At 55.4% G+C, this 44,584-nt stretch carries 55 protein-coding genes (1 of these 55 only partly in view); 33 read left to right on the top strand and 22 right to left on the bottom strand.

The window, feature by feature from the left end:
* The 4 genes from NR114_RS12855 to NR114_RS12840 all read left to right on the top strand — a co-directional run.
* Positions 1–1,442: VENN motif pre-toxin domain-containing protein (locus NR114_RS12855; protein ID WP_306217658.1), on the top strand; the 1,442-nt coding region annotated here is incomplete at its 5' end.
* On the top strand, positions 1,439–1,741 hold the full coding sequence (locus NR114_RS12850) for a hypothetical protein (RefSeq protein WP_129941629.1): 303 nt from the start codon (positions 1,439–1,441) through the stop codon (positions 1,739–1,741). The genes NR114_RS12855 and NR114_RS12850, both read left to right, overlap by 4 nt.
* A gap of 228 nt (positions 1,742–1,969) precedes the next feature.
* Positions 1,970–3,427 (top strand): VENN motif pre-toxin domain-containing protein, encoded by a 1,458-nt coding sequence (locus NR114_RS12845; RefSeq protein WP_256814152.1) that lies wholly within the window; start codon positions 1,970–1,972, stop codon positions 3,425–3,427.
* Positions 3,428–3,446: 19 nt separating this feature from the next.
* Positions 3,447–3,638, top strand: coding sequence for a DUF4926 domain-containing protein (locus tag NR114_RS12840; protein WP_071888886.1), 192 nt, complete (start codon positions 3,447–3,449; stop codon positions 3,636–3,638).
* Between the two features lie 164 nt (positions 3,639–3,802).
* Here NR114_RS12840 and NR114_RS12835 read toward each other — a convergent pair whose 3' ends face one another.
* On the bottom strand, positions 3,803–4,747 hold the full coding sequence (locus NR114_RS12835; protein WP_048759909.1) for a nucleoside hydrolase: 945 nt from the start codon (positions 4,745–4,747) through the stop codon (positions 3,803–3,805).
* Between the two features lie 208 nt (positions 4,748–4,955).
* On the opposite strand from NR114_RS12835, the gene NR114_RS12830 reads away from it, so the two are divergent.
* Together NR114_RS12830 and NR114_RS12825 are read left to right on the top strand one after the other, a co-directional pair.
* Positions 4,956–5,243 carry a zinc ribbon domain-containing protein gene (locus NR114_RS12830; RefSeq protein ID WP_071844532.1) on the top strand — a complete coding sequence of 96 codons (288 nt, stop codon included), beginning with the start codon at positions 4,956–4,958 and terminating at the stop codon, positions 5,241–5,243.
* Positions 5,240–5,617 carry a hypothetical protein gene (locus NR114_RS12825; RefSeq protein ID WP_020831909.1) on the top strand — a complete coding sequence of 126 codons (378 nt, stop codon included), beginning with the start codon at positions 5,240–5,242 and terminating at the stop codon, positions 5,615–5,617. Before NR114_RS12830 ends, NR114_RS12825 begins: the two co-directional genes overlap by 4 nt.
* Here NR114_RS12825 and aaeR read toward each other — a convergent pair.
* A complete protein-coding gene (gene aaeR, locus NR114_RS12820) occupies positions 5,580–6,491 on the bottom strand; it encodes an HTH-type transcriptional activator AaeR (RefSeq protein ID WP_041415021.1) in 912 nt (303 codons plus the stop codon). The two genes, NR114_RS12825 and aaeR, sit on opposite strands and share 38 nt — an antisense overlap.
* A gap of 440 nt (positions 6,492–6,931) precedes the next feature.
* Between aaeR and aaeX the strand changes: the two genes are divergently transcribed.
* The 5 genes from aaeX to NR114_RS12795 all read left to right on the top strand — a co-directional run bounded on the left by aaeX (position 6,932) and on the right by NR114_RS12795 (position 11,043).
* Positions 6,932–7,135 carry a p-hydroxybenzoic acid efflux pump operon protein AaeX gene (gene aaeX / locus NR114_RS12815; RefSeq protein ID WP_004936952.1) on the top strand — a complete coding sequence of 68 codons (204 nt, stop codon included), beginning with the start codon at positions 6,932–6,934 and terminating at the stop codon, positions 7,133–7,135.
* A 7-nt stretch (positions 7,136–7,142) separates the two neighbouring features.
* The gene (gene aaeA, locus NR114_RS12810) at positions 7,143–8,078 is read left to right on the top strand and encodes a p-hydroxybenzoic acid efflux pump subunit AaeA (RefSeq protein ID WP_020831905.1); all 936 of its coding nucleotides are present in this window, start codon (positions 7,143–7,145) and stop codon (positions 8,076–8,078) included.
* On the top strand, positions 8,078–10,045 hold the full coding sequence (aaeB, locus tag NR114_RS12805) for a p-hydroxybenzoic acid efflux pump subunit AaeB (protein WP_020831904.1): 1,968 nt from the start codon (positions 8,078–8,080) through the stop codon (positions 10,043–10,045). Before aaeA ends, aaeB begins: the two co-directional genes overlap by 1 nt.
* A gap of 243 nt (positions 10,046–10,288) precedes the next feature.
* Positions 10,289–10,738, top strand: a complete 450-nt coding sequence (locus tag NR114_RS12800; RefSeq protein ID WP_020831903.1) for a ribonuclease — start codon at positions 10,289–10,291, stop codon at positions 10,736–10,738.
* A gap of 5 nt (positions 10,739–10,743) precedes the next feature.
* Entirely contained in the window at positions 10,744–11,043 is a 300-nt protein-coding gene (locus tag NR114_RS12795; RefSeq protein WP_234530546.1) for a barstar family protein, read from the top strand.
* A 30-nt stretch (positions 11,044–11,073) separates the two neighbouring features.
* Here NR114_RS12795 and yjgA read toward each other — a convergent pair whose 3' ends face one another.
* The gene (gene yjgA, locus NR114_RS12790; RefSeq protein WP_020831901.1) at positions 11,074–11,622 is read right to left on the bottom strand and encodes a ribosome biogenesis factor YjgA; all 549 of its coding nucleotides are present in this window, start codon (positions 11,620–11,622) and stop codon (positions 11,074–11,076) included.
* 177 nt (positions 11,623–11,799) lie between these two features.
* Here yjgA and pmbA point away from each other — a divergent pair, with 177 nt between their 5' ends.
* Positions 11,800–13,140 (top strand): metalloprotease PmbA, encoded by a 1,341-nt coding sequence (gene pmbA, locus NR114_RS12785; RefSeq protein WP_020831900.1) that lies wholly within the window; start codon positions 11,800–11,802, stop codon positions 13,138–13,140.
* Positions 13,141–13,332: 192 nt separating this feature from the next.
* Positions 13,333–13,719: a cytochrome b562 gene (gene cybC / locus NR114_RS12780; RefSeq protein ID WP_020831899.1), complete on the top strand. Its 387-nt coding sequence runs from the start codon at positions 13,333–13,335 to the stop codon at positions 13,717–13,719.
* Here cybC and NR114_RS12775 read toward each other — a convergent pair.
* Entirely contained in the window at positions 13,716–14,501 is a 786-nt protein-coding gene (locus NR114_RS12775) for a helix-turn-helix domain-containing protein (RefSeq protein ID WP_256814148.1), read from the bottom strand. The two genes, cybC and NR114_RS12775, sit on opposite strands and share 4 nt — an antisense overlap.
* A 120-nt stretch (positions 14,502–14,621) precedes the next feature.
* On the opposite strand from NR114_RS12775, the gene NR114_RS12770 reads away from it, so the two are divergent.
* Positions 14,622–15,410: a sulfite exporter TauE/SafE family protein gene (locus tag NR114_RS12770; protein ID WP_046372548.1), complete on the top strand. Its 789-nt coding sequence runs from the start codon at positions 14,622–14,624 to the stop codon at positions 15,408–15,410.
* Positions 15,411–15,449: 39 nt separating this feature from the next.
* Here the strand turns inward: NR114_RS12770 and rnk are convergent, their stop codons facing one another.
* Positions 15,450–15,860: a nucleoside diphosphate kinase regulator gene (gene rnk / locus NR114_RS12765; protein WP_020831894.1), complete on the bottom strand. Its 411-nt coding sequence runs from the start codon at positions 15,858–15,860 to the stop codon at positions 15,450–15,452.
* 425 nt (positions 15,861–16,285) lie between these two features.
* Here rnk and NR114_RS12760 point away from each other — a divergent pair, with 425 nt between their 5' ends.
* From NR114_RS12760 to NR114_RS12715, 10 genes are all read left to right on the top strand, one after another.
* Positions 16,286–16,633 carry a glycine dehydrogenase gene (locus NR114_RS12760; protein ID WP_129984020.1) on the top strand — a complete coding sequence of 116 codons (348 nt, stop codon included), beginning with the start codon at positions 16,286–16,288 and terminating at the stop codon, positions 16,631–16,633.
* Between the two features lie 35 nt (positions 16,634–16,668).
* Positions 16,669–17,034: a glycine-rich SFCGS family protein gene (locus tag NR114_RS12755; protein ID WP_012147075.1), complete on the top strand. Its 366-nt coding sequence runs from the start codon at positions 16,669–16,671 to the stop codon at positions 17,032–17,034.
* Entirely contained in the window at positions 17,034–17,330 is a 297-nt protein-coding gene (locus tag NR114_RS12750; protein ID WP_129984019.1) for a DUF4312 family protein, read from the top strand. Before NR114_RS12755 ends, NR114_RS12750 begins: the two co-directional genes overlap by 1 nt.
* 30 nt (positions 17,331–17,360) lie before the next feature.
* Positions 17,361–18,137, top strand: a complete 777-nt coding sequence (locus NR114_RS12745) for a DUF4311 domain-containing protein (RefSeq protein WP_012147073.1) — start codon at positions 17,361–17,363, stop codon at positions 18,135–18,137.
* 11 nt (positions 18,138–18,148) lie between these two features.
* Entirely contained in the window at positions 18,149–18,799 is a 651-nt protein-coding gene (locus NR114_RS12740; RefSeq protein ID WP_017894152.1) for a DUF4310 family protein, read from the top strand.
* Between the two features lie 66 nt (positions 18,800–18,865).
* Positions 18,866–20,005, top strand: coding sequence for an amidohydrolase/deacetylase family metallohydrolase (locus NR114_RS12735; RefSeq protein ID WP_020831888.1), 1,140 nt, complete (start codon positions 18,866–18,868; stop codon positions 20,003–20,005).
* Positions 19,989–21,107 carry a DgaE family pyridoxal phosphate-dependent ammonia lyase gene (locus NR114_RS12730; RefSeq protein ID WP_020831886.1) on the top strand — a complete coding sequence of 373 codons (1,119 nt, stop codon included), beginning with the start codon at positions 19,989–19,991 and terminating at the stop codon, positions 21,105–21,107. Before NR114_RS12735 ends, NR114_RS12730 begins: the two co-directional genes overlap by 17 nt.
* On the top strand, positions 21,104–21,844 hold the full coding sequence (locus tag NR114_RS12725; RefSeq protein WP_044553680.1) for a KDGP aldolase family protein: 741 nt from the start codon (positions 21,104–21,106) through the stop codon (positions 21,842–21,844). The genes NR114_RS12730 and NR114_RS12725 overlap by 4 nt, the downstream gene beginning before the upstream one ends.
* Before the next feature lie 151 nt (positions 21,845–21,995).
* On the top strand, positions 21,996–23,213 hold the full coding sequence (locus NR114_RS12720) for a lactonase family protein (protein WP_256814144.1): 1,218 nt from the start codon (positions 21,996–21,998) through the stop codon (positions 23,211–23,213).
* A 51-nt stretch (positions 23,214–23,264) separates the two neighbouring features.
* Positions 23,265–25,181 carry a transcription antiterminator gene (locus NR114_RS12715; protein WP_020831882.1) on the top strand — a complete coding sequence of 639 codons (1,917 nt, stop codon included), beginning with the start codon at positions 23,265–23,267 and terminating at the stop codon, positions 25,179–25,181.
* A gap of 16 nt (positions 25,182–25,197) precedes the next feature.
* On the opposite strand, the gene NR114_RS12710 is transcribed toward NR114_RS12715, so the two are convergent.
* The 14 genes from NR114_RS12710 to NR114_RS12645 all read right to left on the bottom strand — a co-directional run bounded on the left by NR114_RS12710 (position 25,198) and on the right by NR114_RS12645 (position 34,713).
* Positions 25,198–25,620 carry a type II toxin-antitoxin system HigA family antitoxin gene (locus NR114_RS12710; RefSeq protein ID WP_020831880.1) on the bottom strand — a complete coding sequence of 141 codons (423 nt, stop codon included), beginning with the start codon at positions 25,618–25,620 and terminating at the stop codon, positions 25,198–25,200.
* On the bottom strand, positions 25,617–25,928 hold the full coding sequence (locus tag NR114_RS12705; protein WP_041415720.1) for a type II toxin-antitoxin system HigB family toxin: 312 nt from the start codon (positions 25,926–25,928) through the stop codon (positions 25,617–25,619). The genes NR114_RS12710 and NR114_RS12705 overlap by 4 nt, the downstream gene beginning before the upstream one ends.
* Positions 25,929–26,247: 319 nt before the next feature.
* Positions 26,248–26,520, bottom strand: a complete 273-nt coding sequence (npr, locus tag NR114_RS12700; RefSeq protein WP_020831874.1) for a PTS phosphocarrier protein NPr — start codon at positions 26,518–26,520, stop codon at positions 26,248–26,250.
* Positions 26,517–27,371, bottom strand: a complete 855-nt coding sequence (rapZ, locus tag NR114_RS12695) for an RNase adapter RapZ (RefSeq protein WP_012147065.1) — start codon at positions 27,369–27,371, stop codon at positions 26,517–26,519. The genes npr and rapZ overlap by 4 nt, the downstream gene beginning before the upstream one ends.
* 131 nt (positions 27,372–27,502) lie before the next feature.
* Positions 27,503–27,964, bottom strand: coding sequence for a PTS IIA-like nitrogen regulatory protein PtsN (ptsN, locus tag NR114_RS12690; RefSeq protein ID WP_115060613.1), 462 nt, complete (start codon positions 27,962–27,964; stop codon positions 27,503–27,505).
* Positions 27,965–28,122: 158 nt separating this feature from the next.
* A complete protein-coding gene (gene hpf / locus NR114_RS12685; protein ID WP_004948547.1) occupies positions 28,123–28,410 on the bottom strand; it encodes a ribosome hibernation promoting factor in 288 nt (95 codons plus the stop codon).
* A gap of 23 nt (positions 28,411–28,433) precedes the next feature.
* Complete coding sequence (rpoN, locus tag NR114_RS12680) at positions 28,434–29,867, bottom strand: RNA polymerase factor sigma-54 (RefSeq protein WP_048759890.1); 1,434 nt, start codon at positions 29,865–29,867, stop codon at positions 28,434–28,436.
* Positions 29,868–29,917: 50 nt separating this feature from the next.
* Positions 29,918–30,643: an LPS export ABC transporter ATP-binding protein gene (gene lptB / locus NR114_RS12675; protein WP_020831867.1), complete on the bottom strand. Its 726-nt coding sequence runs from the start codon at positions 30,641–30,643 to the stop codon at positions 29,918–29,920.
* A gap of 6 nt (positions 30,644–30,649) precedes the next feature.
* Positions 30,650–31,189 (bottom strand): lipopolysaccharide ABC transporter substrate-binding protein LptA, encoded by a 540-nt coding sequence (gene lptA, locus NR114_RS12670; protein WP_020831865.1) that lies wholly within the window; start codon positions 31,187–31,189, stop codon positions 30,650–30,652.
* A complete protein-coding gene (gene lptC, locus NR114_RS12665) occupies positions 31,158–31,736 on the bottom strand; it encodes an LPS export ABC transporter periplasmic protein LptC (RefSeq protein WP_020831863.1) in 579 nt (192 codons plus the stop codon). Before lptC ends, lptA begins: the two co-directional genes overlap by 32 nt.
* Positions 31,733–32,287: a 3-deoxy-manno-octulosonate-8-phosphatase KdsC gene (gene kdsC, locus NR114_RS12660; RefSeq protein ID WP_020831862.1), complete on the bottom strand. Its 555-nt coding sequence runs from the start codon at positions 32,285–32,287 to the stop codon at positions 31,733–31,735. Before kdsC ends, lptC begins: the two co-directional genes overlap by 4 nt.
* A 17-nt stretch (positions 32,288–32,304) precedes the next feature.
* Positions 32,305–33,291 carry an arabinose-5-phosphate isomerase KdsD gene (gene kdsD, locus NR114_RS12655; protein ID WP_020831861.1) on the bottom strand — a complete coding sequence of 329 codons (987 nt, stop codon included), beginning with the start codon at positions 33,289–33,291 and terminating at the stop codon, positions 32,305–32,307.
* A 130-nt stretch (positions 33,292–33,421) separates the two neighbouring features.
* Positions 33,422–34,408, bottom strand: coding sequence for a calcium/sodium antiporter (locus NR114_RS12650; protein ID WP_020831860.1), 987 nt, complete (start codon positions 34,406–34,408; stop codon positions 33,422–33,424).
* A gap of 20 nt (positions 34,409–34,428) precedes the next feature.
* Positions 34,429–34,713, bottom strand: a complete 285-nt coding sequence (locus NR114_RS12645) for a hypothetical protein (RefSeq protein WP_153263146.1) — start codon at positions 34,711–34,713, stop codon at positions 34,429–34,431.
* On the opposite strand from NR114_RS12645, the gene mlaF reads away from it, so the two are divergent.
* The 7 genes from mlaF to murA all read left to right on the top strand — a co-directional run bounded on the left by mlaF (position 34,712) and on the right by murA (position 39,526).
* Entirely contained in the window at positions 34,712–35,527 is an 816-nt protein-coding gene (mlaF, locus tag NR114_RS12640; protein ID WP_020831858.1) for a phospholipid ABC transporter ATP-binding protein MlaF, read from the top strand. The genes NR114_RS12645 and mlaF overlap by 2 nt on opposite strands.
* Before the next feature lie 4 nt (positions 35,528–35,531).
* A complete protein-coding gene (mlaE, locus tag NR114_RS12635; RefSeq protein WP_020831857.1) occupies positions 35,532–36,314 on the top strand; it encodes a lipid asymmetry maintenance ABC transporter permease subunit MlaE in 783 nt (260 codons plus the stop codon).
* A 4-nt stretch (positions 36,315–36,318) separates the two neighbouring features.
* On the top strand, positions 36,319–36,870 hold the full coding sequence (gene mlaD / locus NR114_RS12630) for an outer membrane lipid asymmetry maintenance protein MlaD (RefSeq protein ID WP_041415008.1): 552 nt from the start codon (positions 36,319–36,321) through the stop codon (positions 36,868–36,870).
* A gap of 14 nt (positions 36,871–36,884) precedes the next feature.
* On the top strand, positions 36,885–37,514 hold the full coding sequence (mlaC, locus tag NR114_RS12625; RefSeq protein ID WP_044553666.1) for a phospholipid-binding protein MlaC: 630 nt from the start codon (positions 36,885–36,887) through the stop codon (positions 37,512–37,514).
* Complete coding sequence (mlaB, locus tag NR114_RS12620) at positions 37,514–37,816, top strand: lipid asymmetry maintenance protein MlaB (protein WP_044553664.1); 303 nt, start codon at positions 37,514–37,516, stop codon at positions 37,814–37,816. The genes mlaC and mlaB overlap by 1 nt, the downstream gene beginning before the upstream one ends.
* 140 nt (positions 37,817–37,956) lie before the next feature.
* Positions 37,957–38,211: a BolA family iron metabolism protein IbaG gene (gene ibaG / locus NR114_RS12615; RefSeq protein WP_020831850.1), complete on the top strand. Its 255-nt coding sequence runs from the start codon at positions 37,957–37,959 to the stop codon at positions 38,209–38,211.
* Positions 38,212–38,266: 55 nt separating this feature from the next.
* Complete coding sequence (gene murA / locus NR114_RS12610; RefSeq protein ID WP_256814135.1) at positions 38,267–39,526, top strand: UDP-N-acetylglucosamine 1-carboxyvinyltransferase; 1,260 nt, start codon at positions 38,267–38,269, stop codon at positions 39,524–39,526.
* A 71-nt stretch (positions 39,527–39,597) separates the two neighbouring features.
* On the opposite strand, the gene degS is transcribed toward murA, so the two are convergent.
* The 3 genes from degS to zapG all read right to left on the bottom strand — a co-directional run bounded on the left by degS (position 39,598) and on the right by zapG (position 42,720).
* The gene (degS, locus tag NR114_RS12605) at positions 39,598–40,656 is read right to left on the bottom strand and encodes an outer membrane-stress sensor serine endopeptidase DegS (protein WP_020831847.1); all 1,059 of its coding nucleotides are present in this window, start codon (positions 40,654–40,656) and stop codon (positions 39,598–39,600) included.
* A 96-nt stretch (positions 40,657–40,752) separates the two neighbouring features.
* The gene (gene degQ, locus NR114_RS12600) at positions 40,753–42,123 is read right to left on the bottom strand and encodes a serine endoprotease DegQ (RefSeq protein WP_041415005.1); all 1,371 of its coding nucleotides are present in this window, start codon (positions 42,121–42,123) and stop codon (positions 40,753–40,755) included.
* A 195-nt stretch (positions 42,124–42,318) separates the two neighbouring features.
* Positions 42,319–42,720 (bottom strand): Z-ring associated protein ZapG, encoded by a 402-nt coding sequence (zapG, locus tag NR114_RS12595; protein ID WP_020831844.1) that lies wholly within the window; start codon positions 42,718–42,720, stop codon positions 42,319–42,321.
* Positions 42,721–42,951: 231 nt separating this feature from the next.
* Between zapG and zapE the strand changes: the two genes are divergently transcribed.
* Entirely contained in the window at positions 42,952–44,079 is a 1,128-nt protein-coding gene (gene zapE, locus NR114_RS12590; protein WP_020831842.1) for a cell division protein ZapE, read from the top strand.
* 275 nt (positions 44,080–44,354) lie between these two features.
* Positions 44,355–44,584: the 5' portion of a 50S ribosomal protein L13 gene (gene rplM, locus NR114_RS12585; RefSeq protein WP_020831840.1), read on the top strand. The gene runs 199 nt beyond the window's last position; only the first 230 of its 429 coding nucleotides appear in the window; its start codon is at positions 44,355–44,357; its stop codon lies beyond the right edge, outside the window.

The raw sequence follows: 44,584 nt of genomic DNA, 5'->3' as shown, positions 1-44,584 counted from the left end.
GGCATGCAGAAGGCACGACCAAGGCTGCGGTGTCGGGCGGTAGCGTGGTTATTCGCGATGGGGCCAACCAGCAGCAAGATGTGAATGCGTTGAGCCGGGATACGGATAACGCTAATGGCAGTATCGGGCCGATCTTCGACAAGGAGAAAGAGCAGAACCGGCTGAAGCAGGCGCAGCTGATCGGCGAAATCGCCGGGCAGACGATGGATATTGTCCGCACCCAGGGTGATATCAATGGCTTGCAGAAGGCAAAGGACAAGCATCCGGGGCTGGATGCGACAGCGTTGCGTAAAACGCCGGAATATAAGGCCGAGATGCAGAAATACGGCACCGGCAGCGATATGCAACGGGCCGCGCAGGCGGTAACGGGCGCGCTGCAGGCGTTGGCGGGGAACAATCTGGCCGGCGCTTTGGCGAGCGGAGCGGCACCGTATCTGGCGAGAGAAATCAAGGCGCGGGTCGGTGAAAATAACGTGGCAGCGAACGCAATGGCGCATGCGTTACTGGGGGCGATAACTGCGCAACTGAACAACCAGTCTGCGGTAGCCGGTGCGGTGGGTGCGGGCGGTGGCGAGCTGGCTGCGCGGGTGATAGTTGAGATAAGGTTCCCGGGCCGTGACATAAGCAGTCTGACAGAAGGTGAGAAGCAGGAGATGAGTGCTTTGAGCCAGTTGGCCGCAGGGCTGGCAGGGGGGATAGCTTCAGACAGTACGGCAGGAGCAGTAGCGGCTTCGCAGGCCGGTAAGAATGCGGTAGAGAATAACTCGCTGAGTGATTTGATAGATGCAACATCGCAGGGTAAGACACCTCAGCAGGTCGCTGAAGATCGCGTTGAAGCAGAAAATAAACGCTATAAACAGCAGAACTGTGCCGGAATGAGTGCAGAAGCGTGCTCAGTGAAGATGTACACTCAGCGCCGGGATGAGCTGAAAGATATGGCCTCGTTCGGTGTAGATTTTGTGCCTGTGGTCGGGGATATCAAGAGTTTTGCAGAAGCGCAGAGCGCGATAGATTATCTGGCAGCTACAATAGGGCTTGTCCCAGGACTGGGAGATGTTGCAGGCAAAGCAATTAAAGGAGCGCAGCAGGCGCTGAAGAAAGGTGATGTTGCTGAAGCATCTAAGCTGATTAATAAAGCTAGTTCTGAAATATCAGCAAAAACTCCAACTGGTTCGAAAGGTAATCCGCTAAATGTAATTGATGGTTCGAATAAACCGACAATAATCAACAGTCGAGATTACTCCAGTCACTCACTGGATCGTATGCAACGTCAAGGCATTACGCCGACCTCAGTAGAAAATGCGATACGCCCAGAAAATGCTGTGGTAGGTAAAAGACCGGGTACAACGGCATATTACGATGGTAAGAATAATATAACGGTGATTACGGATACCAAAAGTGGAACTGTTGTTACTGTTGATTATGGGAAAATAAAGCAATGATTTTACTTTCTGATATGACATTGAGCGAATATGATCAACGCCAGCTTTCCTTGATGGGAGAAATGTTGGATTTATATTCATTGAACAAAATATCGCTTAAAAAGCTGATTGATAATTTAGAAGGTTTATTATTTTGTTTGCAATCTGTTGATGTGGAATGGAAAAATGAATTCCATGAACATTGGTTTGTTTTAGAACAGGTTTATGCGGTTGCTTTATTTAGAAATGAAAGTATTGACCCTGAAGATCCGGATATACAAGGATCTTTAAAACAATTAAGACATTTATTGAAAAATTAGCAATATTGAAATCCCGGCCAACTTGAACTGGCCGGGATCTTTGCTTCCTAAGCCCTCAAAACTTCCTCTTCCCTGTGTCGTAACCGGATCACACCGGGTGCGGCGGTGATCTTCAGAGGTTTCGGGTTGGTGATGCCGTACTCGGTGAGCCAGTTATGTCGATGATCAAATTGCCGTTCTAAAAGGCATGCAGAAGGCACGACCAAGGCTGCGGTGTCGGGCGGTAGCGTGGTTATTCGCGATGGGGCCAACCAGCAGCAAGATGTGAATGCGTTGAGCCGGGATACGGATAACGCCAATGGCAGTATCGGGCCGATCTTCGACAAGGAGAAAGAGCAGAACCGGCTGAAGCAGGCGCAGCTGATCGGCGAAATCGCCGGGCAGACGATGGATATTGTCCGCACCCAGGGTGATATCAATGGCTTGCAGAAGGCAAAGGACAAGCATCCGGGGCTGGATGCGACAGCGTTGCGTAAAACGCCGGAATATCAGGCCGAGATGCAGAAATACGGCACCAGCAGCGATATGCAACAGGCCGCGCAGGCGGTAACGGGCGTGCTGCAGGCGTTGGCGAGGAACAATCTGGCCGGCGCTTTGGCGAGCGGAGCGGCACCGTATCTGGCGAGAGAAATCAAGGCGCGGGTCGGTGAAAATAACGTGGCAGCGAACGCAATGGCGCATGCGTTATTGGGGGCGATAACTGCGCAACTGAACAACCAGTCTGCGGTAGCCGGTGCGGTGGGTGCGGGCGGTGGCGAGCTGGCCGCGCGGGTGATAACAGAGATAAGGTTCCCGGGCCGTGACATAAGCAGTCTGACAGAAGGTGAGAAGCAGGAGGTCAGTGCTTTGAGCCAACTGGCCGCAGGACTGGCCGGCGGGATAGCTTCAGACAGTACGGCAGGGGCGGTAACGGCTTCGCAGGCCGGTAAGAATGCGGTGGAGAATAACTTGCTGGGTGGCAATGAAGAGACCCAGACCAAGTTCGTGCAGGATCACGGCAAGAATATCGCGTCTTGCAGCACTGACCCAGGTTCAGCGTCCTGCCAGAAAGGGCTGGCGATGAACGATGCGCTGATGGTGGCGCTTCCGGCGGGTCTTGGTGGTGGTTTACTGACAGCGGCCACGCCTGAAATAGCAGCGGCAGCGAAAGCAGCGATACAGGCTTGTGCGGGTAATGTGGTGCTGTGCCTGAATAATGCCGGTATCCAGATGTCGGAAGCTATCGTACCGGGCGGTGTTGGGGCCGGTGGTGCGGTAGGTATCGGTAAGACAGCGGCAGAGGCAACGGCTGCGAAAGCTGAAGCTGTGGCGGCTAATGCTGCGAAGAATGTTGGAAACGGCAGCGCCATAAATTCGATTACAAATAGAGTAGAAACACAAGTTAGTGTTGATCAAAAGTTAGCTAACTATCTGTTGGATAAACAACATCCTATCGGAGGAAGCAAGGCGGAATGGTTCGATAGTGCTCTTGGTTTTAACAAAACAAACTTAAACGAGCTTGCGAAACAAATCGTTTTTGTCTCCAGTAAAGCTGTTAAAACAGCAGAAACGCAGTTCGGTACTAAATATGATCAGCTAATACCAATAACTGGTAAGAATGGTAGAACAATTAACGTTAAATTTGGTTGGATCGAGAATAATGATGGCGTGGTTAGGCTCGTAACAGCTATTCCAGCTAAGAAATAAATATTTTGGTATTTACTTTATGATTAAAGAATACGATGTTGTTAAAGCAAAAAAAGACTTGTCTGACACTGTACTCGAAGGATGTAGTGGGGCAGTTGTTATGATATATCAAGAACCTACTTTAGCTTATGAAGTAGAGTTCGTTGATAGTGAAGGCGATACATTAGATGTTTTGACTGTTTACCCTGACGACATTGAATCATCAAGGTAATAATATATTTTTAATAATACTCAAAAATCCCGGCCAACTGGCCGGGATTTTTACATCTATGCCCTAAAAACTTCGTCCTCCCGCCACAGCAACCGAATAACACCGGGTGCGGCGGTGAGCTCCAGTTGTTCGGCATCGGTAATGCCCGGCTCGTTAACCGTTCATTAAATCTTCACGTCCCCAATCCTCTCTAGAGCATCCACCACCAAACCCCAGAATTTATCCTGATCCAGCGTTACTGCTACCTGCGTATGGCAGTCGGGCGGTGGTGCTGTGCGGAAATCGGCTACCGTCATGCCCAGTGTCAGGGTGCCGGTGAGTTCGATATCTACCGGGACTTTTCGCACCGTCATCACATCGGGGGCAATAACGTAGGCCACCGCACAGGGATCGTGCACCGGCGGTGCACTGAACCCCTGCGCCTGCTGGTACATTTTGCCAAAGAACTCGAGCAATTCGCCGACAAACCTGGCTGGTCCGGTTTGGATGGCGGCAATGCGTGCACACACCTCTGGGGTGGCGAGCGCCTGATGGGTCAGATCCAGCCCGACCATGGTCAGCGGCCATTTCTCATTAAAAACGATGTGCGCGGCTTCCGGATCAATCTTGATATTGAATTCCGCTACCGCGCTCCAGTTCCCCACGTGGTAGCCACCCCCCATCAGCACCACTTCCTTCACCCGTTCGGCAATCCGTGGTTCTTTACGAACTGCCATGGCGATATTGGTCAGGCCGCCGGTGGGGACCAGCGTCACGCTGCCTGGCGGATGGGCCATGATGGTGTCGATAATCAAATCTACCGCGTGTCGCGTTTCCAGCGTCAGCGTTGGCTCAGGTAAAACCGGGCCGTCCAGGCCGGACTCGCCGTGAATATCGGGCGCAACCTCGATTTGCCGCACCAGCGGCCGTGTGCAGCCGGCGGCGAAGGGCACGCCGGTAATATTGGCGATACGTGCAACAGCCAGCGCGTTGCGGGTCACCTTATCCAGCGTTTGATTGCCCACCACGGTGGTGACGGCCAGCAGCTCGATCTGCGGATTGCCCCAGGCCAGCAGCATGGCGATAGCATCGTCATGCCCCGGATCGCAGTCCAGTATGATTTTTTTCATTTTTATTCCTGATGCAGGGAGAGGTCTCCGCAGCATAGCGCACCGGCAGCAGGCCAGGTAATGACAGATGATGCTTTTTGCTAGCCACATCAAAGCGTTGCTGATCTTAGGATGTAATTAAACGTAAATCCCTCTCGCAGCGCTTTACCCTGGAGTTTACTCCAGGGTTTACATTGAGTCCTGGCGTACAGCAAAGAGGTGAAGAGCGATGAGCATGTTGAAAAAGCTTTTGGGACAAGGTGGCTTTGGTGGTGGCCACTCACGTTCGCGGCACGGGGGCGGACACCATGGTAACCGTTATAACCAGCATGGCGATCAGGGCCCGCAGTGCCTGCAATGTCAGGCGCCTAACCGGCCCGGTGCCCGTTACTGCCACCGCTGCGGCCAACCTTTCGAAACGGAGTCAGCGTCCTGCCGCGGGTGTTCGGCGCCGCTGCCGCCGGGGAGCCGTTTCTGCCAGCAGTGTGGTACGGCGGTCAGCGGAGGGCAACCATGACCAAATCAGGATGGAGTCTGGTCGTCCTGTTGGCGGCCATGACGTTATGGACGCTGCTGGCCTGGGGAGCTTCTGGCGTGTTGGCCTGGCTACCGTCGTTGACGGGGCTGGCACAAAGGGGTTCTGCGGAGCTGGCGCCCCCGTTGGCGGGGTTGCTTAGCCTGGTGCCGCAGGCGCTGTTGGAAAGCTGGTTACCGTTGTTGCAGCAACTGGGGGATTGGCTGGCGAGTTATTTCCCGCAGTTGATCACCTGGGCTGGGTACCTTGTCTGGCTGGTTTGGGGGCTGGGCATGCTGGCCTTGCTGCTGCTTGGCGCGTTGGCACGCCGTATTTTGCTCAGCGATACTCCTGATAAACTTCCGCCACGCGCTTGAAGTAATCGCTCAGGTAGTTGATGCACACCTGCACCTTGAGCGGCAGCTTATCTTTCTCGGTGTACACCGCGTACACCGGGCGAGGATCCGCATGATAGCTTTTAAACAGGATCTCGATCTCACCACGTTTGATCTCTTCGATCACCCACATCAGCGGCGCATAGGCGATGCCGGCCCCGGCTTTCAGCCAGCGGATCATGGTCTGTGAATCATTGGTGATAAAACGTCCCTGCGGCGCAATACGCGTGCTTATGCCTTCGGGGGCGATCAGTTCGAATTCGCTATCCGGCCGCACGCTGTATTCCAGCCAGGAAAAGTTGACCATGTCGCTGGGCTTCTGCGGCGTACCGTGCTGGCTGAGATAGCTTTTGGCGGCGCAGACCACCATCGGCATGGATCCCAGACGTTTGGAGAACAGGCTGGAGTCTTGAAGCGCACCGGTACGGATCACCACGTCCAGCCCGTCAGCAATCAGGTCCGGCGCCGGAATACCGGTCACCAGGTTCACCGTCAGGCCAGGATATTCCTTCAACATATCGGCAGTCATGGTCGCCAGCACGTTTTGTGCCATGGTGGACGAGCTGCCAATGCGCAGCGTGCCGGTCGGCGTATTGTTAAACGCGTACAGCTGTTCGTGCACCTCGCTCACTTCCAACAACATGCGACGACAACCCTGGTAATAGATTTTTCCGGCTTCCGTCAGGCCAATGCTGCGGGTGCTGCGGTTAAGCAGTTTAACCTGTAGCTCATTCTCCAGTTTGGAGACGGTCTGGCTGATAGACGAAACGCTCATATCGAGTTGGCGTGCCGCCGCAGTAAATGACCCGCATTCAACCACTTTGGCGAATACCGACATCCGTTTTAATCGTTCCATTATTCACTCTGGCTTAAAAGTGATTTAGATCACAGATTGTTGATGAGTTGATAGTAAGCACGCTAATATAACGAGGTCGGGTGGAAAGACCTTATCAACGCGCGAGTGCGATCGGCGCCGACGTCGTGGCCGATCCCTCCGGTATCCTCGCATTCCCTATCGCGGATGTACGTTCCAGAGTTTACCTTTTTTTCAGGTTCGTGGCCTGGACAACCTGTCTGGGGCGGAATTTGTGGTGCGTGTCGGCTAAAATGTAAAGAGAATGTGAATGAAATATACCCTATAGCTTTCAAGTTGCAGCTAGGCGACCAGCTCGCTCACCCCAGGCGCTTACTTTAGTAAGTAACTGAGGTGAGCGAGTGCAGATAACAGCGCTGCAACTTGAAAGATGACGGGTATAAAGGGTTACGCCCGGTGCAGTGAGTAATAAGGAAAAATTGATGAGTTTGCTTCCGGTTATGGTCATTTTCGGACTGTCGTTCCCCCCGGTATTTTTTGAATTGCTGGTCTCGCTGGCGCTGTTTTTCTTGCTGCGCCGTCTGCTGCAGCCTACCGGGATCTACGATTTTGTCTGGCATCCAGCGCTGTTCAATACCGCGCTGTACTGCTGTTTGTTCTATCTGATTTCATGTCTTTTCGTTTGAGGTCGCTGTGAAAAATTTTTCAATAAAAATAACCCGAATCGCGATCACTCTGATTCTGGTCCTGCTGGGGATCGTCGCCGTATTCAAAGCCTGGGTGTTTTACACCGAGTCCCCCTGGACGCGTGATGCCAAGTTTACTGCCGACGTGGTGGCGATAGCGCCGGACGTTACCGGGCTGCTGACCGACGTGCCGCTGGTGGATAACCAGTTGGTCAAGAAAGGGCAGGTGCTGTTGGTGATCGACCAGCCGCGCTACCAGCAGGCTCTGGCGGAAGCTAACGCCGACGTGGCCTACTACCAGACCTTGGCAGCGGAAAAAAGAAGGGAGGCGGGTCGTCGTGTTCGCTTGGGCGTGCAGGCGATGTCGCAGGAAGAAATAGACCAGGCGAATAACGTTCTGCAAACCGTAGAACATCAGTTGGCGAAGGCTGTAGCGACGCGTGAACTGGCGAAGCTGGACCTGGAACGTACCACAGTGCGCGCACCGGCCGATGGCTGGATCACAAACCTGAACGTGCATGCCGGTGAGTACATTACCCGCGGTTCAGTTGCTGTGGCGCTGGTGAAGAAAAACAGTTTCTATATTTTGGCCTATCTGGAAGAAACCAAGCTGCATGGTCTGAACAAAGGCGATCGTGCGGAAATTACCCCGTTGGGCAGTAACCGTATCATGCATGGCACCGTCGACAGCGTGGCTGCTGCCGTCAATAACAGCAGCAGCACCGTGAACAGCAAAGGGCTGGCGTCGATCGACAGCAACCTGGAGTGGGTGCGCCTGGCACAGCGCGTGCCGGTGAAAATTCTGCTGGATGACAAAGACCAATTGCATCCGTACCCGGCAGGTACCACGGCTACCGTGGTGATCACCGGCAAGAACGATCGCGCTACCGACAGCGGCTCGCCTTTTGTGCGTTTGATGCATCGGCTGCGTGAGTTCGGTTAATGAATAACCCAACCTTTATCAGGCTGAGATTTGCCTTCAAGCTCAGTTTTGCCATTGTGTTTGCCCTGTTTGTCGGCTTCCACCTCAATCTGGAAACGCCACGCTGGTCGGCGATGACCGCCGCCATCGTGGCCGCCGGCCCGGCCTTTGCCGCCGGTGGCGAACCCTTCTCCGGCGCTATCCGCCACCGCGGCTGGCTGCGTATCATCGGTACCTTTATCGGGTGTTTCGTCGGCCTGGCGATTATCGTCACTACGGCGCGTGCGCCCGTTGTGATGCTGTTGTTGTGCTGTATCTGGGCCGGTTTTTGTACCTGGTTGTCCTCGCTGATTAAAGTCGAGAATTCTTACGCCTGGGGGTTGGCCGGTTATACCGCGCTGATCATTATCGTGACGGTCGCCACCAGCGAATCCCACCTGCTGGAAGCGCCGCAGTTCGCCATTGAGCGCTGCAGCGAGATCGTGCTGGGGATCGTCAGCGCAGTGCTGGCGGATCTGTTGTTCTCGCCGCGATCGATCAAGCAGGATATCGATCGCGCGGTGGATCAACTGTTGGTGGATCAGTACCGCTTGATGCAGATGTGCATCAGCGATGCCGAGAAAGAAGACATTGACCGCGCCTGGAGCAACCTGGTGAAAAGCACCACTGCGCTGAACGGCATGCGCAGCAATCTGATGATGGAGTCTTCACGCTGGCAAAAGGTGAACCGCCGTGTTCAGGCGTTGCATACGCTGTCGCTGACGCTGATTACCCAGGCCTGCGAGACGTATTTAATCCTGCTGAATCATCCGGATGCGGTGAAAGAGAATATTCGCGAACTGCTGATGGTGCCGGCGGATACCCCGCAGGAAATTCACAAGCGCATGAAGCTGTTGCGCCAGGTGCTGACCACCAACCGCACCGACGAAACCTTGCTGACCATCAGCAGTTGGGTCGGGGCGGCCACGCGTTATCTGTTATTGGCTAAAGGCGTGCACACCAACAGCAGCATCAGCGCGGTGGAAGAAAGTGTGCTGAGCAGTGAGGTGGTGATCAAACCGACGTCGGCGGAAGGCCATCACGCGATGATCAACGGTCTGCGTACCTTTGTGGCGACGACCTTCGGCAGCCTGTTGTGGCTGTGGACCGGTTGGACCTCCGGCAGCGGTTTTATGGTGATCATTGCGGTGATCACCTCGCTGGCGATGCGTACCCCCGCGCCGCGTATGGTCGCAATGGATTTTGTGCTGGGCATGCTGGCGGCAATCCCGGTCGGTTCGCTGTTCTTTATGGTGATCCTGCCGGCGACCCAGCAAAGCATTTTGCTGCTGTGCCTCAGCCTCGGGCTGCTGGCGTTTTTCATCGGTATCGAAGTGCAGAAAAGGCGGCTGGGTTCGCTCGGCTTGCTGGCGGGGACCATCAACATTTTGGTGTTGAGTAACCCGATGGAATTCAACGTCACTCAGTTTCTCGACGGTGCGCTTGGCCAGTTCCTCGGTAGCTGCGTGGGGTTGATGGTGCTGTTGCTGATCCGCGATAATTCACGTGAGCGCACCGGCCGCACGCTGCTGAACCAGTTTGTCAGCAGCGCAGTATCGGCACTGACCACCAAGGCGTCGCGCCGTCGGCAAAACCATCTGCCGGCGCTGTATCAGCAGCTTAACCAACTGCTGATGATGTTCCCGAACGACATCGCCAAATACCGGCTGGCGCTGAACCTGATCATTGCTCATCAGCGCATGCAGCGGGCGGAGATCCCGGTTAGCGAAGAACTTTCGGCGTTCCACAAGCAGATTCGCAACACTGCCGATCATGTGGTTTCGGCCAAGAACGACGTGAAGCGCGCTTACTATTACGATCGGCTGCTGGACGAAATGAATGACTATCAGCAAAAGCTGGTGGATTATCACGCACCGCTCAGCGTTACCGATCCGGTAAAACGCCTGGCCGGCATGCTGCATCGCTACCGCCACGCGTTGATCGACTGATACGCCAAACGCCCCTGCCGGGGCTATACTTGCCTGATAGAGGCCTGTTTCAGAGTTGCACTGAGTGCCAGACGCGCTGCACAATGGCATGATTAGCTTGAATGGGTGTTGCAGGTTGTGGGGCGTGGTTTCCCTGAAGTGAAAACGTTACATACCAGTCATCTCTGCTTCATCCTCTTCATCTATAAATCCAACTAGCATGGGTGCCGGTGCACCCTTGTCGGCCATAATTCAGGGACAGCAATGAATAAGCGGATCCTCGTGGCGGTAGTTATCGCCATTGTGATAGCCGGTTTTAGCGCACTGCGTGGTAACGATCGGGCGATTACCAACGTACCGGCGGTGGCCGAAGGCCAGAGTATTGACCAACTGACGCAGCAAAAAAGGGTGGTGAGCTACCTGCAGCAGCATCAGCGGCTGCCGGATTATTACATCACCAAAAAACAGGCGCGCGAGCAGGGATGGGATGCACGTAACGGCAACCTGTGTTCGGTGCTGCCGGGCAAGGCAATTGGTGGCGACCGTTTCTCAAACCGTGAAGGACAACTGCCTGCGGCCCGCAGCCGGGTATGGCGCGAGGCGGATATCAATTACCAATGCGGCCGGCGTGGTGCCGATCGCCTGCTGTATTCCAGTGATGGCCTGATTTTTGTCACGCGTGACCATTATAAAAACTTCATTCGGGTGGAGTGAGCTTGATGGCAAAAGTAGAGTTCGATTTTAATCAGATTAGCGATCTGCCGGCGTTTTACCGCATTTTTGCGCATAAGTTTGCACTGGATGAGGCTTTTGGTGCCAATCTTGACGCGCTGTGGGACGTGGTGACGGCGGATATCGGCCTGCCGGTCGAGATTGAGTTTACCCATCTCAACGCCCGCAGCAAACGTCGCTTTGGTGCGATTATCCTGTTGTTTGAAGAGGCGGAAGAAGAACTGGAAGGCAGCCTGCGTTTCAATATCCGTGAAAGCAGCGGTGAACCTGCACATCACCGGGGATGAATCGGGTTCATCCCGTGGTGACGGCGGCGATTATTCGGCGGTTTCGGCCAGATCGCGCAGGTATTGGAAAATTTGACGGTAAGCTTTCGGCGGCTTGTTAGCGGCTTTCTCTTTCTGTGCGTTACGCACCAGTGAGCGCAGCTGCTGGCGGTCGGCTTCCGGATACAGCGCCAGAATCGACGGGATCGCGTCATCACCTTCTTCCACCAGACGGTCACGCAGCGCTTCCAGCTTGTGGAACAGCGAAACCTGTTGGTTATGGCGGTTCTTCAGCTTGTCGAGTGCGGTTTGGATCGGCTCTACATCGCGGGCGCGCAGCATTTTGCCAATCAGCTGCAGCTGACGGCGGCGGCCTTCTTTCTTGATCTTCTGCGCCAGCTCAACTGCGGCGCGCAAATCTTCGTCCAGCGGGATGCGTTCCAGCGCGTTTTTACCTAGTTCGACCAGTTCGGTCCCCAGGTCTTTCAGGGCTTCGGCATCGCGTTTAATTTCACTTTTACTGACCCAGATAATCTCGTCATCGTCCTCGTCCGTGTTCTCCGGGACATCGTCGAGCCAGTCTTCAGGCTGTTTGTTCATGGTAGGCTCCGTTAAAAAGAGGCTAATCCTAACAGGTTGCCGGCTTTATGCGAAATTCCACGCGGTTCCTGTTAGACTCAAAAGTATAAATCACATGATTTTTGCGCGTGACTCCGCGCGCAACCACGCCGCCACGGCACTTTTCTCAACGATTTTCTGATTAAGTATGGCAGATTGATGAAAGTAGTCACTCAAGTTGCAGAACAGCGCAAGGCGCTGGAACAGGCCGTTTCACAGGCTTTGGAACTGGCGCGCGCCGGTTCTGATGCGGCAGAAGTTGCCGTGACCAAATCTACCGGTATCAGCGTCAGCACTCGCTTTGGCGAAGTGGAGAACGTTGAGTTCAACAGCGATGGCGCGTTGGGCATTACCGTCTATCACCAGCAACGCAAAGGCAGCGCTTCTTCCACCGATCTCAGCCCGGATGCCATTGCCCGCACCGTGCAGGCGGCGCTGGATATTGCCCGTTACACCTCGGTAGATCCGAACGCCGGCCCGGCGGAAAAGGACCTGTTGGCGTTTGATGCACCGGACTTGGATCTGTTCCACCCGGCAGAACTGGACGCCGAACGCGGTATCGAATTGGCTGCTCGCGCAGAGCAGGCTTCGCTGGCGGCTGACAAGCGCATCACTAATACCGAAGGCGGCAGTTTTAACAGCCACTACGGCATCAAGGTGTTCGGCAACAGTCATGGCATGCTGCAAAGCTACTGTTCCAGCCGGCACTCGCTGTCGAGCTGCGTGATTGCCGAGCAGGATGGCGATATGGAGCGCGACTACGCCTATACCATCGGCCGTGCGATGGGCGATCTGGAAAGCCCTGAATGGGTGGGCCAGGAATGTGCCCGCCGCACGCTGTCGCGTCTGGCACCGCGCAAGCTGTCTACCATGACCGCCCCGGTGCTGTTCGCTTCCGAAGTGGCGACCGGCCTGTTCGGGCATTTGGTTGGCGCCATCAGCGGCAGCAGCGTTTACCGTAAATCCACCTTCCTGTTGGATTCTTTGGGCAAGCAGATCCTGCCGGACTGGCTGACCATTGAAGAACACCCGCACCTGCTGAAAGGCCTGGCTTCCACGCCGTTCGACAGCGAAGGTGTACGCACCCAACGGCGCGACATCGTTAAAGATGGCGTACTGCAAACCTGGCTGCTGACCAGCTATGCAGCCCGCAAGCTCGGTATGCACAGCACCGGACACGCAGGCGGTATTCACAACTGGCGCATTGCCGGGCAGGGTAATGACTTTGCCGGCATGCTGAAGCAACTGGGCACGGGCCTGGTGGTGACCGAACTGATGGGCCAGGGCGTTAGCGGTATCACCGGTGACTACTCGCGTGGCGCCGCCGGTTTCTGGGTGGAAAACGGCGAGATCCAGTATCCGGTCAGCGAGATCACCATCGCCGGCAACCTCAAGGATATGCTGCGCAATATTGTCAGCGTGGGCAGCGACATCGAAACCCGCAGCAATATTCAGTGCGGCTCCGTTTTACTGCCGGACATGAAAATCGCCGGTCAATAATGTTCGCCACGGCTGGCCGCTCCCGTTGCCAGCCGTTTCCCCTTCCTCTGTTTTAACCTTGCTTACAAATCTCCGGTTTCGGTTTTCTGCTCCCTTGCCTATGTTTAGGCTGTGCTGCGTCATGGCGTGGTCAATGGCGGCGCACGGCCCTAAAAGGGGACCACTAAAACAATAACTGGAAGGTGAGCAAGCATGTCGAACAAACTGAAAGCGCTGATGGCGCTGGCGCTGCTGGGCGCCAGTTCACTGGCGGTCGCGGCCGATCTGGCCGACGATATGGATACCATCGCAGGCAATTACAAAACGGTGCTGAGCACTGACTCCACGGATACCTTGAAGCAAAGTTTGCAGAACATGCGCGCCGCCGCAGTGGATGCAAAGCAAAGCACGCCGCCCAAGCTGGAGGACAAAGCGCCCGATAGCCCGGAGATAAAAGATTTCCACCACGGGCTGGACACGCTGATCGGTCAGATCGACCAATCGCTGGCGCTGGCCAATCAAGGCAAGCTGGCCGAAGCCAAGCAGGTCGCGCAGGGCTTCAAACAAACCCGCGACGCTAACCACAAGAAGTTCCGCTAACCCCTTTCGCGCCGTTCTGAAGCCAGATAGCACGACGGCGCTTGCCCCAGCACGCGGCGAAACATGGTGGCAAACGCCGCGCTGCTTTCATACCCTAGTTCCAGAGCCACCTGCGTCACGCTGCTGCCTTCGGCCAATTGGGCCAGCGCCAACACCACGCAGGCACGCTGACGCCATTGTGAGAAGGACATTCCTGTCTGAGCGCGAAACAGGCGGCTGAAACTGCGGATGCTCATATACAGCCGCGCAGCCCATGCCTGAGGTGAATCGTGCGCATCAGGGTGTTGCAGGAATTGCTGGCAGAGTTCACTCAGTCGCCGGTCCGTCGGCAGGGGGATATGCAGCGGCAGAGGCGGTAGATTGGCCAGCTCATGCAGCAGCAGGCTAACCAGCGCGCCATCCCGGCCTTGCCCATCATAATCCAGTGGCATATCGACGGCGGCCATCAACAGTTGGCGCATCAGCGGCGTTACGCTGACCACCTGGCAATCCTGTGGTGGATCAACCAACAACGCGGCCGGTTCAATGTACAGGCTGCGGGTCGTGACGCCGACCATTCTTACTTCATGCGCCATCTGTGGGGGCAGCCACACCGCATGCTGAGGCGGCACAATCCAGTTCCCCTGACGGGTGAACACGTGCATTACCCCGGTGGCGCCGTAAAGCAATTGAGCGCGCCGATGCTGGTGCATAGGCAGCAGGTAACCCCTTGGGTAGTCGGTGCCAATAGCAATCACGGGCCTTTGCACCGAGTCGAGATCGTCAATATGTCGATTGCGCATAAAGCCTTTCGCTGAACAGTTGGCCGAAACGCAATGATAGTTGGCCTTTGATATGAAGCAAGCCAAAATCCGGTGTTTTATGCTGCCGCTCGACATCTTTACTCAGGAGTGCCTGCGGCTATGGTGGATATTATTTTCGTGCTGTTGACCGGCGTTGTTACCGGTATGACGACCATCGTGTTCGGTTTTGGCGGTGGTTTTGTGGTGGTGCCACTGGTTTACCATCTGGTGATCGCCTCGGGGGAACAGCCTGGTCAGGCGATGCATATCGCAGTGGCCACCTCGACGGCGGTGATGATTTTCACGGCAGGTTACGCCACTTTTGCCCAGTGGCGCAGTGGCAACCTGCTGCGTGAAACTCTGGTTCCGCTCATTTTTTATATCGGGATGGGGGCGGTGCTGGGGGCTTTTGCATCCAGCCTGTTGGCGGACGGCACGGTGCGCTTGTTGTTTGTGATTTACATCCTGGTGACGATTGCGGATTGTCTGTTCAGGCCGGGGTTTTTGGTTAAGCCGGTACGCGCTGCACTTTCACCATCGACTCTGTTGATCGGCGGCCCGCTGATTGGTGTCATCGCGACCCTGCTCGGCGTAGGGGGGAGCGTGATGACGGTGCCTCTGTTGCGTCGCCATGGGTTCGAGATGCGGCATTGCGTCAGTTCGGCCAATGCGTTGTCGATCCCTGTCGCCGTCGTGGGGGCATTGATGTACGTCGGTTTGGGATGGAGGGAAATGACAGGGCCGCACTATCTGGGTTACGTCAATCTGGCCCTGCTCGGGCAGTTGGTGACGAGCGGTGTCGTGGGGACGGTGGTTGCCAGGAAGTGGCTGCCGAAGGTCAATGATCGGCTGCATGCCAGAATTTACGTGCTGTTGCTGATCCTGGTTTTGATCGCCATCGGTGTGTAAGAGACAGAAAGGGCGGCTGGTCACCGCCCTGAAAACCGCTTAGCGGTGGTATTCACCCGCCGCTTCCGGCTGGTACAACAGTTCCAGCACTTCGATACGCGCTTCTTCACCGTTCGGCAACTGCCAGGTAATCTGGTTGCCGATGTGCATGCCCAGCAGCGCTGCGCCCAGCGGCGCCATCACCGACAGCTGTTCGTGGCTATCCTTCAGCGAAGCCGGGTAAACCAGCGTACGCACGTGTTCTTCTGCCGTATGCAGATCGCGGAAACGTACGCGGCTGTTCATGGTCACTACGTTGGCCGGGATCTGGGACGGCGGCAGAATTTCGGCGCGATCCAACTCGATGTTCAGCGCAGCCGCGACATCGGTGTTGGCAAAGGCCGGTTGTTCCAATAGCGCATCCAGGCGTTCCGCATCCAGCTCATTAATAGTAATGGTTGGCTTGGTCATTCCACTCTCCAGTCAAATCAAAAGGCGTCGGGTAACGCGCCCATAAATTCGGAAAAACAGCACAAAAGCAAAACCCCCGCGCCAGAGGTACGGGGGTGTTGTTGATGTCGAATTGTCTTACCGATAGTAGGCGGTTAAGCCGGGAAAAGAAAGAGATCCCGATCACGAAGCTTTTCACCTCCCTTGGCTCAACTGGAAACCTTTTGTGGCGATATCTTTTTGTAATCTAATTGAATTATCTGGCAGATGCTTATTTTGCGAAATGGATCCCTGACGGTCATTGAATTTCCACTTTCAACTGGAAAAAAACAGAGTACACAGAATATCTCCCCGGGGTTAGGGTAAAGGCATCAGAGAAGGCGGCTTATTCAGGTGATGTGCTGTGCGACTTACGGAATCATGTTTGGATCTAGGGGAACTGAAAAGTGAATGATGGATCTGCTGCGAGAGAAAATAGTGAACAACCTGACGTCAGCACGGCCGGGGCGATAACCGAACGGGTGCTGGCTGATATTACCGCCATGCTAAACGCCGAAGATATTTATACCAATGCGGTGCAGCAACAGATGCTGGAGTCGCATATTCGCGCCATGGTGTTGCGCTCAATAACCGGCGAGCCATTACCGGAAGTCGATAAATCACTGTTTGACGAGATTTCGGCGGAATCCATGCAAATGGCGGAGCGGATAGTCGACCAATTCACCACTCTTCCGATTGAAGAGGCTTATTTGCTTTCCGTACATTTTGAAGTGGCAAAAGATAATAACCAATAGCATTTACCGAATTAAATTAATCAGGAGAAAATACCATGGGTCAGATTACCGTAGTGATTGGCGATCGTTTGGGTAAAGGTCAGAAAGTGGGTCAGGGTATTGAAAACGCAGGCGGAAAAGCCATCGTGATCCCCGGTGTGGCGGCCGACATGAAGCTGGGTGACGTGATGAAAGCGGAAGGCGCGCAACTGGGCATTTCTTTCTGCGGCAGCGGCGGTGCCGGGGCCATTACCGCCCAGACTAAATACGGCTACAAAGCCAAATACGGCATGCGTTCTATTGATGAGGGCGTGACGGCAATAAACGAAGGCTGCACCGTATTGGGTTTTGGTTTTATGGATAAAGAAGAGCTGGGTCAAAGACTGGTTGAAGCCTACGTCAAAAAACACGGCAACCCGTAATGAAAGAACAATATACAACGTCGGTAAAGGTGGAGGGTAAGGGCGACAGCAAAGCGAAAGCTTTTGCTTCCGCCTTGGCCAATGTGCAGGGCGCGGTATTAAAATCCACCGGTAATATTCTGCTGCGTATTGAACCGCAGGATGTCAGCGTATTAAAAGCAGAAGAGAAAATAACAAAAGAAAAGTTTCTGTTTTTCTTTCTGCCGCGCGAAAGAAAAAGCTACTTCGTGGCTCTGGAAATAACCGTGAACGTGACAATGATCAATACAGAAGAAGTTGTCTTCGTCGCGAAATAAAAACGTTAGCATAAATCAAAGGGTATACTGATGTTTTTAATCATCTTATTTAAGTCGCTTATTATCGGCGGACTGGTGGGGGTTGGCGTAGGGGCCGGCGCCGCACGTATGTTCCATGCTCCGACGACACAGGGCATGGGGGCTTTCCGCACCTTGGGCGAGTTGAACTCCTGCGAGGGTGACCCGGCTTCCCACTTCTCATTCGGTCTGGGCTTCTTCTTCAACGCCTGGGCGTCTTCCGTGGCAGCAGGGGCCTTCACGCAGGACGTTGACCACCGCATTATTCCACACTGGGGCGCTGCTGCGTTGATGGTCAAAAACCGCAACCTGGCGCAAACGCTGCACGATCCGAAAAAAATGGCTATCGCCTGCGGCATCATCGGCATGCTGGTTGTGGCCTTCCTGAATACCACCGCTTCCGCCGTGCCTGCCGCATTGCAGGTGACGGCGATCAAGGTGCTGGTGCCGGCAGCAAACCTGCTGGTGAATACCGTGATGCCGGTGATCTTCTGGCTGGCGGCGATCGACGCCGGACGCCGTTCCGGCTTCTGGGGCACCATCTTCGGCGGCCTGGCGCAGCTGATTATGGGCAACGCCGTACCGGGGCTGGTGCTGGGCATCCTGATCGGTAAAGGCGTGGAAGAGAGCGGCTGGAACAAAATCACCAAGATCATGATGGCGGTGATCGTGCTGCTGTTCGTGCTGAGCGGGTTCTTCCGCGGCTTCGACATGAAAGTCCTCGAGTCCTTCAGCCTTGGCGTGCCGGGTTGGTTGGACGCCATTCACAACACCCTGAGCGGTAAATAAGGAGCTGGATAATGGAAGAACAAACCCAAAAAGGCTTCTGGTATGCCGACTGGTCATTCCCGATTTTTGTCGGTCTGCTTTCCTCAGGCGTGTTCGCCGGAACGCATATGTACTACCTGTACGGCATCGGCGCGTTTAACGAAGTGGCCTTTGTTTCCATGCTGCGTGCGGGAATGGACACTGGCGTTTACGGTGCCGTGGCGGCCTTCGGGGCCAGCTTCCTGTTTGCCCGCATCATTGAAGGTTCGCTGGTGGGGATCCTGGACATCGGCGGTGCGATCCAGACCGGCGTGGGGCTGGGGGTTCCGGCGCTGCTGCTGGGGGCGGGGATCATTTTCCCGGTCGCTAACTTTGCCGCCTCGCTGGTGACCGGCCTGGTGATTGGCCTGGCGATTGGCTACCTGATCATTTTGGCGCGTAAATTTACCATCAATCAGAGCAACTCCACCTACGGGGCGGACGTGATGATGGGCGCCGGTAACTCCTCGGGGCGTTTCCTGGGGCCGTTGATCATCTTGTCGGCGATGACCGCTTCCATTCCGATCGGTATCGGCTCGCTGCTTGGCGCCTTGCTGTTCTATATCTGGAATAAGCCGATCACCGGTGGGGCGATCCTCGGTGCGATGCTGTTAGGGGCCATTTTCCCGGTAGCTATCGCCTAATCACGAACGTGATTGCTGGGGGCGGTACGCGGTGCCGTCCCCAGGCTGTAAAAGGAGTAATGCGGTATGTATGACTTAGTAATCACAGGCGCCAGACTGGCGGATGATCGGCTGGTGGATCTGGCGGTCAAAGACGGCAAGATTGCCGAAGTGGGTCAATTGGCCGACGACGTCCACGCCCATCGAAGACTGGATCTGGCGGGTAACTGCCGCCTGAGCGCCGGCTGGATCGACTCCCACGTGCACTGCTACCCCTCTTCGCCGATTTACCATGACCAACCGGACTTGGTCGGGACGGCCTGTGGCGTCACCACGGTGGTGGATGCCGGCAGCACCGGCACCGACGATGTGGATGCGTTTTATACGCTGACGCGCAGCAGCAAAACCAACGTTTTCGCCTTCCTGAACATTTCGCGCATCGGCCTGCTGCGTCAGAACGAACTGGCTGATTTGGCAGACATCGACAAACAGAAAGTCAGCCGGGCGATCGACAAACATGCCGGTTTTGTCATCGGCATCAAGGCGCGCATGAGCAGCAGCGTCGTTGGCCAGAACGGCATCCGGCCGCTGGTGCTGGCCAAAGAGATCCAGCAAGAAAATAACCTGTTGCCGTTGATGGTTCATATCGGCAATAACCCGCCAGACCTGGATGAAATAGCCGATCTGCTAACCCGTGGCGACATTATCACTCACTGCTACAACGGCAAACCGAATCGCATTCTGACGCCGGCGGGCACGTTGCGTGAGTCTATCCAGCGCGCGCTAAAGCGCGGCGTCCTGCTGGATGTTGGCCACGGCACCGCCAGCTTCAGCTTCGAGGTGGCGCGCCAGGCGATAGCGCTTGGCATTTTGCCGCATACCATCAGCTCCGATATCTACTGCCGCAACCGGATGGCCGGGCCGGTACACAGCCTGGCGACGGTGATGTCCAAATTCTTCAGCGTTGGGCTATCGCTGCCGCAGGTGATTGCCTGCGTTACGGAAAATGCCGCCTCGGCGCTGCATCTTTCCCATAAGGGGCGACTAGAACCGGGCTGCGATGCCGATTTCACGCTGTTCGAGCTCCGTCAGGGGCCACAGGTGTTCGCCGATTCAGAAGGGCAGTCGGCCGAGGGTCAACAATTGCTGGTTCCGCTGGCCGCCGTGGTGGCCGGGGAAATCCTATTAACCGATGAAGGGAAAGCCGCTCATGTCTTCGATTTATGAAAAATATAATTTAAAACAGGTCATCAACACTTCAGGTCGCATGACTGCACTCGGCGTGTCTACGCCGCGCCAGGACGTCATTGATGCCGTGGATTACGGCATGAACCACTACTTCGAAATCAAGGATCTGGTCGACAAAACCGGCGCCTACATCGCCAATTTGCTGAATGTCGAAAGCGCGGTGGTGGTTTCCTGCGCCTCGGCGGGCATTGCCCAGTCAGTGGCGGCGCTGATCGTCAAAGACAACGCCAACCTGTTGGTGAACCTGCACTCCGCGCCTATTACCGTTCCGCGCGAAATCGTGTTGCCGCGCGGTCATAACGTCAACTTTGGTGCGCCGGTCGATACCATGGTGGCGCTGGGTGGCGGTAAGGTGGTTGAAGCCGGTTACGCCAACGAGTGTTCCGCCGAGCAGCTCGAGGCCTGCATTACGCCGCAAACGGCGGCGATCCTCTATATCAAGTCACACCACTGCGTGCAGAAAAGCATTCTTTCCGTTGAGCAGGCGGTGGTGGTGGCGCGCAAACATAACCTGCCGCTGATCGTCGATGCCGCGGCGGAAGAAGATCTGCTGTGCTACTACCAGATGGGAGCCGACCTGGTGGTTTACAGCGGCGCCAAGGCCATCGAAGGCCCGACCAGCGGTCTGGTGATTGGCAAGAAACAGTACGTCGAATGGGTGAAGCTGCAAACCGGCGGTATCGGCCGGGCGATGAAGGTCGGCAAAGAGGGCATCCTCGGCCTGACGCAGGCGATAGAAAGCTACCTGCGGCTGGAGAAAACCACCGGGCAGCAGATGGTTGAAAGAATGACGCCGTTTATCGACAGTCTGAATACCCTGACGGGTATCAGTGCCAAAACCGTCTGGGACAGCGCCGGGCGTGATATCGCACGGGCAGAAATCACGTTCGACGAAGCGGTGCTGGGATGGTCGACCTACGACATTGTGCAGGCGCTGAAAACCGGCGAGATCGCTATCTACTTCCGTGGCTATAAAGCTAACGAAGGCAAGATTGAAGTGGACGTGCGCAGCGTTGATCAGCAACAGCTGATGACCGTTTTCACCTGTATTAAAAATCTGTTCACGGAGAAACAAGCATGAAGCTGCAACCTAACTACTATCGCGATCGCGTGTGCCTCAACGTGTTGGCCGGTTCGAAAGACAACGCGCAGGAGATTTATGCGGCGGCAGAAGGGCATGTGCTGGTAGGGGTGCTTTCCAAGAACTACCCGGACGTCGACAGTGCAGTTGCGGACATGCAGCGTTATGCGCGTCTGATAGAAAATGCGCTGTCGGTAGGGTTGGGCGCAGGCGATCCTAAACAATCGGCGATGGTCAGCCTGATTTCCCAGCGGGTACAGCCGCAGCACGTCAATCAGGTGTTTACCGGCGTGGGCGCGAGCCGTGCGCTGCTGGGGCAGAATGACAGCGTGGTGAACGGTCTGGTGTCGCCAACCGGCCGCGTTGGCTGGGTAAAAATTTCGACGGGGCCGCTGAGCGCTGCCGCGCCGGACGGCATTGTGCCGGTGGAAACCGCCATCGCCTTGTTGAAAGACATGGGCGGTAGCTCAATCAAATATTTCCCGATGGGCGGACTGGCATGCAGAGAGGAGTACGAGTATGTCGCCAAAGCCTGTGCCGAGCATGACTTTATGCTGGAACCGACCGGCGGTATCGATCTGGAAAACTTCGAGCCGATCGTTGAGATCGCATTGGCTGCCGGCGTGAAGCGTGTGATCCCGCACATCTATAGCTCAATCATCGACTCCAGCACCGGTAACACCCGCCCACAGGACGTAAAAGCCCTGCTGGCGACCACCAAAAAGCTGGTGGGTTAAAGCGCATTATCGGATGACGTAAGGCAGGGAGGCGCAGGCTCTGTATCCCCAGGCGCGGGCACACCGCGCCGCTATCTTTCCCCTCTGGCTTTCAAGTTGCAGCTAACAACGCTGTGGCTTGAAAGACGACGGGTATACCATCAGGATAACTATGCGAAACTGGCAAACATCTTCCACCCTGCGAACTGCAGTCACTCTGGCGCTGCTGGCGATGGCTAGCCCGGCGCTTCATGCTGAGGATGCAATGAAATCTACGTCATCTCATTTTGCTTATATCGGTACTTACAACCCTAACGGCGAAGGCGTTTACCGGGTGCAGGTCGATCCGGTCAGCGGCGCACTGAGCGCCAGAACCCTGGCCAGCAGCCAGCCGAACCCAGCACAGCTTACCGTGGATGCCAAAGGCCAGACGCTGTATGTCGCCAGCGAAGTGGCGGACTTTAACGGGACTCAACATGGCGGCATTATTGCTTACCGTATCAATCCGACGGACGGCAGCCTGACCCAGCTCAATCAGGTTGATGCGCAGGGGGCGGGGCCGGTTTATCTCTTCCTGACGCCAAACGGTCGTCATCTGTTGGTGGCAAACTACGTCAGCGGCACCGTAGCGGCTTTCCCGGTTGAAAGCGACGGCAAGCTGGGCACGGCCAGTTCGGTGCAGCAACAGCAAGGACCGGCAGGGGCCGGCAAGCCGGAGGCGGCGGTGGAGGGCAGCTTTGCCATCAGCGATCACAACGGCCCGCATGCACATATGATCGCCAGCGATCCGAGCGGCAAGTTTGTATTCTCCACCGATCTGGGGCTGGATCGTATTTATCAATGGCGCTTTGACGATGCCAGCGGCCAGTTAACGCCGAACGATCCGCCGTGGATCGCGGCATCCTCCGCCGGCGCCGGGCCGCGTCATTTCGTGTTCCATCCGGACGGGAAAACCTTGCTGCTGGTGAACGAAGAGGCTTCCACGCTGACCAGCTACCGTTTTGATAACCAAAAAGGTACTCTGAAACAGTTGCACGTGGTCTCTTCGCTGCCAGCCGATTATAAGGGCACCAACTTCGCCGCCGGCCTGGTGCTGAGCGAGGATGGCAAAAATCTGTACGTGGCCAATCGGCTGCATAACAGCATCGCGCAGTTCAGCGTTGGCAGTGGCGGCGAGCTGCATTCGGTGGCGGAAACCTGGACGCGCGGGGATTATCCGCGCTCGTTAACGCTGAGTCCGGACGGGCGCTATCTGTATGCGATGAATCAACGCAGCGATAACGTCACCCGTTTCAGCGTGGATAAGGCCAGTGGCAAACTCAGCTTTGTTGAAGGCTATACGCCGGTCGGTAGTCCCTCGCAAATGGTGTTCTTGCCGCTAGCCAAATAACTTGTTGCCCGCCGGATCCTCCTGGCGGGCACTCTAATTGACGGAAAGAGAATGGTGCGATTTCCCTACCCGCGTTTGGCCTATCTGTTCGATGCTTTGCAGTCTGAAACCTTGCCGCAGGACGAGTTGGCGAAGCGTTTTGCCGTGTCCACCCGAACCGTGCGGGCTGATATCACCGCGCTGAACGATATTTTGGAAAAATATGGTGCGCACTTTGTGCATAGCCGCGGTGCGGGCTATCGCCTGCAGGTGGATGACGCCAGGTTGTTCAGCGCCCTGCAGCATCAGGAGCGTAAAAAACACGCCACGCCACGCAGCGCACAGGAGCGGGTACACTATCTGCTGGTTCGTTTTTTGACCTCAGCCTTTTCTCTGAAGCTGGAAGATTTAGCCGACGAATGGTTTGTCAGCCGCGGCACGCTGCAAAACGACATGGCTGAGGTGAGGGAGCGCCTGGCGCACTATCAGTTGACCATCGAGACCAAGCCGCGCTACGGCATGAAGCTGTTCGGCTCGGAGATGGCGATCCGCGCTTGCCTGACCGACTTGTTATTCCAACTGCATTTGGCCGACGCCGAAAACCCATTGCTTAACAATGAGATCCTGCAGCAACCGCAGGTGGCGACCTTTGCCGGGCTGTTGCATCCGCTGTTGTCTCAATATGCTATTCGTCTGACCGACGAAGGTGAACAGTACCTGATTTTCTACTGTGCGGTGGCATTACGGCGCATTACCGACGGCTATCCGTTACCGGATTTTGACGTTGAGGACGGTGATGACGCGGTGCGTAAGGCTTCTACCTGGCTAGCCGGGGAGTTACGCAAAGCCAGTGGCAAAGAGGTCTCGATGGCGGAGGAGGCTTATTTACGGGTCAACATCGCCGCGCGTCGTGTGCAGGAGGTGCAGCCGACCGAGATCAACGCCGACGATGAAGAAGCGCTGGTGGATTACATCCTGTCGTATATCAATTCGCACTATAACTACAACCTGCAGGGGGACAAACAGCTGCGGGCCGATCTGCTCACCCACATCAAAACCATGATCACCCGGGTGAAATACCAGATTAATATCCCCAACCCGCTGTTGGCGAACATCAAGCAGCACTACCCGATGGCCTACGACGTGACGCTGGCGGCCGTATCGAGCTGGGGAAAATACACGCCTTACACCCTGAGTGAAAACGAGATCGGCTATTTGGTGCTGCACATTGGCGTTGGCCTGGAGCGGCATTACAACATTGGTTATGAGCGCCATCCGCAGGTGATGTTGGTCTGCGATACCGGCAACTCGACGGTCCGGATGATCCAGGCGCAAATCGCACGCAAATACCCGCAGTTGGTGATGACGCGCATCGTTTCGCTACGCGATTACGAGGTGCTCAATCATATCGACGAAGACTTTGTCATTTCCAACGCGCGGGTCAGTGAAAAGAACAAACCGGTGGTGGTGATGTCACCGTTCCCGACCGAATACCAGCTAGAACAGTTGGGTAAGCTGGTGCTGGTGGATCGCACCAAGCCCTATATGCTGGAGAAGTTTTTCGACGCCGACCATTTTATGGTGGTGAACGAGCCGCTGACTCAGGCGCAATTGTTTCAGAAAGTGTGCAGCCAACTTGAGCGCGAAGGCTACGTGGGTGATGACTTTTATCCGTCGGTCGTAGAGCGCGAGGCGATTGTTTCCACGCTGCTGGGCGAGGGGATCGCACTGCCGCACTCGCTGGGCCTGTTGGCGAAAAAAACCGTGGTGGTGACGTTGCTGGCGCCGCAGGGTGTGGTCTGGGGAGAGGGCGAAATCGCCCACGTGATCTTCCTGTTGGCGATCAGCAAAAGCGATTACGAAGAAGCGATGGCTATTTATGAGCTGTTTGTCACCTTTGTACGCGAGCGGTCAATGAGCCGCCTGTTGGGCAGCAACAACTTCGATAGCTTCAAGGCGGTGGCTCTGGACTGTTTGAGTCGGATCTAGGACTGGAGGACCCTCTCTAACGGGCTTCAGGCAAGAACAAGGCCGGCGGCAGGTTGAAACGTTTTGCCAGCGCCATGATATGGGGTATGGTCAGCGAACGCTTTCCGCTTAGAATTTGGCTCACCAGTGACTTTTTGCCGATCTCGTTTTCGAAGTCGCTTTGACTGAGGCCATATTGCTCCATCAGCACGCTCAGCGCGGCTACACCTTGTGGTAGCTGTGCGATACGCTGATTGAACTCTGCAAAATCAGGGCTGTTATCTTCATACTCGACGATCTTGGCTGCCAGAACGTCAATCAGCGGGTGGCGCTCGTCGGTTTCAAGCAGGTGTTCCACTAACGCCAGAGCATCACGGTAATCCTGTGGCGAGGTGCTGCCACCTAACAAGGGTATGGCGCGTAACAGCTCATGGGTGGCCTTAAGCGCATCGGTGATCATTTTGGGTTCCTCCGGTACTGCTGCAGTAATCTGTCGTACTCTGCATGAGTCACTATCTGTTTAACAAATATTTTCTGGGTATCAAAACTGGCAAAGAATAAGATCCTTAGATGATTTCCTCCGACATCAATGACCCACCATTTTGCTTTGTACTTCATTCTGTCCAGGCTGGGGAAAAGGGATTTTAAATCTTCCGGCGTATGAAATGTCCCTCGGCGCAGCGTTTTGTAGATTGTGTTGAGAGAGGCTGCTTCGTTGGGGTAGCGGATAGCGGCCTCGTTGAACGGTTCCCTTGAAATTATATGCATCTCTCCCTCATCCATGCCCTGTCATCATTGTAGCGGCTGAATCGCCAGTTCACAAATTGTAAACTTCCTTTTTGTCTCTGCGGCGGGCGGCGGCGTAACTTGTCGGTAGGGTTTAGTATTTTGCTGTTGAGAAACCACTATAGATTTATTATTAAATAATAAAATCATGTGATTATGCTTATTACAATCGTTGGGATCGGGTTTGCAGAGAGGCAGGATGTTTCTATTTGGCATGCATCGGGAATTGGGGATGTCTCACAAATGCTGAACGCGCCTTGATGGGCGCGTTCTTGATATTGGCTTCTTCGCTGCGGGGAAGCTAGTCTTCGTCAAAACCGGAATTAATCAGTTCAATCACCGCGGCCAGCGCTTTAACCTCATCCGGCCCGGTGGCTTCCACCTCGATATGGCGTCCTTGCGCAGAGTCCAGCATCAGCAGCGCAATCACGCTGCTGGCCTCAGCCTCGGTGCCGCTGTCGTTACGCAGCATCACTTCGGCGTCAAAACTCTGCACCAGCTCGAACAGCTTCATCGCCGGGCGGGCGTGCATGCCCAGTTTATTTTTGATTTCAACCGTTTGCTTAACCGTCATTGTTTGCGTTTTTCCAGCGTGCGGTGGCGTGACTGCACGTTCTTGCCGCGAGAGCGGAAGTAATCGGCCAACTGTTCCGCTACGTAGACTGAACGGTGTTTACCGCCGGTACAGCCAATGGCCACCGTCAGATAGCTGCGGTTGTTGGTTTCCAGCATTGGCAACCACTGTTCCAGATAGCTGCGGGTCTGGTAGATAAAGTTGTGCACCTCAGTGTGGCGATCGAGGAATGAGGCGACGGGTTTATCCAGGCCGGTCATCGGGCGAAGTTTAGGATCCCAGTGTGGGTTCGGCAGGAAACGTACGTCGAACACGTAATCGGCGTCGATCGGGATACCGTGCTTAAAGCCGAAGGATTCAAACACCATGGTCAGCTCGCGCTCGCGTTTGCCCAGTAAACGGGTACGCAGCATTTCGGCCAGTTCATGCACCGACATTTCCGAGGTGTCGATGATCAGATCGGCTCGTGAACGCAGCGGTTCCAGCAGATCGCTTTCTTCATCGATGGCGCTTTCCAGCGACAGATTCTTGCTGGACAGCGGGTGTAAGCGACGAGTGTCACTGTAACGACGAATCAGTGTGTTACGGTCGGCATCAAGGAACAGCAACTGCGGCGAAAAGCTGTCCGGCAGTTGGGTCATCGCATATTCAAACACTTCCGGCGATTCCGGCATGTTACGCACGTCGATGCTTACCGCCGCGGAGCTGTTGCGTTCCGCCAGCGTATTGGCAAGCTGCGGCAGCAGTACCACGGGCAGGTTATCAACGCAGTAAAAACCCATGTCTTCCAGCGCCCGTAAGGCGACGGATTTCCCTGAACCGGAACGGCCGCTGACAATCATCAGCACCATGTGGCAACTCCCCCTGGCATCTCAGTGGCGTTTATCGCCACCGTTAGAAACTTTATTATTCCGGCCTGAACCGGAATCCATCATGGCTAAACAGTATCGTTATCCGGGCTGGAAGTCACGCCAGCCGGGCGTTACTCGGTGATGATTTGGTAAAGCTCTTCGTCACTTTGCGCCGCGCGCAGGCGGCGGCATACTGTTTTGTCGGCCAGACGCTTGGCGACCAGAGACAGGGTATGCAGATGGGTTTTACATTGGTCGGCCGGCACCAGCAGGGCGAACAGCAGATCGACCGGCTGGTTATCAATGGCGTCGAAGGCGATAGGTTGGTCGAGACGAATAAACACGCCAACGGCCCGCAGTGTGTCCTCTTCCAGTTTGCCATGGGGGATGGCGATACCGTTGCCGATACCGGTGCTGCCCATGCGCTCGCGGGTGAGAACCGCGTCAAATACCACCTGGGGTGGCAGATTGAGCTGTTTGGCGGCCAGTTCGCTGATAATTTCCAAAGCCCGTTTCTTGCTGGTGCAATGTACGGAGCTTCTGGTGCACTCGATATTTAATACCGAGCTTAACTGCATTGTTTCGTTGTTCATCTCATCTTCACTTAAAACCACACCAGCAAGCAGGCTTGTGAGGTGATTTTTCGCCTTGTTTAACCCTGATGGCTTATCGGCGCGTACCCAAACAGGTAACGCGCCGATGGCCGAGGCTACGTTTGAGCCGTACCCGCTGACGGAAACGGCCCAGAATGTCAGTGTTGTTTCAGTTTGTCTTTATGTTTGTTCAATTGACGCGCCAGTTTGTCGATCAGGGTATCAATTGCCGCATACATGTTCTCGTCTTCCGAGGTGGCGTGCAACTCGCCTCCATTCACGTGCACCGTCGCTTCTGCAATCTGCTGCACTTTTTCCACACTAAGCACGACATACACCTGATTTATGCGGTCAAAATACTGTTCGAGTTTGGCGAACTTGGTGTTCACGAACTCACGCAAAGGTTCGGTGATTTCGATGTGGTGTCCGGTAATGTTGAGCTGCATAGTGTCTTCCTTCTCAATAGAGGTCAAACCAACTGTTTACGTTGGTTGGACGGCGGGATGGACAAAGACTCTCGGTACTTGGCGACGGTACGCCGCGCCACGATGATCCCCTGATCGGAGAGCAGGGTAGCCAGCTTGCTGTCGCTGAGCGGTTTGGCGGGGTTTTCCGCCGCAATCAATTTCTTCACCACCGCCCGGATCGCCGTAGAGGAAGCTTCGCCCCCGCTGTCGGTATTCACGTGGCTTGAGAAGAAATATTTCAATTCGAAAATGCCGCGCGGACTGTGCAAAAACTTCTGCGTGGTCACGCGTGAGATTGTCGATTCATGCATCTCCACGGCCTGAGCGATATCCGCCAGCACCATGGGCTTCATAAATTCCGCGCCTTGCTCAAAGAACGCCTGCTGCTGCTCGACGATGCAGCGCGAAACTTTCAGCAGGGTGTCATTGCGGCTTTCCAGGCTCTTGATCAGCCATTTCGCCTCCTGCAAATTGCTGCGGATGTACTGACCGTCGCTGTCGTTACGCGCGCTATTGCCCAGAGCGGCATATTGCTGATTGATCTTCAGCCTTGGGATGCTGTCGCTGTTGAGCTCGACCGTCCACGCATCCTGCACTTTGCGGACCAGCACGTCCGGGATCACGTACTCAGATTCGCCGGTGTTGATCGACTGGCCTGGGCGCGGATCGAGTGACTGGATCAGCAACATCGCTTCTTTCAGTGTATCTTCTTTTGAGCGCGTTGTTCGCATCAGGCTGCGAAAGTCGTGGTTAGCCAGCAAGTCCAGATGTTCGCTGATGATCAGGCGCGCTTCCGCCAGGTAAGGCGTGTCTTGGGCGTATTGGGATAGCTGAACCAGCAGGCAATCGCGCAGGTCGCGCGCCGCGACGCCAACCGGATCAAACCGCTGTACGCGTTTCAATACCGCCTCGACTTCGTCCATTGTCACATTCTCGTCACCCATGCTCTCCAGAATGTCTTCCAGCGGCACGGTGAGATAGCCGGTGTCATCAACGGCGTCGACGATCGAGGTGGCAATGGCAGCATCGGTATCGGAAAACGGCGTCAGATCCACCTGCCACATCAGGTAATCCTGCAGGGTTTGGGTGGTTTCACCCTGATACACCGGCAGTTCGTCGTCACTGTAATCGGTGCGAGTCCCTGACGGAGTTCCGGCGGTATAGATCTCGTCCCAGGTGGCGTCCAGCGGCAGCTCTTCGGGCATGTCCTTTTGTTCCAGCGCTTCCCGGGTATCCAAACCTTCGGTTTCGGTCGTCTCTTTAGCGTCGATTTCTTCGTGCAAATCGGTTTGTTCAAGCAGTGGATTGCTCTCTAACGCCAGCTGTATCTCCTGCTGGAGCTCAAGCGTGGACAACTGCAGCAGGCGTATGGCCTGCTGGAGCTGGGGGGTCATGGCCAGTTGTTGGCTAAACCTGAGTTGCAAACCTTGCTTCATATTCTTCAGTCTACTTCCGTTAACAGTCGCCCATCAGGACGCGCCGGTACTCAGAGGCGGAATTCTTCGCCCAGATAAACGCGTTTTACCTGCTCATCGGCCAGAATAGCATCCGGCGTGCCGTGAGCAATCAGTTTGCCCTGGCTGACGATATAGGCGCGTTCACACACGTCCAGCGTTTCGCGCACGTTGTGGTCGGTGATCAGCACGCCCAGGCCGCTATCACGCAAGTGCTCGATAATTTTTTTAATGTCGATAACGGAAATCGGGTCAACCCCGGCGAAGGGTTCATCCAGCAGGATGAATTTCGGGTTAGCCGCCAGCGCACGGGCGATCTCCACGCGGCGACGTTCGCCACCGGACAGCGCCTGGCCCAGATTGTCGCGCAGATGGGAGATATGGAACTCTTCCATCAGCTCCACCGCACGGTCCGCCCGCTGTTCGCTGCTGAGATCGTCACGGATCTCCAGCACCGCCATCAGGTTGTCGTAAACGCTCAGGCGGCGGAAGATCGAGGCTTCCTGCGGCAGATAGCCGATGCCACGACGCGCACGGGCGTGCAGCGGCAGCAGGCTGATGTCTTCTTCGTCAATCACGATACGTCCGGCGTCACGCTGAACGATACCGACCACCATGTAGAACGTGGTGGTCTTGCCGGCGCCGTTTGGCCCCAGCAGGCCGACGATCTCGCCGGATTTCACTTTCAGGCTGACGTCTTCAACGACTTTGCGGCCCTTGTAGGCTTTCGCCAGGTTTTCTGCGATGAGTGTAGCCATAAGTGATTAGTTACTCTTGTTTTGCCCGTTTTTGTCTTGCAACTGCGACGGTACCAGAACCGTAGTCACGCGCTTGCCTTTATCGCTAAACGCCTGCATTTGCTGCTGTTGCACCAGGTAGGTGATGCGATCGCCCTTGACGTTGCTGTCGAGCTGTTCCAGGTAGGCGTTCCCGGTCAGGGTCACCAACTGAGACGCCACATCGTAACGCACCTTCTGAGCGTGGCCTTTCACCGGCTTGCCGCTGTCTTGCATCTGATAGAAGGTTACCGGGTTGCCGAAAGCTTCAATATAGGTTTTGTTCTGATCGCCGCCCGGGCGGGTGACCACGACTTTGTCCGCTTTGATATCGATGGTGCCTTGCTTGATCACCACGTTATCGGTAAAGGTGCTGACGTTGCTCTGCATGTCCAGAGACTGTTTCAGCGAGTCGATGCTCACCGGCTGATTGGAGTCGGACTTCAGCGCCCATGCGGGGGCGCTGGCGGCCAAAATCAAGCTGCCGATTAACAGATTACGGCTTGGTTTGTTGGTTTTGAATTTCATAGTTGGTCTTAACCTTATCAATCAGCTCAGCGGTCTTGGCCCGCAGGTTCCCACGCATTTTCATGCCGTTAGAGGTGAAGTTCGTCCCGTAAAGTGTCACTTCGTCATCCGAAGACACATCCTGGGTCACCAGGTTCACCTGAGCATTGTCTGTTTTAATTTTTTCCAGCTGCGACGTGGTGGTCAGGCTGTTCACCTCGACGTGGCCGTAAAGATACAGCATCCGGTCTTTAGTCAGTTTGGCGCGGTCGGCGCGAACTGACCAGGTGGCCACCGCGTTTTCATCAAACAGCGTCATCACCGGCTGGGTGAACCAGCTTAATTCATCGGCGGTGTAGTATTTTACGTCTTCGGCCACCAGCTTGTAACTCAGCTTGCCGGTCGGATTGTACACTATGGTGACCGTATGCTGGCTCTGATAAGTCGGGTCCTGGCTGTTCACCGGCCCCGGCGTAGTATCATCACTGAAATCCGTCATGTTCCAGCCAATCAGCGCCAAGGCGATCACCGCCAGCAACAGGGTGATCCAAAGTTTGGTTTTACTCATATCGATAGCCCTTTGGCGTCTTCCAGCTTGTTTTGAGCCAAAAGAATAATGTCGCACAGCTCGCGTACCGCACCGCGGCCGCCGGCAATGCGGGTAACATAGTGGGCTCGTGGCAACAGAAGCGGGTGCGCATCTGCGACCGCGACCGCCAGGCCAACCTGCGCCATGACCGGCCAGTCGATCAGATCATCGCCGATATAGGCGACCTGATCTGCCGTCAGCGACAGTGTATCCAACAGTTCGCGGAAGGCCAAAAGCTTATCGGATTGCCCCTGATAAAGGTGGGTGATACCGAGCGTTTTAGCCCGGTCTTCCAACAGTTTGGCGGAGCGACCAGTGATGATAGCTACTTCGATATCCGAAGTTTTCAGGCAACGGATGCCGTAGCCGTCACGCACGTTGAACGCTTTTAATTCTTCGCCATTGTTGCCCATGAAAATCAGGCCGTCTGACAGTACGCCATCAACATCACAAATCAGCAGGCGGATTTTGCCGGCACGCGCCATGACGTCTTGCTCTACAGGCCCGTAGCAGGTTTCAACCAGACTCATTGAGTTCTCTTCCATAGTTAAACGACGCCGGCGCGCAGCATGTCATGCATATGTACCACACCCAGCAATTGGTCGCCATCGGCAACCAGCAGCGCGGTGATATGGCGTTGCTGCATCAGATTCAGCGCGTCCACCGCCAGCAGGTTCGGGCGAACCCGTACACCGCCGAGCGTCATGACATCGACGATCCGCGCCTCGTTGAGATTAATGCCCATATCGAATATCCGGCGCAGGTCACCGTCGGTAAAGATACCGGCGATTTTCATCAAATCGTCGCAGATGACCGTCATACCCAGGTTCTTTCGGGTGATCTCCAGCAGCGCATCGCGCAGAGATGCATCGGCGCTGACGTGAGGAATTTCGTCACCGCTGTGCATGATGTCGCAGACACGCAGCAGCAGGCGGCGACCCAGAGCGCCCCCCGGGTGTGATAACGCAAAATCTTCCGGCGTGAAACCGCGCGCCTTTAACAGTGCGACGGCCAACGCATCCCCCATCACCAGCGTAGCGGTGGTACTGGTGGTCGGTGCCAGACCGAGTGGGCAGGCCTCCTGTGGCACCTTGATGCACAGATGAATATCCGCCGCTTTGCCCATCGAACTTTCCGGGTTGTTGGTCATGCAGATCAACGGGATTTGCTGACGCTTCAGCACCGGGATCAGCGCCTGTATTTCGTTGGACTCACCTGAGTTGGAAATGGCGAGCACGATATCCTGAGTTGTCACCATGCCGAGGTCGCCATGGCTGGCCTCTGCAGGATGAACAAAGAACGAAGGCGTTCCGGTACTGGCGAAGGTGGCGGCAATTTTGCAGCCGATGTGCCCGGATTTACCCATACCCATCACCACCACTTTGCCACTGCACTCGGCAATCAACTCGCAGGCACGGGTAAAGTCTGCATTAATGTATTGATCGAGTTGGGCCAGCCCGTCACGCTCAATCTGCAGCACTTCTTTGCCTGCCTGCTGAAAATCAAAGCCTGGTTGCAACTGAATGTTCGACATACTCATTCCCGTCGGTTATACCCTTCATCCTTCAGGATACTGGGCGTTGGCTGCTTTCGTTTGGTCTGGTCACTTAGCGGACTAAGCTCGCAGGGATGCATTCTTTTGCCGCTGTCCTGCCTCCCGAAGGCTATTGGGTATAGCTAAATGAATCGAAAGGGTTAAAAAACAGCACCGCAAGATACGCAATAAAACCACATAATAACAGAGCGCCGGCAAGATGGCCGATGCGATGTTTCCGCCCGATGCACAGGGCGCTGAGCACAATGCTGACCGCCAGCATCACCCAGTAATCGCGATGGAAGGCAGCGCCATCGACGGTACCCGGGGACAGCAGGGCGGGCACGCCCAGTACTATCACCGTGTTGAAAATGTTGGAGCCGATGATATTGCCAATCGCCATATCATCTTCGCCCTTGAGTGCCCCGGCGATGGATGTAGCCAACTCTGGCAAGCTGGTGCCGATGGCGATGACGGTAAGGCCGACCACCAACTCACTCATACCGAAATAGTGCGCGATGACCGTGGCGTTATCGACCACCATTTTGGAAGACAGCGGCAGAATGATAAACGCCAGCACCAGCCACAGTATCGCCACGGTGTTGCTGCTGTCCTGCGGCAGTTCGGCGATTTGCTCCACGGTCAGGCTGTCGCTGCCTTCGCGCTGCGCCAACCGGGCAATTTTCAACATCAACAGAATAAATACCGCGGCGGCGGCCAACAGCAGCACGCCATCCAGACGGCTCAGCGTGCCGTCCATCAGCACGAAACCGCACAATACTGTGACCGCCAACATCAGCGGCAGTTCGCGCCGCAACACTTCGGATCGCGCCGCCAGCGGGTGTATCAGCGCGGCAACGCCGAGGATCAGTAAAATATTCGTGATGTTGGAACCTAATACGTTCCCCACGGCCATATCGATTTGCCCGTTCAGTGCCGCAGTGGTCGACACGAACAGCTCCGGCAGTGAAGTGCCTATGCCGACGATGGTCATACCGATAATCAGCGGTGGCACGCCGAGTGAACGCGAAATTACCGCAGCACCGTAAACTAAGCGGTCTGCCCCATATACCAGTAAAAATAAACCAACGATTAATAAAGCTATCGCGAGAAACATGCAGGGTCCTTTGTTGGGTATCATCCCGGTTCGTTGGTTAAAAGCCGTAATTCGGCTATCTTGCTTTGCCCTCCGTTGCGCAGGTTAAAGCCGCAGCAACGGGTTTTCCCGGCTAATATATGAACACTTTCGTTTTTTTTCGTTATGGCGCCAATTTTGACCGGGTGACGCGTAAAAGTAAAACCTATGGCACCATTGGTAGCGAAATGGCGGTAAGTTTTTGTAAAGATGAGACGCATTGCGCCCGTTGCTTTAACATCGTGGGTAGATTTGGCAAAAATGACCCGTGAAGGATCAATTAACATGCACCAGAAGGCAGAGAATCTGGTCGAAGTTCGCGACATGACGTTCACGCGCGGCGATCGACTGATATTCGAAGATATCAACCTGACGGTTCCCCGTGGCAAGGTCACGGCGATCATGGGGCCGTCCGGCATTGGCAAAACGACGCTGCTGCGTTTGATTGGCGGTCAGCTGGCACCGGACAGCGGTGAAATCTGGTTTGATGGCGATAACATTCCCGCGTTGTCTCGCCATCAACTGTATGAAGCGCGCAAGAAAATGAGCATGCTGTTTCAGTCTGGTGCGCTGTTCACCGATCTGACGGTGTTCGAAAACGTGGCGTACCCGCTGCGCGAACATAGCCGTTTGCCGGAGCCCATTCTGCGCAGCACGGTGATGATGAAGCTGGAAGCGGTTGGACTGCGTGGCGCAGCCGATCTGATGCCCAATGAATTGTCCGGCGGTATGGCGCGCCGTGCCGCTCTGGCGCGAGCGATTGCGCTCGATCCGGAGATGATCATGTTCGACGAACCTTTCGTCGGCCAGGATCCCATCACCATGGGCGTGCTGGTGAAGCTGATCGATGAGCTGAATCACGCACTGGGCATTACCTGTATCGTGGTTTCGCACGACGTGCCGGAAGTGCTGAGCATCGCCGACTACGCTTACATTGTGGCCGATCATCGGGTGATAGCCGAAGGCACGGCGCAACAATTACAGAACAATCCTGATGCACGCGTGCGCCAGTTCCTGGATGGTATTGCCGATGGGCCGGTACCCTTCCGTTATCCGGCCGGTGATTATCAGGCCGAGCTGTTAGGTTTAGGGAGTAAATAAGCTGATGTTATTACAGGCGTTAGCGTCGTTAGGACGCCGTGGCATCAACACCAGCGCCAGCTTTGGGCGTGCCGGGTTGATGCTGTTCAACGCGCTGGTCGGGCGGCCTGAGCCGCGCAGGCAGTGGCCACTGTTGCTCAAGCAGTTGCACAGCGTGGGCGTGCAGTCGCTGCTGATCATCGTGGTTTCCGGGTTGTTTATCGGTATGGTGCTGGGGCTGCAGGGTTATCTGGTACTCACCACTTACAGCGCAGAAGCCAGCCTGGGCATGATGGTGGCGTTATCGCTGCTGCGTGAACTGGGCCCGGTGGTCACCGCGTTGCTGTTTGCCGGGCGTGCCGGCTCTGCATTGACGGCCGAAATTGGCCTGATGAAGGCAACGGAACAAATTTCCAGCCTGGAAATGATGGCCGTCGATCCGCTGCGGCGTATCGTTGCGCCGCGCTTCTGGGCCGGTTTGATCAGCATGCCATTGCTGACGATGATTTTTGTCGCTATCGGCATCTGGGGCGGCTCGGTAGTGGGCGTAGACTGGAAGGGTATTGACAGTGGCTTCTTCTGGTCGGCCATGCAGGGCGCCGTTGAGTGGAAAAAAGACTTGCTCAACTGCCTGATCAAGAGCGTGGTATTTGCCATCACCGTGACCTGGATTGCCATCTTCAACGGGTATGATGCCGTACCCACCTCTGAAGGGATAAGCCGGGCAACGACCCGTACCGTGGTACATTCGTCACTGGCGGTGTTGGGATTGGATTTCGTGCTGACAGCACTGATGTTTGGGAATTGATTCGATGCAAACGAAGAAGAGTGAAATCTGGGTTGGGGCATTTATGCTGATTGCGCTGTGCGCCATCGTGTTTTTGTGCCTGCAAGTGGCGAACATTAAGTCGATCGGTAACGAGCCAACATACCGCATCTACGCGACCTTCGATAACATCGGTGGTTTGAAAGCGCGTTCTCCGGTGAAAATCGGCGGTGTGATGATTGGCCGAGTGGCTGATATTACGCTCGATCCTAAAACCTATACGCCGCGCGTAGCCCTGGATATCCAGGATAAATACGACCAGATCCCGGACACCAGCTCACTGGCGATCCGTACCTCCGGCCTGTTGGGGGAGCAATATCTGGCGCTGAACGTCGGTTTTGAAGATCCGGATATGGGCACGGCCATCTTGAAAGATGGCGGCACGATTCAGGACACCAAATCAGCCATGGTTCTGGAAGATCTGATCGGCCAGTTCCTGTATAAGAGCGGCGGTCAGGATGATGCTGCCAAAACGGGAGACGCGGCTGCTCAGCCGGCTGCCGGTGCAGCTCCACAAGCCGCTGCCCCTATTCATTAAGAGAGGAAACCTGCATGTTTAAACGTTTACTTATGGTTGCCCTGCTGGTGGTCGCACCGCTGGCGAATGCGGTCGATCAGACCAATCCTTACAGCCTGATGCAAGACGCGGCTGAGAAGACCTTCACCCGTCTGAAAACCGAACAGCCGAAGATCAAGCAGGACCCTAACTACCTGCGTTCCGTGGTGCATCAGGAGCTGATGCCGTTTGTGCAGGTCAAATACGCCGGTGCGCTGGTGCTGGGCCGTTTTTACAAAGAAGCGACGCCGGCGCAGCGTGAAGCCTACTTCACCGCATTCCAGGCCTATCTGGAACAGGCTTACGGCCAGGCGCTGGCGATGTACCACGGCCAGACTTATCAGATTGAGCCAGAGAAGCCGCTGGGCGACGCCAGCATTGTGGCGATCCGCGTGACCATCATCGACAACGGCGGTCGTCCGCCGGTGCGTCTGGACTTCCAGTGGCGCAAAAACACCAAAACCGGCCACTGGCAGGCTTATGACATGATCGCCGAAGGCGTCAGCATGATCACCACCAAGCAGAACGAGTGGGCTTCTACGCTGCGTACCCAGGGGATCGACGGCCTGACCAAGCAGCTGCAGGCGGCGGCGGCTCAGCCGATTACTCTGGATCAGAAAAACTGATGTCAGCTGCACTCAGCTTTGAATCGCAGCAACAGACCCTGATCCTGCGCGGTGCGTTGGATCGGGAAACCCTGTTGCCGCTGTGGGAACAGCGGGAAACGTTGCTGGCGGATAAAACCGCTATCGACGTTACGCAACTGCAGCGGGTGGACTCGTCCGGGTTGGCACTGCTGGTGCATCTGCGCGAACAGCAACGCCAACATGGCGTGGAATTAAAAATTTCTGGCGCAGGCGATCGCTTGAAAACGCTGATCGCACTGTACAATCTGCAAGCAATAATGCCTGTTGATACCGCTGGTTAGCCCGATTTTCGACTGGATGAAGACGTTTTCTCCCCAGAAAGCCCCTGTTGTACAGGGGCTTTTTCTTTAGTTTAAGAAAACGTCGTATTCCACTAAGATATCAGGCTGATTATGATCCTTTTGATACAGAACTGGATACTATGGAAAATAGCGAGATTAAAGATGTGCTGATGCGCGCATTGGCACTGGAAGAAGCACATGTTACCGGCGACGGCAGCCATTTTCAGGTGATCGTGGTCGGTGAGCTGTTTGCCGCCATGAGCCGCGTTAAGAAACAACAGGCGGTCTATGCGCCGTTGATGGAATACATTGCGGACAACCGTATTCACGCCTTGTCGATTAAGGCGTACACCCCTGAAGAGTGGCAGCGAGATCGCAAACTCAACGGATTTTAAGGCTGTTTGCCCAGCGGGGCGGGCAGCGTCAGTTTAGATAACAGAGAGTAGTCAAATGGATAAATTTCGTGTGCAGGGCCGGACCCGCCTCAGCGGTGAAGTGGCTATTTCCGGGGCTAAAAACGCCGCCCTGCCGATCCTGTTCGCCGCATTGTTAGCGGAAGAGCCGGTCGAGTTGCAGAATGTCCCGAAGCTGAAGGACATCGACACCACCATTAAGCTACTCAGCCAATTAGGCACCAAGATTGAACGCAACGGTTCGGTATTCGTTGACGCCAGCGGCGTGAACGAATTCTGTGCGCCCTACGATCTGGTGAAAACCATGCGCGCCTCTATCTGGGCGTTGGGGCCGTTGGTTGCCCGTTTCGGCCGTGGTCAGGTTTCTCTGCCGGGCGGCTGCGCCATCGGTGCGCGTCCGGTCGATCTGCATATTACCGGTCTGGAACAGCTCGGTGCAGAGATCAAACTGGAAGAAGGCTATGTTAAAGCTTCCGTCGATGGCCGCCTGAAGGGCGCACACATCGTTATGGACAAGGTCAGCGTTGGCGCTACCGTGACCATCATGAGTGCTGCCACCCTGGCGACCGGTACCACCGTGATTGAGAATGCTGCGCGTGAACCGGAAATTGTCGATACGGCCAACTTCCTCAACACGCTCGGCGCAAAAATCACCTGTGCCGGCAGTGACCGCATTACTATCGAAGGGGTTGAGCGTCTGGGCGGCGGTGTTTATCGCGTTCTGCCGGATCGCATCGAGACCGGTACCTTCCTGATCGCTGCAGCCGTTTCCGGTGGCAAGGTGATGTGCCGTGATACCCGTCCTGATACGCTGGATGCTGTGTTGGCCAAGCTGCGCGAAGCCGGTGCGGATATCGAAGTGGGCGAAGACTGGATCAGTCTGGATATGCATGGCAAACGCCCTAAAGCGGTGACCGTGCGTACTGCGCCACACCCGGGGTTCCCGACCGATATGCAGGCTCAGTTCAGCCTGCTGAACCTGGTTGCGGAAGGCACCGGTGTGATCACCGAAACCATCTTTGAAAACCGCTTCATGCATGTGCCTGAGCTGATCCGTATGGGTGCACACGCTGAGATCGAGAGCAACACCGTGATTTGCCACGGCGTTGAGCAACTGTCAGGGGCTCAGGTGATGGCGACCGATCTGCGTGCTTCAGCCAGCCTGGTATTGGCCGGTTGCATCGCCGATGGCGTGACCGTCGTCGATCGTATCTATCACATCGACCGTGGTTATGAGCGTATCGAAGACAAGCTGCGCGCGCTGGGTGCTAACATCGAGCGTGTGAAAGGCGAGTAATTTGTCTGACGCCGGGGCCTGGCGCCGGCGTAGTCAATGCAGTATTGAGGGCTCGGCATTGCCGGGCCTTTTTAATTGTTATCTTCCGGGAATTCGCCCACCGTCATCTTCAGCGTGATGCGTTTGCCTTCGCGCAGGACCACCACCGGAATTTCTGTACCCGGTCGGATTTCTGCTACCTGGTCCATGGTTTCCAGCACCGATACCGCAGGCTTGTTGTCCACGTTGATGATCACGTCGTTAATATGGAAACCGGCGTTGCCTGCCGGCCCGCCCTGAGTAATTTCAGTCACGATAATACCCTGCAGGCGATCGATGCCGGAATTGGACGAGCGCAACGGAATAATCTCTTTGCCCTGAATGCCGAAATAACCCCGAATGACGCGGCCGTCGCGGATCAGTTTGTCCATAATCTTGGTGGCCAGCTCGATGGGAATGGCGAAACCCAGGCCTTCCGGCGTTTCACCGTCGGTGATTTTATCGTAGGTCAGGGTATTGATACCGATTAATTCGCCCAGGGAGTTGACCAACGCGCCGCCGGAGTTGCCGCGGTTAATCGAGGCATCGGTCTGCAGGAAGGTCTGACGCCCGGTGGTGCTCATACTGATACGGCCGGTGGCGCTGAGGATCCCCTGAGTCACGGTCTGGCCGAGGTTGTAAGGGTTGCCAATCGCCAGCACGACGTCACCTACGTGCGCGGTGCGCGCGTTATTAATTGGGATCACCGGCAGGTTGCCCTGATCTATTTTCAGCACTGCCAGATCGGTCAGACTGTCGGAGCCGACCAACAGCGCCTCATAGCGGCGGCCGTCCTGGACGACCACGGTAATTTGTTGCGCATCCTTGATCACGTGTCGATTGGTCAGGATATAGCCGCGTTCATTCATGATCACGCCAGAACCCAGCGACAGCACGTTGGCGGTGCCGTTCATGTTGCGGTTGTAGATATTGACTACGGCAGGCGCGGCACGACGCACCGCCTTATTGTAACTGACGGGCGTTTCATCACGGGTATTGTCATGTTTGTCTGCGAACAAGGCATTGGAAGAACGTAGCACAGGCAACGCAACCAGCAGTAGGCCAGCAACGATTAGACCAATAACGACAGAGCGCAAAAGCTTAGCAAACATGGAGTTTTAGTACGTGAGGTGAAAGATACCGGGAGGATAACATGAGAATACCGAGCGCAGTATGTCACCGCGCCCGGTTTTTAAACAAATATACGATCAGCGCAACAGCAGATAAATGGTTTCGCCGCCGCGCACGATATTCAGCGCCATGACCGGTGGTTTGGCTTCCAGCACTTTGCGCAGTGCCGTGATGTTCTCAATACGCTGGCGGTTGACGCCGATGATCACATCGTCTTTCTGCAGCCCGATTTGTGCCGCCGCAGAGCCTTTGTCCACTTTATCGATCTTCACGCCTTTTTCACCGCTTGGGATTGCCCCGTTGCTGAGTGAAACCCCCTGCAGAGCTGGGGAAAGCGTTTCGGCATTGGTTGAGGCGCTTTCGCTGTTATCCAGCGTAACGGAAACTTCCTGCGGTTTGCCGTCGCGCAGCAGGCCAACCTTGATGGTTTTGCCCGGTGCGGTCGTACCGACCTTGGCGCGCAGCTCGGCGAAACTGCTGACAGGCTTGCCGTCCACCGAAACCAGGATATCGCCGGCCTTGATGCCCGCCTTGGCAGCGGCGGATTTCGGCAGCACTTCGCTGACGAACGCGCCGCGTTGTGCGTCGGTATTAAAGGCCTTGGCCATATCGGCGGTCATTTCACTGCCTTTAATGCCCAGTAGCCCGCGTTTCACTTCGCCAAACTCGATCAACTGCTGGCTGAGGTTCTGCGCCATGTTGCTCGGAATGGCAAAACCGATACCGACGTTGCCGCCGCTTGGCGCCAAAATGGCGGTGTTGATACCGATCAGCTCACCGTTAAGGTTAACCAGCGCGCCACCGGAGTTGCCGCGGTTGATGGACGCATCGGTCTGAATAAAGTTTTCCAACCCTTCCAGGTTCAGGCCGCTGCGGCCCAACGCGGAAATAATGCCGGAAGTGGCGGTTTGGCCCAGGCCAAACGGGTTGCCGACGGCCACGGCGAAATCACCGACCCGCAGTTTATCGGAGTCCGCCATTTTTATAGCGGTCAGGTTTTTCACGTCGTTGAGCTGAAGCAGGGCGATATCGGACTGTTCGTCACGGCCTACCAGCTTGGCGTCCACTTCACGGCCATCGTTCAACTGTACGCTGATTTTATCGGCGTTGTTGATCACGTGGTTGTTGGTCAGCACATAGCCCTTGGCGGCGTCGATGATGACGCCGGAACCCAAGCCTTCAAACGGGCGTGAGCTTTGCTGTTGCCCAGGGCCACCAGGGCCAAAGAAGCGTCTGAACTCCTCCGGAACTTGCTGGCGCTGTACCTGAGTTCCTTCAACATGCACGCTGACCACTGCGGGCAAGACCTTCTCCAGCATCGGCGCCAGGCTTGGCAGCGGTTGCCCTTGAACGGCGACGGGCATCGCGGCGGTGGCAGCCGGTACGGAGGTCAGTGTGAGGCCAATACTCATTGCCAATGCACTAAGAATTAACGACTTTTTCTTCATTGATAATAGCTCTCTCAATACCTGCCGGTGGAATAGTGATGATAAAGCAGCAGCAATACCATAGTGAAGGGTAAGACCGTGAATTTGCGTGAAAAGTTCACTCAAACGTCTGCGTTAAGGATAGCTCAGCGTGGGGGAAGAAGTATGAGGAGGATCAAAAACCCGTGGGACTGGCCCACGGGCGAAGAACGGCGTTTAGTCGCGACGTGGACGTTCGCCACGCAGCAGGCCTGATGCGCCTTCGGAGTAGTCGCGCGGCATTTCTACCGGCGCCTGATCGTTATCCGCTTCGGCTTCGGTCAGGCGATAGCGGAACGGATTTTCCTGCATCGGCAGATCCGGCAGCAGGTTGTTGGAGCTTTTCGCCATATGCTGATACAGCTGGCGATAATCGCGTGCCATGTTGTCCAGCAGCTCGGCGCTGCGGGCAAAATGACCGACCAACTCCTGACGATACTCTTCCAGCTCGGTTTTGCTCTTATCCAACTCGTTCTGCAAAACTTGTTGTTGACGTAATTTACGGTTACCAAAACGCATCGCTACCGCACCAATGACGATACCGACCACCAAACCAATCAGCGCATACTCCCAGGTCATGATGACTCCTATTTTGACTTCGTTGTTCCGCAGGGATTTTTCACTTAATAATATCCACTATAACCGTTAACCTTGTCCGAGTGGAATCCTGATGAGCTTTGACCTGATTTTTACAGGGTTTTCAGCGCCGCTCAGAGTGGGCATTTGTGGCGATATGAGGGCTAACCAGCCGTAATATGTCGCGAAAATGGGCTAAATAATTTCTAAGCGTTCTTAGGGAACATCGAACAGATGCAGGCACAATCACCGTTATCACGCTACCAGCGGCTGCTTGCTGCGGGGGAATACCAGGCCGATGAGGTTCAACGCCAGGCCGTCACTCAACTGGATCATATCTATCAGGCCTTGCAGCAAATACCGGCCGTCAGTGCACCTGCCGGCGGTCTGCGCGGCAAGCTGAGCCGTTTGCTGGGCAAAAGCAGCGAAACGGCAAAACAGCGGCCGGTGCAGGGCTTATATATGTGGGGCGGGGTCGGGCGTGGCAAAACCTGGCTGATGGATATGTTTTTCCACAGCCTGCCGGGTGACCGCAAGCTACGGCTGCATTTCCACCGCTTCATGCTGCGGGTGCACGAAGAGCTGACCGAATTGCAGGGGCAGGAAAATCCGCTGGAAATCATCGCTGATGGTTTCAAGGCGCAAACCGACGTGCTGTGTTTCGACGAGTTCTTTGTTTCCGATATCACCGACGCCATGCTGCTGGCGACGCTGTTGCAGGCGCTGTTTGCCCGTGGCATCACGCTGGTCGCCACCTCCAATATTCCGCCTGACGATCTGTATCGCAACGGTCTGCAGCGCGCGCGCTTCCTGCCGGCGATCGACCTGATTAACGAATATTGCGATGTGATGAACGTTGATGCCGGCATTGATTATCGTCTGCGCACCCTGACTCAGGCGCACCTGTATCTGACGCCGCTGGATGAACAAACCCGGCAGACCATGGATCAGATGTTCGTGAAACTGGCCGGCAAGAAAGGCGAGGCGGCACCGGTATTGCAGATCAATCACCGGCCGCTGCAGGTTATCCACGCGGTAGACGGCGTGCTGGCCGTTGATTTTCATACCTTGTGCGAGGAAGCACGCAGCCAGCTCGATTACATCGCCTTATCGCGCCTCTACCACAGCGTTATCCTGTATAATGTGCGCGTGATGGGGCCGTTGAAGGAAAATACCGCACGCCGCTTCCTGGCGTTGGTGGATGAATTTTACGAGCGCCACGTCAAGTTGGTGATCGCTGCCGAAGCCTCGATGTTCGAAATTTACCAGGGCGAGCGGCTGAAGTTTGAGTACCAGCGCTGCCTGTCGCGGCTGCAGGAGATGCAAAGCGAGGAGTATCTCAAGTTGCCGCATCTGCCTTGATTGGCCGGGGGCGCCACCGCCGGCGTCCCCGATTTTCCGCTGCTGGCGATTAATTGCGTTTCCATTCAAAAAGCGTTCGATCTTTGTGAGCGACTTCTCTATAATCTTGCGACCCCACGTTACAACAAAGTTTTTTTTCCCAAAAACTTTATAGTGCCGGCAATGGCTATTCGAAGGGGTAGGTTTGCTGGACTTGTATGGTCGTGTGAGCCTCAACTGTTTTCGAGCGTTTGGGTGTTCACCAACGTGTAACTAATTATTGGGTAAGCTTTCTAATGAAAACTTTTACAGCTAAACCAGAGAGCGTTCAACGCGACTGGTACGTTGTTGATGCAGATGGTAAAACTTTAGGCCGTCTCGCTACTGAACTGGCTCGTCGTCTGCGCGGCAAGCATAAAGCGGAATACACCCCGCACGTTGATACCGGTGACTACATCATCGTTCTGAACGCAGAAAAAGTTGCTGTAACCGGCAACAAGCGTACAGACAAGGTGTATTACCACCA

It is taken from the genome of Serratia sp. Ser99, assembly GCF_024519545.1.
In the GTDB taxonomy this organism is placed as follows: Bacteria; Pseudomonadota; Gammaproteobacteria; order Enterobacterales; family Enterobacteriaceae; genus Serratia; species Serratia liquefaciens.
This window is presented reverse-complemented; position numbering and strand designations above follow the sequence as displayed.

Coding starts and splice junctions, on each gene's coding strand:
- NR114_RS12850 (WP_129941629.1), top strand. CDS start 1,439: ATGATTTTACTTTCTGATATGACATTGAGCGAATATGATCAACGCCAG.
- NR114_RS12840 (WP_071888886.1), top strand. CDS start 3,447: ATGATTAAAGAATACGATGTTGTTAAAGCAAAAAAAGACTTGTCTGAC.
- NR114_RS12835 (WP_048759909.1), bottom strand. CDS start 4,747: ATGAAAAAAATCATACTGGACTGCGATCCGGGGCATGACGATGCTATC.
- NR114_RS12830 (WP_071844532.1), top strand. CDS start 4,956: ATGAGCATGTTGAAAAAGCTTTTGGGACAAGGTGGCTTTGGTGGTGGC.
- NR114_RS12825 (WP_020831909.1), top strand. CDS start 5,240: ATGACCAAATCAGGATGGAGTCTGGTCGTCCTGTTGGCGGCCATGACG.
- aaeR (WP_041415021.1), bottom strand. CDS start 6,491: ATGGAACGATTAAAACGGATGTCGGTATTCGCCAAAGTGGTTGAATGC.
- aaeX (WP_004936952.1), top strand. CDS start 6,932: ATGAGTTTGCTTCCGGTTATGGTCATTTTCGGACTGTCGTTCCCCCCG.
- aaeB (WP_020831904.1), top strand. CDS start 8,078: ATGAATAACCCAACCTTTATCAGGCTGAGATTTGCCTTCAAGCTCAGT.
- NR114_RS12800 (WP_020831903.1), top strand. CDS start 10,289: ATGAATAAGCGGATCCTCGTGGCGGTAGTTATCGCCATTGTGATAGCC.
- NR114_RS12795 (WP_234530546.1), top strand. CDS start 10,744: ATGGCAAAAGTAGAGTTCGATTTTAATCAGATTAGCGATCTGCCGGCG.
- yjgA (WP_020831901.1), bottom strand. CDS start 11,622: ATGAACAAACAGCCTGAAGACTGGCTCGACGATGTCCCGGAGAACACG.
- pmbA (WP_020831900.1), top strand. CDS start 11,800: ATGAAAGTAGTCACTCAAGTTGCAGAACAGCGCAAGGCGCTGGAACAG.
- cybC (WP_020831899.1), top strand. CDS start 13,333: ATGTCGAACAAACTGAAAGCGCTGATGGCGCTGGCGCTGCTGGGCGCC.
- NR114_RS12775 (WP_256814148.1), bottom strand. CDS start 14,501: ATGCGCAATCGACATATTGACGATCTCGACTCGGTGCAAAGGCCCGTG.
- NR114_RS12770 (WP_046372548.1), top strand. CDS start 14,622: ATGGTGGATATTATTTTCGTGCTGTTGACCGGCGTTGTTACCGGTATG.
- rnk (WP_020831894.1), bottom strand. CDS start 15,860: ATGACCAAGCCAACCATTACTATTAATGAGCTGGATGCGGAACGCCTG.
- NR114_RS12755 (WP_012147075.1), top strand. CDS start 16,669: ATGGGTCAGATTACCGTAGTGATTGGCGATCGTTTGGGTAAAGGTCAG.
- NR114_RS12750 (WP_129984019.1), top strand. CDS start 17,034: ATGAAAGAACAATATACAACGTCGGTAAAGGTGGAGGGTAAGGGCGAC.
- NR114_RS12745 (WP_012147073.1), top strand. CDS start 17,361: ATGTTTTTAATCATCTTATTTAAGTCGCTTATTATCGGCGGACTGGTG.
- NR114_RS12740 (WP_017894152.1), top strand. CDS start 18,149: ATGGAAGAACAAACCCAAAAAGGCTTCTGGTATGCCGACTGGTCATTC.
- NR114_RS12735 (WP_020831888.1), top strand. CDS start 18,866: ATGTATGACTTAGTAATCACAGGCGCCAGACTGGCGGATGATCGGCTG.
- NR114_RS12730 (WP_020831886.1), top strand. CDS start 19,989: ATGTCTTCGATTTATGAAAAATATAATTTAAAACAGGTCATCAACACT.
- NR114_RS12725 (WP_044553680.1), top strand. CDS start 21,104: ATGAAGCTGCAACCTAACTACTATCGCGATCGCGTGTGCCTCAACGTG.
- NR114_RS12720 (WP_256814144.1), top strand. CDS start 21,996: ATGCGAAACTGGCAAACATCTTCCACCCTGCGAACTGCAGTCACTCTG.
- NR114_RS12715 (WP_020831882.1), top strand. CDS start 23,265: ATGGTGCGATTTCCCTACCCGCGTTTGGCCTATCTGTTCGATGCTTTG.
- NR114_RS12710 (WP_020831880.1), bottom strand. CDS start 25,620: ATGATCACCGATGCGCTTAAGGCCACCCATGAGCTGTTACGCGCCATA.
- NR114_RS12705 (WP_041415720.1), bottom strand. CDS start 25,928: ATGCATATAATTTCAAGGGAACCGTTCAACGAGGCCGCTATCCGCTAC.
- npr (WP_020831874.1), bottom strand. CDS start 26,520: ATGACGGTTAAGCAAACGGTTGAAATCAAAAATAAACTGGGCATGCAC.
- rapZ (WP_012147065.1), bottom strand. CDS start 27,371: ATGGTGCTGATGATTGTCAGCGGCCGTTCCGGTTCAGGGAAATCCGTC.
- ptsN (WP_115060613.1), bottom strand. CDS start 27,964: ATGAACAACGAAACAATGCAGTTAAGCTCGGTATTAAATATCGAGTGC.
- hpf (WP_004948547.1), bottom strand. CDS start 28,410: ATGCAGCTCAACATTACCGGACACCACATCGAAATCACCGAACCTTTG.
- rpoN (WP_048759890.1), bottom strand. CDS start 29,867: ATGAAGCAAGGTTTGCAACTCAGGTTTAGCCAACAACTGGCCATGACC.
- lptB (WP_020831867.1), bottom strand. CDS start 30,643: ATGGCTACACTCATCGCAGAAAACCTGGCGAAAGCCTACAAGGGCCGC.
- lptA (WP_020831865.1), bottom strand. CDS start 31,189: ATGAAATTCAAAACCAACAAACCAAGCCGTAATCTGTTAATCGGCAGC.
- lptC (WP_020831863.1), bottom strand. CDS start 31,736: ATGAGTAAAACCAAACTTTGGATCACCCTGTTGCTGGCGGTGATCGCC.
- kdsC (WP_020831862.1), bottom strand. CDS start 32,287: ATGAGTCTGGTTGAAACCTGCTACGGGCCTGTAGAGCAAGACGTCATG.
- kdsD (WP_020831861.1), bottom strand. CDS start 33,291: ATGTCGAACATTCAGTTGCAACCAGGCTTTGATTTTCAGCAGGCAGGC.
- NR114_RS12650 (WP_020831860.1), bottom strand. CDS start 34,408: ATGTTTCTCGCGATAGCTTTATTAATCGTTGGTTTATTTTTACTGGTA.
- mlaF (WP_020831858.1), top strand. CDS start 34,712: ATGCACCAGAAGGCAGAGAATCTGGTCGAAGTTCGCGACATGACGTTC.
- NR114_RS12645 (WP_153263146.1), bottom strand. CDS start 34,713: ATGTTAATTGATCCTTCACGGGTCATTTTTGCCAAATCTACCCACGAT.
- mlaE (WP_020831857.1), top strand. CDS start 35,532: ATGTTATTACAGGCGTTAGCGTCGTTAGGACGCCGTGGCATCAACACC.
- mlaD (WP_041415008.1), top strand. CDS start 36,319: ATGCAAACGAAGAAGAGTGAAATCTGGGTTGGGGCATTTATGCTGATT.
- mlaC (WP_044553666.1), top strand. CDS start 36,885: ATGTTTAAACGTTTACTTATGGTTGCCCTGCTGGTGGTCGCACCGCTG.
- mlaB (WP_044553664.1), top strand. CDS start 37,514: ATGTCAGCTGCACTCAGCTTTGAATCGCAGCAACAGACCCTGATCCTG.
- ibaG (WP_020831850.1), top strand. CDS start 37,957: ATGGAAAATAGCGAGATTAAAGATGTGCTGATGCGCGCATTGGCACTG.
- murA (WP_256814135.1), top strand. CDS start 38,267: ATGGATAAATTTCGTGTGCAGGGCCGGACCCGCCTCAGCGGTGAAGTG.
- degS (WP_020831847.1), bottom strand. CDS start 40,656: ATGTTTGCTAAGCTTTTGCGCTCTGTCGTTATTGGTCTAATCGTTGCT.
- degQ (WP_041415005.1), bottom strand. CDS start 42,123: ATGAAGAAAAAGTCGTTAATTCTTAGTGCATTGGCAATGAGTATTGGC.
- zapG (WP_020831844.1), bottom strand. CDS start 42,720: ATGACCTGGGAGTATGCGCTGATTGGTTTGGTGGTCGGTATCGTCATT.
- zapE (WP_020831842.1), top strand. CDS start 42,952: ATGCAGGCACAATCACCGTTATCACGCTACCAGCGGCTGCTTGCTGCG.